Annotated in this window: 53 protein-coding genes and 2 tRNA genes (1 of these 55 running past the window's edge); 31 read left to right on the top strand and 24 right to left on the bottom strand. The window is 34.8% G+C overall.

Features of this window, described 5'->3' with window-relative positions; translation table 11 throughout:
* Positions 1-1,364, bottom strand: partial view of a phosphoribosylformylglycinamidine synthase gene (gene purL / locus ACFRAE_RS01260; RefSeq protein WP_422795296.1) — the 5' end (the start) only. The gene continues 2,311 nt to the left of window position 1, outside the view; the window shows 1,364 of its 3,675 coding nt (coding positions 1-1,364); the start codon lies at positions 1,362-1,364; its stop codon lies beyond the left edge, outside the window.
* A gap of 171 nt (positions 1,365-1,535) precedes the next feature.
* Here purL and ACFRAE_RS01255 point away from each other — a divergent pair, with 171 nt between their 5' ends.
* The 5 genes from ACFRAE_RS01255 (at position 1,536) to ACFRAE_RS01235 (ending at position 6,362) form a co-directional block, all read left to right on the top strand.
* Complete coding sequence (locus tag ACFRAE_RS01255; RefSeq protein WP_422795295.1) at positions 1,536-2,483, top strand: CdaR family protein; 948 nt, start codon at positions 1,536-1,538, stop codon at positions 2,481-2,483.
* Position 2,484: 1 nt separating this feature from the next.
* The gene (gene coaE, locus ACFRAE_RS01250) at positions 2,485-3,081 is read left to right on the top strand and encodes a dephospho-CoA kinase (protein ID WP_422795294.1); all 597 of its coding nucleotides are present in this window, start codon (positions 2,485-2,487) and stop codon (positions 3,079-3,081) included.
* Between the two features lie 2 nt (positions 3,082-3,083).
* Positions 3,084-4,052, top strand: coding sequence for an MBL fold metallo-hydrolase (locus ACFRAE_RS01245; RefSeq protein WP_422795293.1), 969 nt, complete (start codon positions 3,084-3,086; stop codon positions 4,050-4,052).
* A gap of 659 nt (positions 4,053-4,711) precedes the next feature.
* Entirely contained in the window at positions 4,712-5,956 is a 1,245-nt protein-coding gene (locus tag ACFRAE_RS01240; protein ID WP_422795292.1) for a hypothetical protein, read from the top strand.
* Positions 5,957-5,996: 40 nt separating this feature from the next.
* A complete protein-coding gene (locus tag ACFRAE_RS01235) occupies positions 5,997-6,362 on the top strand; it encodes a hypothetical protein (RefSeq protein ID WP_422795291.1) in 366 nt (121 codons plus the stop codon).
* 240 nt (positions 6,363-6,602) lie between these two features.
* Here the strand turns inward: ACFRAE_RS01235 and ACFRAE_RS01230 are convergent, their stop codons facing one another.
* Positions 6,603-7,454, bottom strand: a complete 852-nt coding sequence (locus ACFRAE_RS01230) for an aminotransferase class I/II-fold pyridoxal phosphate-dependent enzyme (RefSeq protein WP_422795290.1) — start codon at positions 7,452-7,454, stop codon at positions 6,603-6,605.
* 224 nt (positions 7,455-7,678) lie between these two features.
* Here ACFRAE_RS01230 and ACFRAE_RS01225 point away from each other — a divergent pair, with 224 nt between their 5' ends.
* The 7 genes from ACFRAE_RS01225 to ACFRAE_RS01195 all read left to right on the top strand — a co-directional run bounded on the left by ACFRAE_RS01225 (position 7,679) and on the right by ACFRAE_RS01195 (position 16,578).
* Positions 7,679-9,406, top strand: a complete 1,728-nt coding sequence (locus ACFRAE_RS01225) for a vitamin K epoxide reductase family protein (RefSeq protein WP_422795289.1) — start codon at positions 7,679-7,681, stop codon at positions 9,404-9,406.
* 434 nt (positions 9,407-9,840) lie between these two features.
* Positions 9,841-10,668: a GLPGLI family protein gene (locus ACFRAE_RS01220; protein WP_422795288.1), complete on the top strand. Its 828-nt coding sequence runs from the start codon at positions 9,841-9,843 to the stop codon at positions 10,666-10,668.
* An 8-nt stretch (positions 10,669-10,676) separates the two neighbouring features.
* Positions 10,677-13,313: a hypothetical protein gene (locus ACFRAE_RS01215; RefSeq protein ID WP_422795287.1), complete on the top strand. Its 2,637-nt coding sequence runs from the start codon at positions 10,677-10,679 to the stop codon at positions 13,311-13,313.
* A 2-nt stretch (positions 13,314-13,315) separates the two neighbouring features.
* Entirely contained in the window at positions 13,316-13,912 is a 597-nt protein-coding gene (locus tag ACFRAE_RS01210; RefSeq protein WP_422795286.1) for a hypothetical protein, read from the top strand.
* A 37-nt stretch (positions 13,913-13,949) separates the two neighbouring features.
* Entirely contained in the window at positions 13,950-15,299 is a 1,350-nt protein-coding gene (locus ACFRAE_RS01205; RefSeq protein ID WP_422795285.1) for a peptidase domain-containing ABC transporter, read from the top strand.
* 1 nt (position 15,300) lies between these two features.
* Positions 15,301-15,966 (top strand): hypothetical protein, encoded by a 666-nt coding sequence (locus ACFRAE_RS01200; protein WP_422795284.1) that lies wholly within the window; start codon positions 15,301-15,303, stop codon positions 15,964-15,966.
* 33 nt (positions 15,967-15,999) lie between these two features.
* The gene (locus ACFRAE_RS01195; protein WP_422795549.1) at positions 16,000-16,578 is read left to right on the top strand and encodes an HlyD family efflux transporter periplasmic adaptor subunit; all 579 of its coding nucleotides are present in this window, start codon (positions 16,000-16,002) and stop codon (positions 16,576-16,578) included.
* A 60-nt stretch (positions 16,579-16,638) separates the two neighbouring features.
* Here the strand turns inward: ACFRAE_RS01195 and ACFRAE_RS01190 are convergent.
* Both ACFRAE_RS01190 and ACFRAE_RS01185 read right to left on the bottom strand, forming a co-directional pair.
* A tRNA-Phe gene (locus ACFRAE_RS01190) sits at positions 16,639-16,711 on the bottom strand.
* 48 nt (positions 16,712-16,759) lie between these two features.
* A tRNA-Phe gene (locus ACFRAE_RS01185) sits at positions 16,760-16,832 on the bottom strand.
* A gap of 185 nt (positions 16,833-17,017) precedes the next feature.
* On the opposite strand from ACFRAE_RS01185, the gene mnmA reads away from it, so the two are divergent.
* Positions 17,018-18,118 carry a tRNA 2-thiouridine(34) synthase MnmA gene (gene mnmA, locus ACFRAE_RS01180; protein WP_422795283.1) on the top strand — a complete coding sequence of 367 codons (1,101 nt, stop codon included), beginning with the start codon at positions 17,018-17,020 and terminating at the stop codon, positions 18,116-18,118.
* Between the two features lie 71 nt (positions 18,119-18,189).
* On the opposite strand, the gene gap is transcribed toward mnmA, so the two are convergent.
* The 3 genes from gap to pfkA are packed head-to-tail and all read right to left on the bottom strand — an operon-like array spanning position 18,190 to position 21,032.
* The gene (gene gap / locus ACFRAE_RS01175; RefSeq protein WP_422795282.1) at positions 18,190-19,188 is read right to left on the bottom strand and encodes a type I glyceraldehyde-3-phosphate dehydrogenase; all 999 of its coding nucleotides are present in this window, start codon (positions 19,186-19,188) and stop codon (positions 18,190-18,192) included.
* A 5-nt stretch (positions 19,189-19,193) separates the two neighbouring features.
* Positions 19,194-20,042, bottom strand: coding sequence for a hypothetical protein (locus ACFRAE_RS01170; protein ID WP_422795281.1), 849 nt, complete (start codon positions 20,040-20,042; stop codon positions 19,194-19,196).
* Between the two features lie 6 nt (positions 20,043-20,048).
* Entirely contained in the window at positions 20,049-21,032 is a 984-nt protein-coding gene (gene pfkA, locus ACFRAE_RS01165) for a 6-phosphofructokinase (RefSeq protein ID WP_422795280.1), read from the bottom strand.
* Between the two features lie 140 nt (positions 21,033-21,172).
* On the opposite strand from pfkA, the gene ACFRAE_RS01160 reads away from it, so the two are divergent.
* The 6 genes from ACFRAE_RS01160 (at position 21,173) to ACFRAE_RS01135 (ending at position 29,315) form a co-directional block, all read left to right on the top strand.
* The gene (locus tag ACFRAE_RS01160) at positions 21,173-21,835 is read left to right on the top strand and encodes an NUDIX hydrolase (protein WP_422795279.1); all 663 of its coding nucleotides are present in this window, start codon (positions 21,173-21,175) and stop codon (positions 21,833-21,835) included.
* 136 nt (positions 21,836-21,971) lie between these two features.
* Complete coding sequence (locus ACFRAE_RS01155; protein WP_422795278.1) at positions 21,972-22,574, top strand: TetR/AcrR family transcriptional regulator; 603 nt, start codon at positions 21,972-21,974, stop codon at positions 22,572-22,574.
* A gap of 4 nt (positions 22,575-22,578) precedes the next feature.
* Positions 22,579-23,925 (top strand): TolC family protein, encoded by a 1,347-nt coding sequence (locus ACFRAE_RS01150; protein ID WP_422795277.1) that lies wholly within the window; start codon positions 22,579-22,581, stop codon positions 23,923-23,925.
* A 16-nt stretch (positions 23,926-23,941) separates the two neighbouring features.
* Complete coding sequence (locus ACFRAE_RS01145; protein ID WP_422795276.1) at positions 23,942-25,000, top strand: efflux RND transporter periplasmic adaptor subunit; 1,059 nt, start codon at positions 23,942-23,944, stop codon at positions 24,998-25,000.
* A gap of 26 nt (positions 25,001-25,026) precedes the next feature.
* Positions 25,027-28,197: an efflux RND transporter permease subunit gene (locus ACFRAE_RS01140; protein ID WP_422795275.1), complete on the top strand. Its 3,171-nt coding sequence runs from the start codon at positions 25,027-25,029 to the stop codon at positions 28,195-28,197.
* A gap of 143 nt (positions 28,198-28,340) precedes the next feature.
* Complete coding sequence (locus ACFRAE_RS01135; RefSeq protein WP_422795274.1) at positions 28,341-29,315, top strand: YihY/virulence factor BrkB family protein; 975 nt, start codon at positions 28,341-28,343, stop codon at positions 29,313-29,315.
* Between the two features lie 4 nt (positions 29,316-29,319).
* Here ACFRAE_RS01135 and ACFRAE_RS01130 read toward each other — a convergent pair whose 3' ends face one another.
* The 4 genes from ACFRAE_RS01130 to ACFRAE_RS01115 are packed head-to-tail and all read right to left on the bottom strand — an operon-like array spanning position 29,320 to position 34,082.
* Positions 29,320-30,447, bottom strand: coding sequence for a hypothetical protein (locus ACFRAE_RS01130; RefSeq protein WP_422795273.1), 1,128 nt, complete (start codon positions 30,445-30,447; stop codon positions 29,320-29,322).
* Between the two features lie 3 nt (positions 30,448-30,450).
* Positions 30,451-31,461 (bottom strand): glutathione synthase, encoded by a 1,011-nt coding sequence (locus ACFRAE_RS01125; protein WP_422795272.1) that lies wholly within the window; start codon positions 31,459-31,461, stop codon positions 30,451-30,453.
* A 19-nt stretch (positions 31,462-31,480) separates the two neighbouring features.
* Positions 31,481-33,307, bottom strand: a complete 1,827-nt coding sequence (locus ACFRAE_RS01120; RefSeq protein ID WP_422795271.1) for a flavohemoglobin expression-modulating QEGLA motif protein — start codon at positions 33,305-33,307, stop codon at positions 31,481-31,483.
* On the bottom strand, positions 33,294-34,082 hold the full coding sequence (locus ACFRAE_RS01115) for an N-formylglutamate amidohydrolase (RefSeq protein WP_422795270.1): 789 nt from the start codon (positions 34,080-34,082) through the stop codon (positions 33,294-33,296). The genes ACFRAE_RS01120 and ACFRAE_RS01115 overlap by 14 nt, the downstream gene beginning before the upstream one ends.
* A gap of 190 nt (positions 34,083-34,272) precedes the next feature.
* Here ACFRAE_RS01115 and ACFRAE_RS01110 point away from each other — a divergent pair, with 190 nt between their 5' ends.
* Positions 34,273-34,719, top strand: coding sequence for a DoxX family protein (locus ACFRAE_RS01110; protein ID WP_422795269.1), 447 nt, complete (start codon positions 34,273-34,275; stop codon positions 34,717-34,719).
* A gap of 61 nt (positions 34,720-34,780) precedes the next feature.
* Here the strand turns inward: ACFRAE_RS01110 and ACFRAE_RS01105 are convergent, their stop codons facing one another.
* The 3 genes from ACFRAE_RS01105 to ACFRAE_RS01095 all read right to left on the bottom strand — a co-directional run bounded on the left by ACFRAE_RS01105 (position 34,781) and on the right by ACFRAE_RS01095 (position 37,256).
* Positions 34,781-35,368: a methyltransferase domain-containing protein gene (locus tag ACFRAE_RS01105; protein WP_422795268.1), complete on the bottom strand. Its 588-nt coding sequence runs from the start codon at positions 35,366-35,368 to the stop codon at positions 34,781-34,783.
* Positions 35,369-35,392: 24 nt separating this feature from the next.
* Positions 35,393-35,980, bottom strand: a complete 588-nt coding sequence (locus tag ACFRAE_RS01100) for a DUF3267 domain-containing protein (RefSeq protein ID WP_422795267.1) — start codon at positions 35,978-35,980, stop codon at positions 35,393-35,395.
* Between the two features lie 172 nt (positions 35,981-36,152).
* On the bottom strand, positions 36,153-37,256 hold the full coding sequence (locus ACFRAE_RS01095; protein WP_422795266.1) for a DUF695 domain-containing protein: 1,104 nt from the start codon (positions 37,254-37,256) through the stop codon (positions 36,153-36,155).
* Positions 37,257-37,819: 563 nt separating this feature from the next.
* Here ACFRAE_RS01095 and ACFRAE_RS01090 point away from each other — a divergent pair.
* Entirely contained in the window at positions 37,820-38,650 is an 831-nt protein-coding gene (locus ACFRAE_RS01090) for a hypothetical protein (RefSeq protein ID WP_422795265.1), read from the top strand.
* A 215-nt stretch (positions 38,651-38,865) separates the two neighbouring features.
* A complete protein-coding gene (locus tag ACFRAE_RS01085; RefSeq protein ID WP_422795264.1) occupies positions 38,866-41,520 on the top strand; it encodes a DUF5916 domain-containing protein in 2,655 nt (884 codons plus the stop codon).
* A 183-nt stretch (positions 41,521-41,703) separates the two neighbouring features.
* Here ACFRAE_RS01085 and ACFRAE_RS01080 read toward each other — a convergent pair whose 3' ends face one another.
* Complete coding sequence (locus ACFRAE_RS01080; protein WP_422795263.1) at positions 41,704-42,108, bottom strand: DUF5606 domain-containing protein; 405 nt, start codon at positions 42,106-42,108, stop codon at positions 41,704-41,706.
* Positions 42,109-42,123: 15 nt separating this feature from the next.
* Positions 42,124-42,582 carry a peptidylprolyl isomerase gene (locus tag ACFRAE_RS01075; protein ID WP_422795262.1) on the bottom strand — a complete coding sequence of 153 codons (459 nt, stop codon included), beginning with the start codon at positions 42,580-42,582 and terminating at the stop codon, positions 42,124-42,126.
* 148 nt (positions 42,583-42,730) lie between these two features.
* Here ACFRAE_RS01075 and radC point away from each other — a divergent pair, with 148 nt between their 5' ends.
* The gene (radC, locus tag ACFRAE_RS01070; protein WP_422795261.1) at positions 42,731-43,420 is read left to right on the top strand and encodes a RadC family protein; all 690 of its coding nucleotides are present in this window, start codon (positions 42,731-42,733) and stop codon (positions 43,418-43,420) included.
* Between the two features lie 83 nt (positions 43,421-43,503).
* Positions 43,504-44,214 (top strand): pirin family protein, encoded by a 711-nt coding sequence (locus ACFRAE_RS01065; RefSeq protein WP_422795260.1) that lies wholly within the window; start codon positions 43,504-43,506, stop codon positions 44,212-44,214.
* Positions 44,215-44,714: 500 nt separating this feature from the next.
* On the opposite strand, the gene ACFRAE_RS01060 is transcribed toward ACFRAE_RS01065, so the two are convergent.
* Entirely contained in the window at positions 44,715-45,101 is a 387-nt protein-coding gene (locus tag ACFRAE_RS01060) for a hypothetical protein (RefSeq protein WP_422795259.1), read from the bottom strand.
* Between the two features lie 164 nt (positions 45,102-45,265).
* On the opposite strand from ACFRAE_RS01060, the gene ACFRAE_RS01055 reads away from it, so the two are divergent.
* Positions 45,266-45,664 (top strand): single-stranded DNA-binding protein, encoded by a 399-nt coding sequence (locus ACFRAE_RS01055; protein ID WP_422795258.1) that lies wholly within the window; start codon positions 45,266-45,268, stop codon positions 45,662-45,664.
* 186 nt (positions 45,665-45,850) lie between these two features.
* On the opposite strand, the gene ACFRAE_RS01050 is transcribed toward ACFRAE_RS01055, so the two are convergent.
* Entirely contained in the window at positions 45,851-47,266 is a 1,416-nt protein-coding gene (locus ACFRAE_RS01050) for an alkaline phosphatase (RefSeq protein WP_422795257.1), read from the bottom strand.
* A gap of 129 nt (positions 47,267-47,395) precedes the next feature.
* Here ACFRAE_RS01050 and ACFRAE_RS01045 point away from each other — a divergent pair, with 129 nt between their 5' ends.
* Entirely contained in the window at positions 47,396-48,724 is a 1,329-nt protein-coding gene (locus ACFRAE_RS01045; protein WP_422795256.1) for an OmpA family protein, read from the top strand.
* A gap of 218 nt (positions 48,725-48,942) precedes the next feature.
* Positions 48,943-49,254, top strand: coding sequence for a hypothetical protein (locus ACFRAE_RS01040; RefSeq protein WP_422795255.1), 312 nt, complete (start codon positions 48,943-48,945; stop codon positions 49,252-49,254).
* 18 nt (positions 49,255-49,272) lie between these two features.
* On the opposite strand, the gene ACFRAE_RS01035 is transcribed toward ACFRAE_RS01040, so the two are convergent.
* Positions 49,273-49,815 (bottom strand): lipocalin family protein, encoded by a 543-nt coding sequence (locus tag ACFRAE_RS01035; protein WP_422795254.1) that lies wholly within the window; start codon positions 49,813-49,815, stop codon positions 49,273-49,275.
* A 54-nt stretch (positions 49,816-49,869) separates the two neighbouring features.
* On the opposite strand from ACFRAE_RS01035, the gene ACFRAE_RS01030 reads away from it, so the two are divergent.
* Both ACFRAE_RS01030 and ACFRAE_RS01025 read left to right on the top strand, forming a co-directional pair.
* Complete coding sequence (locus tag ACFRAE_RS01030; RefSeq protein ID WP_422795253.1) at positions 49,870-50,349, top strand: DUF4268 domain-containing protein; 480 nt, start codon at positions 49,870-49,872, stop codon at positions 50,347-50,349.
* A 13-nt stretch (positions 50,350-50,362) separates the two neighbouring features.
* Complete coding sequence (locus tag ACFRAE_RS01025; RefSeq protein ID WP_422795252.1) at positions 50,363-51,154, top strand: S1/P1 nuclease; 792 nt, start codon at positions 50,363-50,365, stop codon at positions 51,152-51,154.
* 90 nt (positions 51,155-51,244) lie between these two features.
* On the opposite strand, the gene ACFRAE_RS01020 is transcribed toward ACFRAE_RS01025, so the two are convergent.
* From ACFRAE_RS01020 to ACFRAE_RS01010, 3 genes are all read right to left on the bottom strand, one after another.
* Positions 51,245-52,780 carry a glycoside hydrolase family 43 protein gene (locus ACFRAE_RS01020; RefSeq protein ID WP_422795251.1) on the bottom strand — a complete coding sequence of 512 codons (1,536 nt, stop codon included), beginning with the start codon at positions 52,778-52,780 and terminating at the stop codon, positions 51,245-51,247.
* A gap of 123 nt (positions 52,781-52,903) precedes the next feature.
* Complete coding sequence (locus ACFRAE_RS01015; RefSeq protein WP_422795250.1) at positions 52,904-53,272, bottom strand: hypothetical protein; 369 nt, start codon at positions 53,270-53,272, stop codon at positions 52,904-52,906.
* Positions 53,253-53,909, bottom strand: a complete 657-nt coding sequence (locus ACFRAE_RS01010; RefSeq protein ID WP_422795249.1) for a hypothetical protein — start codon at positions 53,907-53,909, stop codon at positions 53,253-53,255. Before ACFRAE_RS01010 ends, ACFRAE_RS01015 begins: the two co-directional genes overlap by 20 nt.
* A gap of 143 nt (positions 53,910-54,052) precedes the next feature.
* Between ACFRAE_RS01010 and ACFRAE_RS01005 the strand changes: the two genes are divergently transcribed.
* On the top strand, positions 54,053-56,056 hold the full coding sequence (locus ACFRAE_RS01005; protein ID WP_422795248.1) for a M13 family metallopeptidase: 2,004 nt from the start codon (positions 54,053-54,055) through the stop codon (positions 56,054-56,056).
* A gap of 132 nt (positions 56,057-56,188) precedes the next feature.
* On the opposite strand, the gene ACFRAE_RS01000 is transcribed toward ACFRAE_RS01005, so the two are convergent.
* The gene (locus ACFRAE_RS01000) at positions 56,189-56,521 is read right to left on the bottom strand and encodes a YegP family protein (RefSeq protein WP_422795247.1); all 333 of its coding nucleotides are present in this window, start codon (positions 56,519-56,521) and stop codon (positions 56,189-56,191) included.
* 77 nt (positions 56,522-56,598) lie between these two features.
* Complete coding sequence (locus ACFRAE_RS00995) at positions 56,599-57,033, bottom strand: YchJ family protein (RefSeq protein WP_422795246.1); 435 nt, start codon at positions 57,031-57,033, stop codon at positions 56,599-56,601.
* 100 nt (positions 57,034-57,133) lie between these two features.
* Here ACFRAE_RS00995 and ACFRAE_RS00990 point away from each other — a divergent pair, with 100 nt between their 5' ends.
* The gene (locus ACFRAE_RS00990) at positions 57,134-57,661 is read left to right on the top strand and encodes a lipocalin-like domain-containing protein (protein WP_422795245.1); all 528 of its coding nucleotides are present in this window, start codon (positions 57,134-57,136) and stop codon (positions 57,659-57,661) included.
* Positions 57,662-57,671 lie beyond the last annotated feature (10 nt).

The raw sequence follows: 57,671 nt of genomic DNA, 5'->3' as shown, positions 1-57,671 counted from the left end.
CCGCCAGCGCCATGGTCATGGATAGAAACAATCGGGTTCTCATCACATTCAACAAATGCACGAATCGCATTGGCAGCTCTTTTTTGCATTTCCGGGTTTGACCGTTGAATGGCATTTAACTCAATACCTGAACCAAAGGCTCCTGTATCTGCAGAAGATACCGCAGCACCTCCCATACCAATACGGTAGTTTTCACCGCCTAAAATAACGATTTTGTCTCCTGCTTGAGGTTCATGTTTTTTTGCTTGACTCAGTTTACCATAGCCAATTCCACCAGCCTGCATGATCACTTTATCGTAACCTAATTTTCGACCATCTTCTTCGTGTTCAAAAGTAAGTACTGAACCCGTAATAAGCGGTTGGCCAAATTTATTTCCAAAATCTGAAGCACCGTTAGATGCCTTAATCAAGATATCCATAGGTGTTTGGTACAACCATTTACGTTCTTGCATGGCATTTTCCCAAGGTCTATCTTGCAATAATCTGGAATAAGCGGTCATGTATATGGCCGTTCCTGCAAGTGGCAAAGCCCCTTGTCCACCTGCCAAGCGGTCACGAATTTCACCTCCAGATCCAGTAGCTGCGCCAGCGAATGGCTCTACCGTAGTAGGGAAATTATGTGTTTCTGCTTTTACAGATATCACGGAGTCAAAAACTTTCTCCTCATAGAAATCTGGTTTATCAGCAGTTTTTGGTGCAAATTGGGTAACACGTGGACCTTTAACAAAGGCTACGTTATCTTTATAGGCAGAAACTATCGCATTTGGATTGGTTTCCGATGTTTTTTTAATGAGTTTGAATAGGGAACTTGGTTGTTCCTCTCCGTCGATGATGAATGTGCCATTAAATATCTTGTGTCTACAGTGTTCAGAATTGGCTTGTGAAAAAGCAAAAACCTCCGAATCGGTAAGTTTTCGACCAATTTTATGCGATAAATTGTTTAAATATTCCACTTCCTCCGCACTTAAAGCTAAGCCTTCTGATTGATTGTAAGCTTCAATATCTTCAATCTCAATAATGGGCTCAGGGGAAATATTTACCGTAAACATTTCCTGCGATAGGGCAGCAAACTTTTGAGAAATCATGGGGTCAAATTCCTGAAAATCTGCCGAAACAGGTTGGAATTCTTCAATGCGAACAATGCCTGAAACACCCATGTTTTGAGTGATTTCCACCGCATTGGTACTCCAAGGAGTAATCATCGCTGCGCGAGGCCCTATATAGCTTTCATGAATACTTTGCTCTTGCAAATGTTTAGCGTTGCCAAAAAGCCAGTTTAGTTTGGAGATATCGTCGGTTGATAAATCTTGTAGAGTTTGAACAGCATAACATGTGTTCGATTGGTTCACAAAGAAATGAATCATTATTAAAGTGAATTTTGAACGTCCTTCAATTAAAGTACAAAGTTAATTAATATTTTCACAATATGCTTGATTGCTGATTTAAGTTTTTAGGGTTTTATACCCAAATAGCTCAGGATTTTGAGGAGCCTTTTCAAAATGTAATTATTTAATTCAAATTGGTACATTTGTAGCATGGCAGTTAGAAGGATAAACAAAGTACAACGTAGAAAATTAGCAATCTTTTTTCGCTGTATTATCCTGTCTTTTTTAGCATGGACCTTGTTTGCTATTTCCAGTGAATATTTATTCACGAAAAAAGCGAGTATGACCTATGTTAATTTGCCTGAAAATAAGGCGTTTCATCCATTACAATCGGATACTGTTTCTATAAAAATAAAAATGACAGGCTGGCAAGTTTTGCTTTCCAAATTAAAGCCTGATACAGCTAAAATCCAAGTGGATATCAGTGGCTTAAAAACAAGAAATTTCATCGTTTTTGGAAATCAAATCGGCTTTATTAATCGACAGTTTCCTTCGGACAATCACGTTGTAGGGGTATCTCCTGATACCTTATATTTTGATTTTTCAAAGCAAACCCAACGAAAAATACCTGTTAAAGTAGTGCATCATTTGAATTTTAAAAAGCAATATGGAATTATTGGTGCTACGAAAACGAATCCTGAATATGTTACCATTACTGGTCCATTGGAAGATGTAGCAAATATTGAATACCTAGAAACCGATAGCATCAAAGGTGTAGAAGTAAATACCGATGTCCGTACAGTAGCGTATTTGAATAAACAGCAACGAACTAATATTACGATCTATCCTACTTTTGCAGAAGTAGTAATCCCGGTCGGTGAATTAACCGAAAAAATAATTGAATTGCCTATAAAGGTTGAAAATGCAAAAGGGTATACTTCTGTTCGAATATTGCCGAGTAAAGTAAAAGTAAATGTTCTTCTTGCTGTTAAGGATTTTAATAAATGGTCTTCAAGGGATTTCGAAGCGGTAGTGGATTTAGATGCATGGAAAGAACATCAAGTTAGAAGTTTACCTGTTATTATCACGAAAGTTCCTGAGTTTTGTAAAATAATCAATGTGGAACCTCAGAATATTGATTTTTTTGTAAGAAAATAACATGGGTTTGAAAATAGGAATTACTGGCGGTATAGGTACTGGAAAAAGTTTAATTGCACGGGTATTTAAATTATTAGGGGTACCTACGTATGATGCCGATTTAGAAGCGAAACTTATCATGACCAAGAGTGATGAAGTGAGAGCGCAACTTATTGAAGTGTTTGGTTCAGAGGTTTACCTGGAAGACGGTACTTTAAATCGATCATGGTTGGCTGATCGTGTTTTTTCAGATTCGAGTCAATTGACTAAGCTGAATGCGATCGTACATCCGGCAGTCATTCAAGATGCTGAAGATTGGGCACAAAAGCAAACATCTTTGTATAGTTTAAAGGAAGCGGCATTATTGTTTGAAAGTGGATCTTACCGCTCTTTGGATTACACGATTCTTGTCGTTGCTCCAGAGGATTTAAGGATTAAACGGGTCATGGCTCGGGACCATATTACAGAACAGGCTGTACGTGCGAGAATGGCAAAACAAATGCCTGAAGAAGATAAAGCAACGCTTGCCGATTTTATCCTATATAATGATTCGAAGCACAGTATTATTGAGCAGGTTATGGAACTGCATCATCAATTCACCCTGCCTCAAAAACCTTAATTATGCAAATTTTAAATGATTTTTTAATCAAAAAGGATAAAGGATACTATTGTCCATATGGCGATTTTTATATAGATCCGTTATATCCGGTGGCCCATGCTGTGGTTTCTCATGCACATGCTGATCATGCAAGTCCTGGACATCAGCAAATTTATTGTACCGAAGGTACCGCAGCATTTATGCAAGTAAGGTATGCTAAACAAGCAAAAAACTCTTATTTAATAAAAAAAATTGATCAAGAATTTGAGATAAATTCTGTGCGTATTAGCTTGCACCCAGCAGGTCATATCCTAGGAAGTGCTCAAATTTTAATGGTTTATAAAGGCGTTCGTTATTTGTATACTGGCGATTATAAATTGCAGTATGATCCAACTTGTGAAGCACTTCAAGTCATTGAAGCGGATGTGTTAATTACCGAAACCACATTTGCAAATCCAGATACACGTCATCCAGATCCGGTTTCGGAAATTCAAAAATTGAATGTGGAACGGAACATCTTATTGGGCTGTTATTCTTTGGGCAAAGCACAACGCATTACCGCATTAATCAACGATTACTGCCCGGATAAAGAGGTGTTGATTCATTATCAAATGCTACCACTGCATAAAATTTACGATACCTTATGCCCGCATCCATTATCCTACCAGATTTACAATCGTAAGCATATGAAAGAGGGTAGGCAGAATAAAATATACTTAGTACCCCCTTTGACATTCAATAGTTATCGACGTGCAACGAATGTTTTGAAGGCGTTTGCCTCAGGATGGGAACGTTTACAAGCGCAGAATGAAATCAGTTTGTACATATCGGATCATGTCGACTGGCAAGATATTTTAAACTTTATCAAGCAGGTCAAGCCTAAAGCTATATGGACCTTACATGGCGATGGACGTAAGCTTCACAGCTATTTTTCGAATGAATTGGAAATTCGAGATATTGAATCTCAAACATTTTTACCGAGTTATTGTTAGTTAATAATAAACTTAAATAACAAGGATTACTATGAACAAATTTTTTAAAGTATTAATAGCAGGTTGGGGAGCGAAGAAAATGGGGCTAGGTTGTTTTGGTACCATTATCGTCTTCATAATTATTTATTATTTGCTAGGATATTTATAGGAAAATCTAATGCAGAGTCTTGGATGTAGACTCCATAGATTGTATAAAAAAGGTTGATTATTTAAGAATAATCAACCTTTTTTTATATTCCCATTTTTAACCTGATGCGTCAGGACGGTTGTTTCTTTAAATCAACTTAAATTTGAATAAACCTTTCAGGTGATTAACCGGAGGATAAACCAGCAATAGATTTGCTTTTTCCGATGATAAACTTAGCATGCATCAATTTTTCTTTTAGTTATTTGTGATGGTTGAATAGTTTCTGTAAATGAATTACCGATACTGCACTAGAAACTAATGGCCTTAAAAAGAATGGGAATAGGGCCATCATTCCCTGTTATCGAATGTAAAAGGATAAGCTGAGCTTGGTTCGATTTAAAGAATGCATAGCGGCTGGAGGGATTGGTTGTTCCCAAAGTAAAATAGCTTTATGGGGATCGCCTGATTAATAAGCTGATGGACACGTCGTTGTTTATCAAATAATATGTAATTACAATTTAAACCATTTATAATGAAAAACAGAATTCTTTTAATGTTCTTGTTGTTGGCTTTTTTTCAATTGAATGCTCAAGTGAAAAAAACTTCAACCAAACAAGTAGTTAAGTACCTGCCTAAAAAAGGCGAGATGACGATTTTAGCTTGGTATAGTATTCAGCCCGAAGGGCTTAATTTACAGCGATTTCATGAATTGAAAGATGCTGGTTTTACGCATAGTTTTTCGGAATCCTTTCGCACCTTGGATTTGATGCAAAATGCACTTGATTTAGCTCAACAAGTTGGGGTTAAGTTAATTGTCTCGACGCCAGAGTTGTCAAAAAACCCTGAGGCTACAGTGAAGCGTTTTATGAAACATCCTGCAGCAGCTGGTTATTTTTTAAGAGATGAACCATCGGCTGCTGAGTTTGCTCAAATTGGGGCTTGGGCTCGTAAAATTCAAGCGGTGGATCCAGTAAAGTACTGCTATCTGAATTTGTTTCCTGATTATGCGCCATTAGAGGTTCTGAAAACGAAGAGCTATTATGAATATGTCAAGCGATTTGACGAAGAAGTAAACTTACCGTTCTTGTCATTTGATTATTATCCGATCGTTGAAGATCAAGGTAAAGTTATGGTGAGAGGTACGTTTTTTAATACGTTGGAAACCTTTTTAAAAGTAGGGCAGGAAGTGAATAAACCATTTTGGGCTTTTGCATTGACAACTGCACATACGCCATACCCAATTCCAAATGAGGCACATTTGAGGTTTCAAATGTATAGCAATTTAGCGTATGGTGCGCAAGGTCTTCAATATTTCACATTTTGGACACCGAAAAATAGTAAAATATGGAATTTCCATCATGGCCCAATAAATGAATTTGATCAACGAACTGAAATCTATGATTATGTTAAAAATCTAAATAAAGATATTCAAGGATTAAGTCCAGTGTTTTTAGGTGCGAAAGTCATATCTGTTCAACATACGGGTACTGAAATTCCGGTTTCGACTAGAAGATTAAGTCAATTGCCTTCTTCTGTAAAATCATTAGAAACTACAGGTTCAGAAGGAGCTATTGTTTCGCATTTACAAAATGGTAACCGTGAATTTTTAGTTGTGGTAAATCGAGATATTCATCAAAAAATGATGGTTAAGATTGAACTTGAAAAAGGGGTTGAACGGGTTATGAAAGATGGTTCTTTGGTCGATGCTTCGGCGTATGCTAATAATCTGGGAGTAGCTCCAGGAGATTTATTGGTATATTCTTGGTTAAAAAAGTAGGTTGAATAAAAAAAAGAGCCTGAAACATTTGTTTTTAGACATGCCCCAAAAAGTTGGACACTTTTTGGGGCATGTCCATTTGACAATCTATATTTTTTTAAACAAGGATTTAGGTAATAATATTTTTCATCATAATGATTTAATTACAAACGAGGAAAACTTGAGTTCAAATAAATACTTTTTATGTTTTGATAAATCTAAAAAAGCTGTCTTATATGAGTTCTTAACCTATCATAATGGTCAAATTATTGTGATAGACTTTTGGGCAATTTGGTGTGGTGCATGTATGGTAGTTTCAGCTCAGATTAAGAGTGTCTTCATGAAAATCGATTTGTGTAAATGGTTAGATATTTCATATGTTTTTAGCAAAACACTAGATCAAAAAAGTCAATTCATCCAATTATAAAAAAGAGGGGAGGTTCTCAGAAATTAAATATTGAATATGTTGAAATTTTTGTATTAAGAAAAAAAATATTAATTATCATGTATGTATAGTAATATAGGGCTATTATTTTTATTTTGTTATTAATATTTTTTCTTAAATTTAATGTACTAAAATATACTTAATGGGTACACTAAATTTTCTTTATGCTAAAAAGTGAATGATTTAAATGTAGTATACGAGAAAAAATTCAAATAAATTTACTTAGTTCTGATTTACAGTGACAATATTTAAGTCTAATGAACGTAAACCATTTTTGAAATTTTGAACATTTTCAGCTAATTGATGTCTCCAAATTGGCTCTTCGTCTATGAGGTCAATAACTTTCAATAAGCGAATACTAGCTGGTGAAGAGTTTGATGAGAAAATGTGTTGTCTAGATTGATAGCGTAGATAGTTAATGATTTCAGGACTTGAAACAATAAAACCTCCAATATGTCCCAATGCCTTACTAAGTGTGCCAGAAATGATGTCGACTTTGTCCAAAAGATAAAATAATTCGATCGCACCTCTATCATTCTCACCTACAACGCCAATGCCATGTGCATCATCTACCATCAAATATTCTCCATACTTTTTGGTTAGATCATGGATCTCATCCATTTTGGCAATATCTCCATTTTGAGAATATACGCCATCAATAATGACTAACCTTGTTCTATATTTATCTTTAACATCAACTAAGGCGCTTTCAAGATGTATTATGCTATTATGCGGGAATTTTTTGACATTTGTATTCAATAGACCTTCATATACACTAGCGTGTACTTCCATATCAACAATAGCGTAGTCTTCATTTTTTAAAAATGCTAAAAGTGTTGAACTATTTGCTGTATAGCCTGTTGTAAATATGATGTTTGAACCATCAGGTCTATTGAAAAATTCACATAATTTCTTTTCTAGTTCCACATGATATTCATGATGACCACCAATAAGCGGGGAGGCACCAGCTCCAGTTCCATATTTTATAATGCCTTCAATGGCAGCTTGCTTAACTTTTGGGTGCTGGGTGAAGTTAAGATAGTCATTGGATACTAGACTTACGCAATTTTGCAATCCTTTAATAAATGGTGATGATACATTAACAATAGGACCATATCCTTGTGTTTGAAATCTAAAATTGATTGTGTTGTTTTTCTGCATGTAGCGAATATATTAATGAAAATATTCAGCAATCTCAAACATGTCTAAATCTTTAATATTTTCAAATTCTTTGAAAGTTGCTGAATCAAAGTTTATTTTATTCATCATAATTAAATATTAATGGGTTATTAGGTACAATGATAGAAAATAAAAAAAGAAAAAATAATTTTTATTTTAATTTAAATTTTCATAATATTGAGAATGGTACTAATGAAAATTACCTTATGATAATGTCTAATTTTCTTTATAATATAAATGAGAGCGATTTAGATATAGTTTGTCGAAATATATTAGATGTATATCAGGTAAAGTATAGTAAACTAAACTTAAAGGATATAATAGATAATCATGTTGATAATCCTTCTTTATTAACCATAAAAGATACACTTTTTGAATATGGTGTTGAGTCGGCTGCTATTAAAAAGGGAAGTTATAATTATATTGACTTTGAGACTCCTTTTATTTGTTCTATTCAAAAGGAAGATTGGCATAATGCGAGTTTTACTGTAGTGGGTGATGTTAACGATATGGAAGTAACTTATCTAGAACCGCAAAAAAATAAGTTTATAACTATCCCATTAGTGGAATTTGAAAGTATAGATAAGGGAGTGGTTCTGCTTACTGATGATACCCATAAGAAGGATGAGGTCAATTTGAATACTAATTTAGTCAACCAAAGAAACAAAAAAATCGTTAAAAATATTCCTATCTATCTAGCCTTTACAGTGTTTGTTAGCGCATTATCAAATATCATTATCAATTATCAAGTAAATGTTTCATGGGTAAATATTGTTTTTACGACAACATCCTTTGTAGGCTTACTGATTTCGACTTTATTATTATGGCATGATTTAGATGTTTATAATCCGATAGTAAGAGAAGTGTGTGGGGGACAAAGTAAAAAGTTAAATTGTGATGCTATCCTTTATTCTTCGCAATCTACTTTTTTGGGTGTTAGTTGGTCCACATGGGGATTTTCTTATATGGCCACACTTTTTAACTTACAAGTTTTCTTCCCTTCTAATATCATTTATACCCAAATAAGTCTTCTCTCTGCCCTAATCGTAAGTCCCTATATCTTTTTTTCGTTGTATTATCAGGCTAAAGTAGCCAAACAATGGTGTCCTTTATGTTTGGTTATTCAATCCGTTTTATTTATTAATTTCATTGGAGCATTATTTTTTGTATATAATAATGGATTATCATTTTCTTTAGATCAAAGTTATAATTACATTTTAACACTAACCTTATTCATAGGTTTTGTGTTGATTGTTTATACATTATTACCCATCATTAAACAAGCCCGAAAAAATAAGGACACGGAGAAAAGATGGCAGAAACTACGATACAATCCTGAAATATTCCAAGCATTACTTCATAAGAATGAAAAAATAGGTTATCCTACGGATAACTTGGGGATAGTGATCGGTAATCCAAATGCTAAGAACGAAATCATTAAAGTTTGTAATCCATATTGTGGTCCATGTGCAAATGCACATCCTGAATTGGAGCAGATCATTAAAATGAATAAAGATGTAAAAATCAGAATTATTTTCACAGCTTCGGGTGAAGAATCTGATAAAAAGACAGCACCAGTACAACATTTATTAGCAATTCAAGAAAAAGATGGATTACACCAAGTCCATCAAGCATTGGATGATTGGTATTTGACTAAAGAAAAGAATTATGAACAGTTTGCTGAAAAATATCCAATGAATGGTGAGTTGAAGAACCAGAAAGATAAAATAATAGCAATGCGTGATTGGTGTAATAATATGAAGATAAGATCTACACCTACTTTGTATATCAATGGATTTGAATATCCAGATACTTACAAGATAGCTGAATTAAAGAATTTTTTCTAGGAAAAATAGCCCGAGCCAGTACGAAATGTACTCGGGCAAAACAGAAGGATCCCTGTAAAAGACCTTCCTAAGCTATTCAGGAAAAAGTGAATAGCAAGAATTATAAATTAATATACAAAATTATGAAAAAGATTTCATTAAAAAACTTGAACTTATAAGAGGTAGATCAATTATCTCGTAAGCAATTAAAAAATGTATTAGGTGGGTATGTAGGGGGAAGTGAGGGTACTGGTAGTACTGTTGGTACTGGTGATAATGTTACGATTCTTTGTAAATGTAGTGATGGCAGTTCTATTTATGTAATTTGTGACAATACACAAGAATGTATTGAGACCTGTTGGTATGCTTGTCCATAAGTTTCTTAATTGAATTATTCTAAAATAATTTTAATATGGACCTTCTAAATTTATAAAAGGTCCTTAATGCATAAGTTTATGTTAAAAGTATCTATTATCATCATATTAATTTACAGCTGTTTACTGGTTAAAAGTCAAGGTTTTAATGAACAAATGTCTTTTAATAGAGAAATAATTTATGATTACATTTTTTTTAATGATAGCACACAATTAAACGCTCCTTCTAACCAAAAAATGAGTTTATTGTTAAACGATAGCTTGTCTTTATTTCAGTTAACATCAAGATATTCTAGGGATTCTACGCTTATTCATGATAAGAAAAGTATTAGTGCAAAAGTTTTTGGTATTATTTCACCCATATCTAATTCAAATTATAGAATTTTTAAGACTAAAAATAAGATAATAACAGTAGAATCCATAAAAGGGTTTGATATCAAATTAACCAACGATTTTCAGGTTTATGAAGAAGAAAATATAGATCCATCCTTATGGAATATTTATCAGGACACGTTGACTATTAATAATTTGCTTTGTCAAAAGGCATCAATAAATTGGAAAGGAAGAACATGGATATGCTGGTTTTCTCCTGAAATACCAATTTTTGAAGGGCCATACAAATTTAGTGGACTACCTGGTTTAATTGTAAAAATGCAGGACACAAAAGGCTTTTTTACTTTTGAATTGCAAGCAGTAAAAGAGGTAAATAAATATTATAATCCCAATATTAGAAGAGACATCATATATAATCATATCAGTAAGGAAGAATTTTTTAAACAAAAAAAGTCCTTTCTTAAAAACATGTATGAAATAGCTATTTCTGAAGGAATAGAACCTGACGAAAGCTCTAAAAAAAATGCTGTTAGATTCGGTAAAGAAAATAATAACTGGATCGAGTTGTATCCTTAAAACTTATTATGCGATACCTTATCATCATATATCTGTTGTTAAACCAAATAGTATTTGCTCAAACCACGATTTCGGGCAAATTGATCGATGAACAGAATAGGCCAATTCCAAATGTATCTGTTTCTTATAAGAAAGTAGGTAGTGCCGCATTTTTAGGTTTTGGTAGATCGGACAATAATGGCTTATATAGTTTGTTGGTGAAAGTAACTGATGTGGATAGTATACAATTGGATTTTCAACATATGACCTATGCGAAAAAATCAGTTATCATCGCTAATCGAACGGGTGAATATTCATATCAATTGATACAACAGACTCGTCAAATCGAAGAGGTCAAAGTGGCTAATATGCCCATCTATAAACGTAAGGATACTATCAATTACGATGTCAATGCATTTACATCTAAACAGGATCGTGTCATTGCTGATATCATTAAAAAGCTTCCAGGCATCGAGATGCAAGGCGATCAGATATTGTATCAAGGCAAACCAATTCAGAAGTATATGGTCAATAATCTTGATCTCATGGAGGGACGATATGGAATGATTAATAATAATCTACCCGCAGATGCAGTGAAGAAAGTTCAGGTGGTTGAAAATGATCAACCTATTAAGATTATGGATTCATTGGTTTTCTCCGATAGGGCATCGCTGAATCTAGAACTCAAGAAATTTACGACTACTGGTACAGGTAAAGTTGGGTTTGGTTATGAACCAGTACTATGGGATTTGAATTTGACACCGATGACATTCGGCAAAACCTTTCAAATGGTGAATTCTTTCCAAACCAACAATATTGGTTATGATGCCTCGAAAGATTTGCGTGCATTTTATACAGGGGGAATGTATTTTGGGACACAAGCGACTATTTCTAATGGTGAATCATTTTTGGCAATACGTAATGTGTCGAGTCCAAGTTTTGATGAAAAAAAATGGTTAGACAATAAAATATTTCTCTTTAGCACGAATGCATTAAAAAAATTAAATAGTGGTCTAGAGCTCAAGGGAAATCTCTCTTACTATCATGACACTAGGAAACGAGAAGGCTTTACAGCTACGCAATACTTTACTTCGAATGATATTATCTACAGTTCAGAAAATATAGACAATAGTTATCGTAATCAAGTTTTTGATATTGGGATGTTAGTGGAGAAAAATGAAAAAGATATTTATCTACGTAACAGCACCAAGTTTCAGAAAAAATGGAATAAAGACTTTGGGAACTTATTATTTAACAATAGCAATAAAATAGAGCAACACAAAAATTATACAGACGAAGCATTTATGAATAGTTTATCATTGGCACGCTTCATCGGCAAACAATTAGTAAATATAAATTCAACTATACAATACAATCATACACCACAACAGTTGGCTGTCAATCCTGGACAATTTGAGGACATATTAAATGAAGGAAATCCTTTTGAACAAATGCGTCAACAGGTTTTATTTAAGAAATTTGCAATTGAGAATAGTCTAAGCTTTATGCGTAAGATAAAGTATTGGACAATTTCGCCAACAGTAGAATTGAATTATGATCGTAATAAGTTGAATACTGCCATAGATATCACTGAAAACAATCATCAGACTATATTGGGAAATGATTATTTCAATGATATGAACAATTCGCAATTGAATTTGGCTTTACGATTAAGAATCGGATGGGAAAAGACACAATGGAAATTGAATTTCACAACGCCATATAATCTTCATTACTTCAATGTCTTACAACAAGGAATAAAAACATTAAATAATGAACTAAAAAGTACTTATTATCCTTCTGCGAATTTGACATATTTATTAAATGTCAATAATGAATTATCAACTTCCATTTCTGGAGGAAGAACATACGGAGGTTTAAATAATTTTTACAATGGCTATATCATCAGTCAATACCGATCAATGCAGCGATATGATGCCCGATTATTGCGAACTGATAATAAGTCAGCTTCCTTCAGCTATAATTACAAAAATACTTTAAAAGCAAACTTTGCGAATGTACGTTATAATTACACCGATGGATTTAGAGATTATATATTTAGTAGCACCATTGACGAATTAGGACGACATACCACTACTATTATAGATCAAAATAGTTACAATAAAAGTCATAATTTTTCAGGGAGTGTATCTCGATTTTTTTCTAATATTAAAACGGTTGCTAAGTTAAATGCTTCCTTAAATTGGTCTGAATCAGATTATTTACTAAATGGAATCATGGACAAGCAGTTGGGGCGAGGACAGTCAGGAAGTCTAGAAATAATCAATAGTTTATCTACTGTGGTATCTGGAGATTTCAAAACAAATTTCGGTCGTCACAAAAATATTTTTTCGACAAGCGAGCAACTCACAATTTATACTAATTACTATGCTAATATAGTGATTTACCCTTCGAACAAACATAGCTTGACTATAAGTAATTCGCTTTATACCAATAATATGAAAAGTCAGAAGGATCAATACTTTTTAGATTTCACCTACCGTTACCGAGTTGATAAATGGAAAACCGACATCGAATTGAATGGTCAAAATCTATTAAACAACAACCAATTCATCCAACAATTTTCAAATAATATCGAATTAATCCAATCCACTTTTGAACTCAGACCAAGACAATTTATTATTTCTACACGTTTTAAATTTTAACTATGATTTATCTTTCTGCACAGCCTGATACCACTTATTTTATTTGGCAATTAGAGATTCAGCTTCGAAATTTTAATAGTTTAGGTATCTCAAAAGAAAAAATCCAAGTATTAGTTGCTTACAATAAGGATTTAGGATTGAATCCAGCATTTCAAAGTTTTATAAATGAGAATAACCATCTAGCTAATTTTTATACATACATCGATGAGCGCGAAAAACCAAAATACACTTCTTCAGTTCGACCTAATATCTTAAGTCAACATTTTAAATTATTTCCTAGGTTATCACAGGAAGTTATAATGTACCATGATTCGGATGTCCTATTTTCCCGAAAACCTCAAATTGATCATCTGTATGAAGATTTGGTGTGTTATGTTTCCGACACACGGAATTATTTAGATATTAATTATATACGACAGACCGCTTCTGAAGATTTATTAGATGAAATGCTAAAAATTGTCGGCTTAGCTAAGGAGAAATTAATAGCTGAAAATGAGCAAACAGGAGGAGCACAGTATATTCTTAAAGGTATAACTTGTGAATTTTGGAATAAGGTAGAAAGAGATTCAGAGGAACTTTATGTTCGGATGAAAGAATAAAACACTCTCTTAGTTAAGATTCAAACGTGTCCATTTTTTGCTGACGATTTACACTTTGAATACACTGTTTTCATTAATCAATATGTTCATTTTCGGGACATTATTGATTATCTATAATAAAACGATTTTTATTGTTTTTATTGTTGCTACAGCTTTATATACCCTTTGGATATTAGCTTTTATGAAATATCGTCGGGAGCTGGATCATAAAAGATTTAAATTATCGTCCGAGAATCAGACCTATATAGTAGAAATGATTCAAAGTATGCGTGATATAAAATTGAATAATGCACAAAAGCAAAAACGTTGGGGATGGGAGGCATTGCAAGCGAAGCTTTTTAAGTTTCGTGTAGAGAGCTTGGCATTATCGCAATACCAATCTATTGGTTCTATGGCGATCAATCAAGCGAAGGGAATTTTAATCACTTATATTTCTGCTAAGTCTGTTATTGATGGTGATGTGACATTAGGGGGAATGATGGCTATCCAATATATTGTTGGTATGGTTTCTAATCCAGTAGAATTATTATTAGGTTTTATGCAATCCTATCAAGATGCTAAAATAAGTTTGGAGCGATTAAATGAAATTTATGAAACAGAAGAAGAAGAAGATATTCAAAAAGATTATTTTACACAACTTCCTAAAGATAAAACGATTGAAATCCGAAATTTAACTTTCAGATATTACGGTGCTGGAAATGAACCTATTTTCACGAAGTTGAATTTAACGTTTCCAGAAGGGAAAACAACAGCAATCGTTGGTGCGAGTGGATCAGGAAAAACAACTATTTTTAAATTATTATTAAGGTATTACCAACCCGAAGAAGGCGAAATCTTAGTAGGGGGTAAGAAATTAGATCAAATCAATTTTAATTTATGGCGAGACAGATGTGGTTCTGTGCTACAGGACAATTACATTTTTGCGGATACGATTGAAAACAATATTGCTGTTAATGAAGATCATCCTGACGAAAATAAAATTCAACAGGCTATAAATATTGCCAATATGGAAGATTTTATTGAAGAAGAACCTTTTGGACTCGCAACGAAAATAGGTACAGCAGGAAAAGGAATTAGTCAAGGACAAAAACAGCGATTGATGATTGCAAGAGCTGTATACAAAGAACCTGATTATATATTTTTAGATGAGGCGACTAATTCTCTAGATGCTAACAATGAAAAGGTAATTGTAGAAAAATTAAATCATTTTTTTGAAAATAGAACGGTAATAGTTGTTGCACACCGTTTGAGTACCGTTAAGCATGCAGATAATATTATTGTATTAGAAAAGGGGGAAATAGTAGAACAAGGCAATCATAAAGAGTTAACTGCAATTAAAGGGAAATACTATGAATTAGTTAAGAATCAATTAGAGTTAGGGAATTAATATGTCAAGGAAACCATTAATTGAAGAGAATTTACATTCTGAAGAATTACAGGATATTATTGCAAAGCCACCTTCTTGGCTTTTGCAACGTGGTATCTCTTTTGTTCTTATTACTATTCTAATGATATTGGGTATTTCGGTATTTATAAAATATCCTGAAATGATTCAGGCTCCATTGAAATTTAACACGAGTGATGCGCCCAAAGTGATGCTAAGTAAAGTAAATGGCAACTTGGTCAAAATCTTAGTCAAAGAAGGGATTTGGGTAAAGAAAAATCAAGAAATAGCTTATTTAGAAAGTGTTGCTGATCATCAACAAGTAATTAATATTTTAGATTATTTGAAGGACGTGCGAGCTTATAAAATTGATAATATAGAACTTGATAATAATTTTTCACCAAATAATCTTGAATTAGGCGAATTGCAAAACTCTTATCAGAATTTTTATTTGTCTTATATTAACTATAGAGCTATTAGTGTTGGAGGTATTTTTGAAAAAAGAGAAAAATTAGTTAATAATGAGCTACATAATGTAAATGAACAAAATCAACGTATAAAGCAAACCTACGAGTTACAGAAAAAAGAGTTACAGTTAGCTGAACTCGAATATCAGAAGTATAAAGCTTTAGCGGATAAAAAAATTATTAGCTCTTTAGAATTACAATAAAAGGAATCCGCATTACTAGCAAAGAGGCAATCTATTCCGCAGATAGAGAACAATTTAATTTCTAACCAAGGTAATTTATTAGCAAAGGATAAAGAACTTTCAGAAATAAAAAATCAAATTTTTGAAGAAGAAAAAAAATTTTCGCAGTCGCTGAATAGTTTTATCAGTGAGGCTGAAAATTGGAAAAAACAGTATATTATATCCTCTCCATCAGATGGATATTTGGTTTACGGTAATTTTCTTCAAGAAAATCAGTTTATTAAATCTGGCGAACCTCTTTTTTATGTTCATACTGAAAAAGATGATTATTATGGAGAAGTCTTTTTACAACAGTCTAATACATCTAAAGTCAAGAAGGGTCAAAAAGTATTAATCAAAATACGTAGTTTTCCTTATCAGGAATATGGTTATTTGACAGGTAAAATTGATTATATCTCTGATATTCCATTAAAGGATAGCGTGTTTTTGACTAAAGTTACTTTAGTTAGAACGGATCAAGATTCTGTTATTAAATTAAAGCCTGGAATTTTGGCTGATGCTGAAATTATTACAGTAGATCAAACTATTTTCTTTAGGATATGGCTTAATTTATCTAAATCACTGAAAATTTGAATTTATAATTTAGGATAAAAAGAAAAATCCCTGAAGATTCTCTCTTCAGGGATTTTTTTGTGGTGCCAGCTGGATTCGAACCAGCGACACAAGGATTTTCAGTCCTTTGCTCTACCGACTGAGCTATGGCACCATTACAAGTTTTTGTTTAGCATCTGTTACTTGCCAGATTTTTTGGAGGTGGTGCCAGCTGGATTCGAACCAGCGACACAAGGATTTTCAGTCCTTTGCTCTACCAACTGAGCTATGGCACCTTTAAATGCATTTCCGTTACCGAACTTGCGTTGCAAATGTACCGTCTTTTTTCGAATTCTAAAACTTTTATACTAAATATTTTCATGTAATTATTCAATCCATTGATTCTGATTGAGATAAAATTACATCAAATAAACAATGGGATTATTGAAATAACGGTATCTTTGCACTTCAATAAAATGTTATGAGTAAAAAAGGAAGAGTTTTGGTAGCGATGAGTGGGGGAGTAGATAGCTCTGTTGCTGCAGTCATGTTACACGAACAAGGCTATGAGGTTATAGGAATCACTATGAAAACTTGGGACTATGCCAGTTCTGGAGGTTCGACAAAGGAAACGGGCTGTTGTAGCTTGGATAGTATCAATGATGCGCGCACTTTGGCTGTAAACTATGGCTTTCCTCATTATATATTAGATATTCGGGATGAATTCGGCGATTATGTCATCGATAATTTTGTGGATGAATATATTGCTGGTCGTACCCCAAATCCTTGTGTATTGTGTAATACACATATCAAATGGGAAGCATTGATGAAGCGCGCCAATAAATTAGATTGTGAGTTTATCGCAACGGGACATTATGCTAATATTCGATTGCATGATAATAATCGATATGTGATCTCCAAGGGTAAAGATGAACATAAAGATCAATCGTACGTATTATGGGGCGTATCTCAAGAGAACCTAGCAAGAACTCAGTTTCCTTTGGGAAGTTTTACTAAAATGGAAATTCGTCAAATGGCTTTGGATATGGGCCAGCGCGAATTGGCCAATAAGTCGGAGAGCTACGAGATTTGTTTTGTTCCAGATAACGACTACCGGTCGTTTCTAAGACATAAAAGACCTACTATTGACCAAGAGATAGGTCCAGGTAATTTTATCCTATCTGATGGCACGGTTGTGGGTAAACACATAGGTTATCCTTATTTTACAATCGGTCAACGTAAAGGTCTTGGTGTAGCATTTGGAAAACCGATGTTTGTGCTTCAAATTTTACCGGAGAGTAATTCGGTAGTCATAGGCGAGGAGCATGAGTTAGAGCGTAGTCAAGCTTTTGTGCGTGACATCAATTTAGTGAAATACGCCTCGTTAACAGAACCTATGGAAGCAATAACTAAGATACGTTATAAAGATGCTGGAGCGCTATCCACATTGACGCAGCATGGAAGTATGATGCAGGTTGATTTTGCTCATCATGTGAAAGGGATTGCTCCTGGACAGTCGGCCGTATTTTATGAAGGTGACGATTTACTTGGGGGTGGTTTTTTAATGAAAGAGAATAGTTAATTCTGCTTAACAAAGGATAAAAAAAATGCGATGTGCCAAGCACATCGCATTTTTTTGTGTTATTGAATAGCTTATGATAATTTAGCTACTTCTTGTGCTAGATCGATGATTTTGTTTGAATAACCCCATTCGTTGTCATACCAAGATACCACTTTTACGAAGTTATCATTCAAAGAAATACCAGCTTTAGCATCAAAGATGGAAGTACGCGCATCTCCTAAGAAATCTGTAGAAACTACTTCATCTTCGGTATATCCTAAAATTCCTTTTAAATCACCTTCAGAAGCTTCTTTCATAGCTGCTTTGATATCTTCGTAAGAAGCACCTTTTGCTAAACGTACAGTTAAATCTACTACCGAAACGTCTGCTGTAGGTACACGTAAAGACATACCTGTTAATTTACCTTTCAATTCTGGTAAAACTAATCCTACTGCTTTAGCAGCACCTGTAGAAGAAGGGATGATGTTTTGGTAAGCACCACGTCCACCTCTCCAATCTTTCACTGAAGGACCATCTACTGTTTTTTGAGTAGCTGTAACCGCATGTACTGTAGTCATTAATCCTTCTACGATACCAAATTTGTCATTTAAAACTTTTGCGATAGGAGCAAGACAGTTAGTTGTACAAGAAGCGTTGGAAACAATATTGTATTCTGCTTTTAATTCTTTGTGATTAACACCCATTACGAATGTAGGGGTATCATCTTTCGCAGGAGCAGACATAATTACTTTTTTAGCACCAGCTTCGATATGTTTTTGAGCTAATTCTTGTGTCAAGAAAAATCCAGTAGACTCAATAATAACGTCAGCACCTACTTCATCCCATTTCAAGTTTGCAGGATCTTTTTCAGCAGTAATACGAATGGTTTTACCGTTAACCACTAAGTGGCCATCTTTTACTTCAACAGTTCCGTCAAATTGACCATGTGTTGAATCGTATTTTAACATATATGCTAAGTAGTCAGGCTCAACTAAGTCATTGATACCAACTACTTCAATATCGCTACGCTTTACAGCAGCTCTAAAAGCTAAACGACCGATACGGCCAAATCCGTTAATTCCAATTTTCATTTTTACTAATTTTTATTTAAATAATATTTTAATAGATTTTGAACAGGCTCACGAATGATCGTTCCTACAGGTAGGTGTTGATCATTGGCAATTTGCCTTAACCAGTCTGAATAATTATTAGCTACTGAGCCAGTAAAGCTAAAAATAGCATCAGGGTAAGATTCCGACAGTGGAATCAAATATGTTTTTACATAAATATCCAAACCTTTTTTAATAATTCCTTCAATATATGGATCATCTTTGTTCTCTAAGATGAAATCGGCAAATGAAGTTAAGAATATATTTGGGTTTGGGGTATTGTAGGTTTTATCAAGAATAGTCTTCCGATCGATATTGTGTTTTCGGACAAACTTATCTTTAAATCCAGGAGGCATGGACTCAGTCAGAAAATCTTTAAGAATTTGTCTCGCCTGCCAATTGGTAGAGCCTTCATCGGCAAGAATATAGCCTAGCCCATAATTGTTTTCTACAATTTTTTTGCCATTATAGTAGGCCGCGTTGGAACCGCTTCCAATAATTCCTATAATACCTTTTTCATTGCTAAAGGTCGAAATAGCCGAAGCCAATACATCATGGCTAGCTTTCACCTTTGCATTTTTAAAAAATTGGGTAAATACACGTTCAATCTTTTCTTGCCTTTCTTTGGAAGAAGCACCAGCACCGAAAAAATAGATTTTTCGGATCCGTTCAGCATTGTTGATGAGTTGCGTGTTTTTGTTAAGAAGTTGATAGATGAAGCGTTCCTCTTGAATGTAAGGATTGATACCAGTGGTCCGGAAACCATGAAGTATCCTGCCTTTTTCTGCTAAGCGCCAATCCGCATAACGGGAACCACTATATACAACTGCTATCATAATAAATTATATGTTCATAACTTGGGCGATTTTCAATAATTCTTCATCTAATTTAAGCTCTTTTCCTCGTAAAGCTTCTTCTAGACTGGTAGAAACTATTTGACTGCCTCTAATACCAACGGTGGCACTACGGTTACCTCTGATCAATTCGTTTACTGCAAAATAGCCCATTCGGGTTGCAAGTACACGGTCAAAACTACTCGGTGAACCCCCACGTTGTAAATGCCCTAATATACTAACTTTTGTGTCATAAAAATCAAATTTTTCTTTCACACGTTTTGCAACATTATAGGCTCCGCCATTTTTATCACCTTCTGCAACGATGACAATCATGGAAGTTTTATTTCTTTCTCTTGCTTCTTCTAAGGAATCTATTAATTCTTCAATAGCTGTATCTTTTTCGGGAAGCATTAATGCCTCAGCACCTCCAGCAACACCGGCATTCAATGCAATACATCCGGAATCTCTCCCCATCACTTCTACAAAGAATAATCGATTGTGTGAAGCGGCAGTATCTTTTATCTTATCGATGGCGTCAATGACGGTATTGTTTGCGGTGTCAAATCCTAATGTATAATCAGATCCATATAAATCATTGTCTATAGTTCCTGGGATACACATGACAGGGATGTCAAATTCTTTAGAGAAAAGCTCGGCGCCTGTAAAGGTCCCATCTCCGCCGATGGCAACTAATGCATCAATGCCAGCAGCTTTAACTTGATCGTAGGCTTTTTGTCTTCCTTCGGGAGTTCTAAATTCTGCACATCTTGCAGATTTCAATATGGTGCCTCCTTTTTGTAATATGGAACTCACTGAGCGACTCACCATTTCTTTGAAATCGCCTTCAATCATTCCTTCATAACCCCTATATATTCCTGTAACTTTTATTCCGTTATATAATGCTGTGCGGACCACTGCGCGAATGGCTGCATTCATGCCAGGAGCATCTCCTCCTGAAGTATAAACACCAATCCTTTCAATTTTATTCATTTGCACATAGATTTTTTGAATTACGAATATAATGTGTATTTCTTACACTATTAAATTTTTTTAGTAATTTGTTTGTGGATTTGTTATAATTGTTCATAATTTAAACAAGTTAGGATAATCAATTTAAACATAGAGATACCGTGCAAACCCATTTTACCATTGATTGTGTCATCTTAACTTTTGATGATGGCGAATTGAAAGTTTTACTTGCTGAAAGGAATGAATATCCATATAAAGATTGGTGGGCAATACCAGGCTATTTCGTAAATAAATACGAGGAAATGGAAGATGCTGTGGCTCGTATCTTGTTGGAGATGACAGGGCTTAAAGATATTTACATGGATCAATTGGCCGCCTTCGCAGGCGTGAAGAGACATCCAGAGGGTAGAATATTGACCGTGGCCTATTTAGCATTAGTTCAAATGGATGAGGTGCGAAATAAAATTGCTACTGGCACGACTTACATGAAACAATTAAAGTGGTTTCCTATTACTGAATTACCCGATTTAGCATTCGATCATAAAGAAATCATCGAGCTAAGTGTAGATCGTTTGAAAAGGTCTGTTACATTTTCCACAGCACCTTATGAATTATTACCTACAAAATTTACACTCACTCAATTACAGCAAGTTTATGAAGGCCTGTTGAATAAAAAATTGGATAAACGAAATTTTAGAAAGAAAATAAATAACCTAGGCTATCTCAAAGAGCTTAATGAATATCAGAAGGGTGTATCTTACCGCGCTGCAAAATTATACGCATTTGATAAAAAGAAATTCTTAAAACAGTTTAATCAAGATTAAAATTTGTAATTCATACTTAATTCCAAGTTAATAAGTTGTTAATAAACAATTTTTTGACATTGGAATGATATTATTTGTGTTCTATTTTATACTTTTGAATAATTTTTAGAAAAAGTCAAAAATAATAAAAGGTAAAATGGAAAACCGTAAGGAACAAATTATAGAAGTTGCTCTTAAGCGTTTTGCTCATTTTGGGTTTCATAAAACGACCATGAATGAAATTGCAGATGATCTTCGGATCACTAAAGCAAATCTTTATTATTACTATCCAGACAAACCTTCCTTGATTTTGGATGTTTTGTGTGCAGTGATTACTGAATTACATGGTAAAGAGAGTGATTTAATTGAAGAATATCAAGGTGATTTAATGTCATCGATTGATCAGCTTTTAGAGCTTAAAGCGAGTTTCATGAAGAAATATTATGTATTTCATATCAATGAAAATTTAGATTGGATCAAAGGGATAGACATAGCAAAAGCATTGGCAGAATTCAATAAAAAAGATATTCTCATCATGAAATCTTTATTAGAGAAGGCTGTCGCAAATGACGATTTAAAATTAGAAAATTTAGAAGATTATGCGCAATCATTCACAGAGATTTTAAAAGGACTAGACATATTACATACCGTTTCGGATATCATAACAGGTATTCCAAATGAAAGTAATGTTGATAAAATTTTGTCAAGTCAAAAAAGAGCTGCTCGATTGATTTTCGAAGGTAAATTAATTCGCAAATAACAATATGAAAAATATAAAATTACTCACACTACTATTGTCAGGATTATTTTCCGGACAACTGCTGTTTGCACAAGAAACGCTAACGCTGCAAGAGGCATTGAAATATGCCTTGCAAAATAAAGCGGAGGCTAAAGCGGCAAGTTTAGAACTAGAAAATGCACAATATCAAATCGATGAAGTTCGTGCTGGAGCAAAGCCTCAAATTAGTGCATCAGGAACTTTAACGTATAATCCAATGCTTCAAAAAAGTGCTTTGGATGGTGCATTGATGGGAAGACCTGGAGAAACTATCATGGTAGCATTTGGTCAAAAATGGCAATCGAATGCCGTGCTAAATGTAAATCAACAAATTTTTAATCAAGCCTTGTTTACTGGTTTGAAAGCAGCACGTTCTACCAAGGAGTTTTACTTGATTAATAAAGAACTTACTGATGAGCAATTGATTGAAAAAGTATCCAATTCTTATTATCAGGTTTTTCAAACACAATTGCAATTAGAAACAATTGAAACGAATCTTGCTAGTACGACCAAGACTAAAAATGTAATCGAGGGATTGGTGAAAGCTGGTTTAGGTAGACAAATAGATTTGGATAGGATTATTGTGAATATTAATAATTTAGAATCTCAAAAACAAATTGTTTCTAATTCCTTAGAGCTTGCGGAAAATGCTTTGAAATTCGCTATTGGTATGTCGATTCAAGAAGAAGTAGTATTACCGGAAGAGACATTTGACATACAAATTGAAAATGCTTCGTTGGGAGATGCTGGTTTAGGTAATCGTTCTGAAATTAAATTATTAGAGAAACAAGCAGAACTGTTAGAATACAATAAAAAGTCTATTATTTCAGGATACTATCCTACTTTATCCTTTACGGGTAATTTAGGCTACTTGGGTATGGGAAATACGTTTCCGATATTCTCCCCAAATGAAGGGGTGAAATGGTCAGGTTTTTCTGGTTTAGGATTAAATCTTGCGATTCCAATTTTTAATGGTGGAGCAACCAAGGCTAAAGTTAACAAAGCGAACATTCAGATTAGACAATTGGAGGTTCAATTGGAAGACACTAAACTAGGTCTGAACTTAGCTAATGAAAATGCAAAACAACAAATTAAAAATTCTCTTTTAACCATCAATACCAATCGTTCAAATGTTGGTCTGGCAAAAGAGGTGTTAACCAATACGGAAAACAACTATAAAAATGGACTTGCAACCCTAACAGAATTATTAGATGCTGAAAATGCATATTCAGCCTCACAAAATAATTTGAATACTGCCTTATTAAACTATAAAGTAGCAGAAATTCAATTAATCAAAGCAAACGGAAATTTAAAATCTTTAGTAAACGAATAATTAACTTATCCACAATATGAAACGTGTATTAATATCCATCATTGTAATTGGAGGACTCTTAGCAGGAATGTTCTACATCCTGAATAAAAATAAAAAGAAAACTGAGGCTGAAACAGCCGTAGTTGCACAAACGAATACAGCAGTAGCAGTTCGTATCGATACGGCGCAAATGCAACAAATCAGTTTAGCATATCAAGCAAACGGAACATTTATGCCGAAACAAGAAGTTACGGTAGCCGCTGAAACTGGTGGTCGTGTAGTTCGTGTATTGGTTGATGAAGGTTCTCATGTATCTGCTGGTCAAACATTGGCTGTAGTAGAAGGAGATCGTTTAAACGTTAATGTCGCAAATGCTCAAGCTAATTATGATAATGCTCAAGCAACATTGCAACGTTATGAAAGTGCTTTAGCAACAGGCGGTGTAACGCAACAACAAGTTGATGGCATGAGATTGCAGTTTGAAAGTGCGAAAAACAATTTGAAAAGCGCAAAGATTGTTGCAGGTGATGTGACCATCAAAACTTCGGTGTCAGGTATTGTAAACGCTAGAAAGATTGAACCGGGTGCTTATGTAAGTGCTGGTACGGCCGCTTTCGATATCGTTAATGTAAGCACGCTTAAACTACGTGTGAATGTAGACGAAAAAAATGTAGCAACTTTAAAAGTAGGTCAAACTGTAGATGTGTCGGCTAGTGTATATGCTGATAAGAAATTTACTGGTCGTATTACATTTATTGCTCCAAAATCTGATGGTAGTTTAAATTTCCCAGTAGAAATCGAAATTGCAAATAATCCTAACAATGAATTACGTGCAGGTATGTATGGTACTGCATTGTTCGGTGCCGAAGGTTCAACCAACACGTTAGTTGTTCCTAGAACAGCATTTGTAGGAAGTATTGCAGACAATAAAATATTTGTATTGAAAAACGGAAAAGCGATTGAAACGAAAGTACAATCAGGTAGAAGTTTTGGCAATGACGTAGAAATTATTGGTGGTTTAGTAGCTGGCGATCAGGTGATCGTTTCTGGACAAATCAATTTGAACGATCAAGCTGCAGTACAAGTGATTAAATAAAAAGGGATTCGTACAAAGTATAGAACATGAAGATTACTGAAATATCAATAAAACGTCCCAGTCTAATCATCGTATTATTTATAATACTGACACTGGGAGGGATATTTTCATATTCCCAATTGGGATATGAATTGGTACCTAAATTTGAGGTAAATGTAATTACCATTCAAACCGTGTACCCGGGAGCCTCACCGACCGAGGTTGAAAATACAGTAACTAAGAAAATTGAGGATGCTGTATCATCATTAGAAAATATTAAAAAACTGGAATCAACATCCATGGAGAATGTTTCCGTGGTCATGATTACGCTGAATGATGAAGCAGATGTCAATTTCTTATTGACTGATGCACAACGGAAAATTAATGCAATTCTTAATGACCTTCCAGATGATGTAGATGCACCTTCTCTAAATAAATTCTCTTTAGATGATGTGTCCATCATGAGTTTGGCTGTAACGTCAAATTTGACGGAAAAACAGTTGTTTGATTTATTGGACAACAAGATTCAACCAATTTTCGCTCGTATAAACGGTGTGGCGAAAGTAGATCTTGTAGGTGGTGAAGAACGTGAGATTCAAGTGAGTGTTGATGCTCAAAAATTAGAAGGTTATGGACTATCTATTGGACAAGTTCAACAAGTTATCCAACAGTCTAACTTAGATTTCCCTACAGGAAATGTAAGTACTCGCGAAAATAGAACGACAATACGTTTAGCCGGAAAGGTAAATACCGTAGATGAGTTACGTAATTTGCCTATTACTACGCCAAAAGGTATAACCATTTTCTTAAGAGATATTGCAGATATCCAAGATGGTATTAAAGAGATTGAGAAGATTGCAAGATTAGATCAACAAAACACCATTTTATTGCAAGTGTTTAAGCAGTCTGATGCGAACGCTGTTGAAGTTTCTAAATTAGTTCAAGAAACCATTTTAACAGTTGAAAAAGATTATGCTAAGGATAATATTAAGGTTCTAATAGCAAATGACTCGACGAATTACACCTTGAATGCAGCAAATAACGTAATGAAAGATTTAGTTATTGCGGTTATCCTTGTGGGATTCATTATGTTGTTTTTCCTTCATAGTTTACGTAATGCAGCCATCACAATGGTAGCGATTCCATTATCGTTAATTGCAACCTTTATTGGGTTGATGTTAATGGGTTATACGTTAAACTTAATGTCTTTATTAGGACTTTCCTTGGTGGTTGGTATTCTAGTGGATGATGCAATTGTTGTAATTGAGAACATTCACCGCCACATGGAGATGGGTAAAAATAAAGTGCGTGCCGCTTATGATGGAGCAAAAGAAATTGGGTTTACCGTTGCAGCGATTACCTTGGTAATTGTCGTGGTATTCTTACCTATTGCGATGTCTACAGGTTTGGTTGCTAATATTCTTGCACAATTCTGTGTTACGGTTATTATTTCAACCCTATTGTCTTTATTAGTTTCATTTACCGTAGTTCCTTGGTTATATTCTAGGTTCGGTAGATTAGATCACATTAATCCACACACTTTGTTCGGAAAGATTATTCATGGTTTTGAAGCTGGTTTAACCAAATTCACACACATGATTTCTGATATTCTGAAATGGTGTTTAAAGAGTGTATCTACGAAGTTAGCGACACTTGGTTTGGCTATAGTATTATTTGCTGGTTCCATAAGTTTAGCTGTAATGGGATACATTGGATCTGATTTCTTCCCTGCTTCAGATAAAGGAGAGTATTTGATTCAGTTTGAATTGGAAAAAGATGCTTCTCTTGAAAAAACTAATGCATTAACGCAAAAAGCAGAAGAAATCATAAAATCGAAACCCGAAGTAGAGCGAATTATTACTACAGTTGGTCAATCTTCCGATGGGGTAATGTCTACCGGTGGGTCTAGGTACAAATCGGAAATCCACGTCGTGATGAAAGATACCTACACGGAGAGTTCCAAGGTATATGCTGCGGTATTGATGCGCGAATTGGAAAACAAATTAGTAGGAGCTAAAGTGAAGTCGGTAAATATGGGTTTAATGGGTGCGGAACAAGCTCCTTTAAAATTAACCATTATCGCATCTGATGTGAAAGATGCAGCAGAATTTGCCGAAAAAGCAGCTGATTTATTGCGCCAAGTTCCAGGATCTACAGGTGTTAAATTATCATCTGAAGGAGGTAATCCGGAAATCAATGTGAAAGTGGATCGTGAAAAGATGAACTCGTTAGGGTTAAATGTAGCTACCGTGGGGATGACCATGCAAACGGCATTTTCCGGTAATACCGATAATAAATTCCGTGCAGGAGATAATGAATACGATATTAATATCCGTTTTGGAGAAAATAGCCGTTCTGACATTAACAATGTGCGTGATTTAAAATTCATCAATAATCAAGGTACTGCAATTGCATTAGAACAATTTGCTGAAATTGGTTATGGATCAGGACCTTCATTATTAGAACGTCGTGATAAATCGCCAGCAGTTTCTATACAAGCGGCAGTTGTTGGTCGTTCTATGGGTGAAATTGCAGCAGAATGGGAAGCTAAGTTTTCGGAATTAGAACGCAAACCTGGGGTAGTTTATATTTGGGGTGGTACTATGGAAAGCCAAGAAGAAGGTTTTGGTACATTGGGAGTAGCCTTATTAGCCGCAATCTTGTTGGTGTATTTGGTTATGGTATCATTGTATGATAGTTTTATTACACCATTTGTAGTATTATTCTCAATTCCATTATCATTCATTGGCGCGTTGATTCTACTAGCATTAACAGGTCAATCATTAAATATCTTTACGATTTTAGGTATTATCATGCTTATTGGATTAGTTGCTAAAAACGCTATTCTATTGGTTGATTTTGCGAATCACCGTAAAGAAAATGGTGATAATACACATGATGCATTAGTAGCTGCCAACCATGCTCGTTTACGTCCAATTTTAATGACGACTATAGCCATGGTTATCGGTATGGTGCCTATTGCAATGGCAACAGGAGATGGGGCAGATATGAATAGGGGATTAGCCATCGTAATTATTGGTGGATTATTATCTTCTTTATTATTGACCTTGGTAGTTGTACCTGTAGTTTATTCAATATTCGACAGCTTAAAACGCCGTTTCGGTAAAAAAGAGGAAACAGATTACGCCACGTTAATTGATGCAGATTATGTTCCTAACGAACATTACATCGATGAAATGGAAGTAAAGCATAATTAATAGAACAATTAATTAATATTAGAAGGGTCTGAATTTTACATTCAGGCCCTTTTTTATGTTAAAGCACTGGGTGTTTTTTTTCTAAAAAAATCAATAGAATTAAACAAAATTAAGAAGAGGCTGTTGATAAAGAAAAAAGATCTATGTCACAACACAAAAGAAAGAGCTTTATCCATAATTCATTTGAGATTTTAAAAAATTCAGTACTAGGATTTATCAATGAAGACAGCATGAAATATAGTGCTTCTTTAGCTTATTACACGATCTTTTCCATTGGTCCCATTTTGGTATTGATGATTTCTTTGGCGGGGATATTTTTTGGTGAAGATGCCATAAAAGGAAAAGTGTTTTCTGAATTAAATGGCTTAGTAGGGGCAAATGCTGCTTTGCAGATTCAAGAGGTGATCAAGAACCTAAGCCTGTCTGGAAAATCAAATATGGCATTAATCATTAGTATTATAACACTGCTTGTCGGGGCAACAACTGTATTTGGAGATATACAGAATTCCATTAATAAGATTTGGCATGTTCGTGCAAAACCTAAAAAGGGATGGTTGAAGTTGTTGATGGATCGATTATTATCCTCCTCGTTAATTATTGGGCTTGGTTTTGTGTTGGTAGTCACTTTAGTTATCAATGGAGTCATTCTCATGATTACCGATCGGCTACTCTTTTATTTCCCAGATATGACGGTATATGTGATCGATGGCATTAATTTTTTACTCACTTTTGCCATTACTTTTTTATTGTTCAGTATTATATTTAAAGTCTTGCCGGATGTGAATATTCAATGGAAAACCGTAAAAACGGGCGCCTTATTTACGACCTTTCTATTTATCTTAGGAAGATTTGCTATTGGATTTTATTTGTCTAATTCCAGTACAGCGTCCACATATGGCGCTGCAGGTTCCATTGTTTTGGTCCTGCTATGGGTCTATTATACTGCAGCAATATTATATTTTGGAGCCGTATTTACCCGTGAATACGCGACCTACAAAGGCATTAGTATTGAGCCCTCGGAGTTTGCCGTACACGTAGAGGTTAAGGAAATCGAACGCAATGTAGCTGAAATTCCAGCAGCTCCTTTGACACAAGAAGAAAAAGTCATTCAAAAATAAGTCATTAATTTAATCCAAATGATGTTTTTGGAACCCATAAGAATCGGGGACGATACGCCGATCCATATTTCCACCAGATTGCCTCATCATAGCTGTTTATATTGTAGCTCATTAAGATTTTATCTTCTTTTTGTATTTGCGGATGCAACATGGCATTATAGGTAAAGAGTTTATGCCTCTCCAAATTAGGTTCCTGAATTTGGTAAATCAATCGTTCTTCAGTAAATGGGCCTTCAGGCTGCATACTTAGATACGAGTAAATTTCTCCAGGAACTTTTAAACGGTCTTGCGTTAAGAATATAATTTTATTAGCTACTTTTCGAATACTAAATTGTTCGGAAACTAATTTTTTGATGCCCAAAATCGCTTGACTTTGATTGGGATTCGAATTCCATTTAGTTCCGTCCCAAAATAATTTACTTTTAATTGCATTTGGTTTCATGTTAATTTTCATGACATGCAGGTCGGAGGTTAAACGTTCCTCATTCATTTTCGAACCATATACATATAGATCTTGGCCATCTTTTAGAACTGCATGTCCAAAATGGATGCGCTGATCCGCAGGCATAAAAGCAATAGTTTTTTTTATTTTAAATGTTTTTAAATCAACTAATAATAAATCACAACCTTCATATTGAAAGGCAAATGGACCAGTTTCTCCTGCTTTTTTGCTGTATTTAGACATAAATAACAGGAGTTGGTTATGATCAATAATACCATCTCCAGGCCAATACCACATTTCTTTTCCATGCTTCTTTTGTACGTCAAATAGTGCTTTGGGGTTTTCTAAATTACCCTGATATAATTGTGTTATCCCATGCTGATCTAGTAAGGTAGCCGTATTGCCTAAAATAAATTTTAAGGGAGGAATTTTAATATCCTGATCAATTTTCCCAAGGAAACTGTCGCCCCACAGAAATAAAGATTGGTTATTTCCTAAATCAATAGAGACGCATCCATCAGCCCCTGAAATTTCCCCTGCAGCTTTCGGTAATAATAATTCTGTAAAACTGCTGTCAACAAGTAAACTGTCTTTCAAATATTTTTGTTCAGGAATTCCTTGCCCAATTGACCAGCTGAGTATATAAGCAGGAGCTAAAAACCATAAGTATAGGATAGTGACTGGTTTCATTGACTAAGATAAATCATAAAAGTCTTTTACTCGTTTTTCTAAATCTTGAATAATAACTTCTGTAAAATCTGTTTTCGTTAATTGGTTGATGTGGTACAAAGCGCCCGGACTAAATACATTGATTTCCATAATTTTATCTCCAACAATATCTAGGCCGACCAAATACATTTTATCTTGTTTTAGCTTGTCCTTAACCTTCGCTACTAACGCTAAAATAGAATCGTCTATTGCTACTTTTTCCGTTTTCGCACCTTGATGTATATTACTTCTTAGTTCATTACTACCTTGCACTCTACGAACTGCGGCATACTGACCATTCAAGTGTAATGGTTCCCCATCTATCAAAAAGAAGCGAATATCTCCATGTATAGCGTCAGGTAAATATTCTTGAGCTATCACATAACCATCTCTTCCTATCGCTTCTACGGTCTGTTTAAGATTAAGTCGATCTTCATATTGAATTAAAAATACATTTTTACCACCTGAACCTTTAAGCGGCTTTAAGATGATTTTTTCTTCTTGTTTTTCTAAAAATCGTAATACGTCTTTATGATTTCTAGTGACTAAGGTTTTCGGACGAATAGATTTATCGAAATTTTCTAAATATAATTTATTATTTGCTTGAATTAGATGATCCGGATCATTTATTACCAATCGCCCATTTGCTTTCACTAGTTGTGCAAATTGTATACCCGTTGCAGCAGCCCAAGGCCTGTTAATCATATCCAATGTTGGGTCAAATCGCAGCCATAACAGATCAATATCATTCATATCCAGCAATGTTTTTTCACAGGCTTTCAGTACTTCAATCAATTTGCTGTAGCTATCTATTTGTTCATTAGGATCGACTACGCGGCAATGCGCTAGGATAGCCTGTTCTTCTTCATATACAAAATCTGCCAGCCCTATATATAAGATTTGATGTCCGCGTTGTAATGCTTTTAATGCCAATAAAGTGGTCGTGAATTTTTCTTCTTCTTTATGGGTCTGGTTGATTAAGAATGCTATTTTCATAAAATATAAGGGATTTTGTTTAAATTAGTTTGAAGATGGTTCCTTTTGTTTTAGCGTCTTTCCATTTATCCGAATATTCTGGAAATAAATACCTGGGTGTGATGGCTGGTGGGATCAATACTTCACGCTGTAATAAATCCTTAATGATGGGCAGGTAATCTTTTCTGATTTTCCCCATCATCAACAAATGCACATTTTTACCATCCTTTAAATAGTTTAATAATTCTATAATTCCTTTCAAATAAAGGGCGTCTTTGGTTAATCCTCCACCACGATATACCCGCATCACAATTTGGAAGGCTGTTTCTGCTTTAAAACCATACTGCGCAACCAACAGATCAAAGCTGTCTATAAAGTTATTTCCTAAAAGCATATGTTGAACAGCTATTACACGGGCTGCAATGATTCTCAATCGATCATTATTTAGACCATCTACAATGAATTCAGATAATACGGCTAGTCCCTCTTGCAGTTCTTCATAACCAGGAACGCCTAAACTGAATAAATTTAAAGGCTGCATCCGACCATTGAAATAAGTAACCACATGCGTTCCGATTTCATGTTGTATTAATGCCATGGCTCTCGAGCTGCTGAGTTTATATTCCTTACTAATATTCAAGGCTCCACGATTTACCATCACCCCAGATATATCCTCGCGAATTCGTATGGGACAATTAAAGTCGGGATGTTGCTGTTGTAGAAATCTGACTTCGTCTCTCGCTAATTTGGCAAAATGATGTGCATCTATTATTTCTTCATTTTTAGCACTGTTATTTTCCGATTCGGTCATCATTAAAATAGCCATGGCCGTATTGTATAATTTCTCCGAAACGTTGCCAAATACTTGCAAACTTCCATGTACGAAATCTTCTTTTCCTCGGTCGGCTAACATGGTGATGGTGGAGTCAAGTTCCGATCGCTTATCTCGAAATATATAACCCATTGTTGGATCGTAGATATCTTCAATCCGCAAATTATATAGCCTCCGTTTTACTAAATCTGGATCTATATGTAATGGTCGATATAGAAATTTTGGAGCTTTCCAAAATTTATCCTTTTTAAACTGTAGCCATGCTTCATGCGTATTAAGTGGAGTCACCATCAATAAGAAGTCAAATTTCTTACTTTCTTGCGCCAGGGCTAGGTCTATTTCATTAATTAAGGGAGTTAATTCTTGTTGAAAATTTATTTTTTGCGCGGTAGCATTTAAATGCGTGTAAACTCTTAAAAATTCAAAGAAAAGACGAGATAATGATTTGGCTAGTGTCTCTCGATAAATACGCATTAAAATAGGCAATACAGCCTCATGTTCATCCAAATAGTTTTGTTTAATGGAAATGCCTAATAGTAATATCTGTTTATTCTGAAGTTCCTTTTTACTATATAAAGAGTTCAAATGTTCAGGTTGCGGAATATTAAATTCCTTGGTCATCTCTACATGGATTTCTTTACTTTCTTTTCTAATATTCTTCTGCAGGTATTCGGCCAAGGGTAAGATATCTTTTTGACCAATATGTAGTTTGATATCTTCTTTTTGATTTTCTGGAGCTACCCAAGCCTCTACCAATAAGCAGGCACCAAATTCTTGAGCTAAAGTTTCTGCAATAGGGTGTAGCCAAGTTTCAAATTCAAATTCCCCAGATTTGCAGACGATGCTCGCATTCTCTGTTCTTGCTAAATCGGAAATCATTTTATCCTTCTTATCTAAACTCGGTATCCGATAAATAAAAATATAAGGTACAATTTTTTGAAAAACAAATTTTCCAACATTAGGGATTTGATAATGGATAGGATGTCTTTTCTGTATGGAATTGATAATTCCTGGTAAACCTTTATTTTTTTCCATGATCGTCAAAGTAATTATTCAATACCTCTAAAGAATTGCTTAATAATTCTTTGCAGCTTTGAATCCTCAAATGATTTGGTACAGCAGTCCATTCATCCATAAAATCTTTCCGAAATTCTATGGATAAAACGCATCCAAACTCTGCAAAGCGTTCATTGATCATCTGGGATAAATACCCTCCACGAAACTTTACATTTTCTCGAATATCGATAACCTCACCGTATAGTGTTTGTGTTTTTAGATAATCCATCCATAGCGTGATGAGAGGTCTCCATTTGGAATGGACAGGCCCTGTTCCTAAATTTATTTGTGGATTTTCAAGCTCATTTACTACTTCAGCAGAAGAATGACGTTTTGCATTATAGCTATGAATATCGTAAATCACGAAATATCCAAATTGATGAATTGTTTCTTGCACTAAATCAACGATTGTTTGCAATATATTCTGATGATCATCCTGCAATTTTGCGATATAATTCGCAGGCGTTGTATCCTTCCATACCTCCAGTCCCCAGGCTTGTGCAGGTTTAAGATATATTGCATCCTCCAATTTTCTATTGATGTCCAATTGAAATCTCGAGCTTTTTACGATAAATTGATTGATCGGTAAGTCTGCTATTTTTGCCGTAAATGGGTCCTCTTCGCGCAAGCGTTCCTGTTCTTTCAATAGTTGATAGGGTAATAGCGCTGGATGTATATCCTGTCCATCATGGATAGCAAATGCCCAATACGGACTACTTACTTGTTGGATATGGAACTGGGTAAAATGTAACATGGAAATATCTTAGATTCACTTATTAAAACAACTTTTCAATTAAATAGTTTATATAAAATAAGGTTATTACTAAATTAAATGGTTAAACATTTAAAAATTCAATCAAGTATAAGCTTTATAACCACTTGAATACTAAGATAGTAACCTTAGGCGTTATAACTAATAACCAATTTAAAAAAAGGAGGTCATTATGAACCTAATTCAACGCATTGAACATTGGGGTGACATGCATCACCCACGCTGGATTGATTTCGTCCGGATTGTGCTCGGTATTCTTTTATTTGCCAAAGGGGTAAGTTTTATCATGGACCGTAATTCGGTGGCGAATCTGATTGAAAAAACGCATTTCCAGCTTTCCATTTGGAGCGCAGTCCATTATGTGGTATTCGCACATATTGTAGGCGGAATATTTATTGCTTTAGGTTTGCGAACACGTTTAGCGGCTGCAATTCAAATTCCTATTCTTTTCGCAGCAGTATTTTTTATCAACATCACGCAAGGTTTCAGTTTCTTAAATTCTGAATTATGGCTTTCTGCAATGGTGTTGATTTTGCTAATTTATTTTATGGTGGTTGGATCGGGCCCTTTATCATTAGATAAGGCTATGGATAAACCAGGATACCAACGTAGAATATAATAATTAGTTTACGAAAATTATTTTCCCATTTTGGCCTTCTTTGCAAGGCCAATTTTTTTGGCTATTTTTTTTCAAATTCCAAGAATACTTCCGATCCTTGCCGTTCAGGAATGCTATTTCTGCAGGGGATTAATTGATGGATAATAAATTCAGATTGAAATAACTGCCGATAATAGGATATTTCGCCTGCATAGGGGGGACCTATTTGTTCAAATGCTCGATTAAATAGTAATCCTATTAATTTACCGCGGGTTTTTAACAGTTCAGCGGTTTTTTGAACATATTGACCGCGCAGTCTTGGGTCTAATGCACAAAAAAAAGTTTGTTCAATGATCAAATCAAAGTGATCCTCAATATCAAAATAATTTGCGCAGATTAACTTCACCTCAGGATAGGGATTAAATTTCTCTTTTAAAAGGTCAATCAAGTTCGCAGATAGGTCAAGTAAGGTAATATTCCGAAAGCCAGAATCCAGTAGGAAAGAGGCTTCATAAGCATTTCCACAGCCTGGAATTAAAATCTTGGCTTGCTTATCAGGATAGGTTTGCAAATAGTCTACGATGGCAGGAGATGGATAGCCTATATCCCAACCTTTTTGATTGGCAATCCAACGGTTATTCCAATATTCTTTCTTTATAAGATCTTCCATCTTTTACGAGCTGATGATTAAAGATTATAATTCTTCTAAAATATAACAGCCTGCTTCTGAAGGGTGATCTAAGACCCAACTTTGGCCATTTTCATTTTTTATTAATTGGATAATCATAAAATCTCCAATAGCAGCCATGGTAAAAAATGCAGCAAATAACAATAAAGAAAAACTACCTATACTCAGTGCAATAATCGCAGGTAAAAATCCTAAGATGACTGCAGGCATGATTGCGCCTATGATGTAGTGTTTTAATCGAAGAGGCTCTTTACAGTGGCAATAGGGCGTTAGCATTTTTTTCAATATTCCGTATTTGATAGATTTAAATCCTTGCTTAGCAAAAATTGCCCAGGTTATACCATGTATAAGTTCATGAACGACGATCCCTAATACCAGCACTATTAAAGGGATAAACCCTGCTAAAATGCCATATTGTTTTAGAAATTGTTGGATATTGTTTAAAATTTCAGCATTGCCAAATTGGTCAGACCAAATGATAAAAAATGGCACAAAATAGAGGATACTAATCGGTATTAAAATAATCAAACCCCATTTATTAGCTTTAACGAGATCAATGGTTAACTTTTTTTTATTAAAATTTGCTATGTTCATGCTTTACTTATTATGCTTTCACGGTATACATTATGCGATCTGCTTTTCCTTTTTCAGGTAAAGGTAAATCTGCATATTCTTTAAGGGCAACTACTATTAACTTGTTTATTTTAAATACCTAGCCCTAATGGTTATTCAACAGGTTTATGGAATTAGAATTTTACAGGTTTAGTTAACTGATTAAATAGCTGTTAAACGTTCTCCAATACTTGTCTTTAAAAATTTCAAAATCTACATCCACAATTGGACTGTATTTTTGTTGAATTTCTTTTGCTTTTCTTGCGGGCTTGCGGTAATCTCGACAGGCGATAAATAACTCTCGCGTTCCATTTACGGTTTCGGTACCAATTTGAATATATCCTTCAGACTCCGGTAGAAATGATTCCATATCCGTTTGAATACTTTCAAAAACGCTGTAGGAGTCATTATCTGGCAATCCTAATTCATCTTTGGGTTCGTATTTCTGAATAAGAACCAAAATCCATGGATGCGATGCTTTATAATCCCAGGCTAATGCATGGCAATTCATTACAGAAAGCATGGGAAGATTTTGTTCTATAGTTCCTTCAAATAGTGTCCATTCATCCTGTTGGGAATCGTAGTTTACTTGTTGATACTTTTCTAAAAATTCTTTTTCCCGCCATATTAAATAATCCTTTAGTTTATCCACAGAAATGAGATCGGTCATCTCCTTACTTTTGCTCTGTAATTCGATGTTGTCTATTTTTTCCATGATAAGCTCTTCCCCTAAATAATTGTCTAAGAAAATATAAACTCCATTTAAAAGCTCTTTATGAGCTTCAACATGATAATGATCATAAACAAATACTAAATTTATTTCATCTGGATAGGACTCTAAAAGCTGCGGGTAAAAATGGATATTTTCGGTATTAAATTTAAAATCCCCCGATTTTATACTGAATCCATCGATGGTCATGGCACGCTTAAGGGCTTTAAATTTCCAGTTATTTATCGCAGGAGCAGAGGCAACTAAATCCTCCGCATGGATTACATATTTTAATACCCCATCGGGCGTAAAAATAAGTTCAGCATCTCCATCAACATCTAATCCTACCAGAAAATTTAAATTCAAATCTAATTGATCTAATTTTGGAGCGAATATTCCAACAAATTTTTGTTCTACTTCAATACCATTTTTAATGATTTCATAAAAATCAGGACTGTGAATCGTAAACCAGTGCCAAAATTCAGCGTATGTTGAGTCCTCTTTCACTTCGTCTTTTTTAATAAATAGTTTTTGGAATATTTTTTTCATCCCTTAATAATCATTGCTCAATCAAATATTTGTTCGACTCGATTTAAATATAGTTAATTTGAATTGAACATTGTATTAGGGATTATTAAAATACTTTAAAGGTTAATATTTTGATATTCTATTATTAATGGATCATGATGACGATTTACCAATTTTAATATTAACCGGTTGGATTTAATTTATTGAAGTAAAATTCAATTTGTTAGTAATCCTTTTTCACGTACGAGTAATAAGCGCTAAATCAATTTTTAAAAATTGAATGGATTCATCTTTTCAACCGAAAATATTAGACTTATTGTACAGAACAAAAGCTTTATCATTTGCTTGAGATAATAATTACACTAGCTCAGTAGAGGTACTTGTTGCTGTTTAAAGACAAATGCTTAGTTAGTATAGAAAATTAGTATTCAATTAATATTATTTGAAGTAGGAAAAATATTTTATTTTTTTTTTCAATGTAGGGGGTAACAAAATTTGCATCTGGTTTATATCCTAATAGAAGCGCAAGCTTGGGCGGATTCCGAAAAGCCTTTAGAGTAGGATTTAAATTAAAATAACATATTATGAAAACTTTACAAAACCTAATGTCAGTACTTTTAATCAGTGCATTGAGCTTCACCTCTTGTAACAAAGCGGAAGATGTAGAAGTTGTTCAAAAAGTAGAAGTGGAATTAAACAACAAACAAATGCAAAATGAGAAAAACCCTCAAGATCATGAAGGGGCATTGCACAATACGTTCTTAGATTTCTTTTCAAAAAGTTTTGATGGAACGAAAGAAATGAATCAAGACAAGTTGATAAAATTATATAGTGAGTTTCATACCTCTCAAAAAATTGCTTTTGGAGACGAGCAAATCAAAGGGTATAAAAAATTATTTGAAACTTATGACATGATGGCTATGGGTAGACCAATCCCGGTGTTGCCTCCAAGTTTATGCCGTTGGTTTCCTGCTATTTGTGATCTATTATCTCCTTCGCCAACATTCCCCTTTGGACTTCCTGTTGGATTGTTAAATGAAGATAATGGAGGTACTTCAACCGAACGTACATTAAAATTTATTGAACAAATAAAAGTAAATGAAGCTAAGTTGATTGCAGATAAGTCATTAAGTGAGGAAAAAAGAAAAGCATTATTAAGTCAACATGCAGTAGCACGTTACTCAGCAGGTTACTGGCACAACGTAAATGCTATTCATAAAAGTAAAAGTCCATACTTTGAGCCTTTTCAATCGGAAGATATTCAAGCGATTTGTCATACTTGTGATGTGGTAGGAGCAGATGCAGCAGGCGCAGCAGTAGGTGCTTTAGTAGGTGGGGTAGGTGCTGGACCTGGTGCCGGAATAGCGAGTGGTGCTGTCGTACTTGAAAAAGCTTGGAATTGGTTCTGGAACTAATTAACAAAATTGTTCCCCTATAATTGCAAAATGGATCAGGGTTAGTTTTAAACTAATCCTGATCCTTTGTTTAATAATTTTAAATATTTCTTTTCAATTATTTTATATTTTTCAGAAACATAAAGTTTAAAGTAACCATCATTATACATCGCTTATTTGTTAAATGTTCGAATAATTTAATACATTAGCCATTTAAACTTAAACCTGATTTACCAGTGTCCTATTTTCGCTCGTTCTCCATCTTTTTTATATTGTTAATTCCTTTTTTTCTTAAAGCCCAACAAGATAGGACCGAAGTTGTATCTTTTGAAGATGCTTATAAACGGAAATATCAAATCCATAAAGTCTTCGATAAAAGTTTTAAAATTGATGGTAAATTAGATGAAGAAACATGGCAGCACGAAGGGGAATGGTCTGAAAAATTTTCTCAAGTTATTCCTTTTGAGCGCGTGTTTACAGCTTCTTGGACAAGAGTAAAATTGTTTTTTGATGATGAAAACATTTATGTAGGTGTTTATTGTAAGGATGCTAATCCAGAATCAATGAATGCTTTTATTGGCAATCGAGATGATAATAGCAATGGCGATTTGATTAGTATTGCTTTCGATACCTACCATGACTATCGCGTAGCACCAGAATTTAACATCAATCTTGGAGGAAACAAAACGGATTTGACGGTTACCGATAAGTTATCGGTAAATTTAAGTTGGAATGCTGTATGGGAAGGTCGTACGCATATTAATAAAGCAGATTCATCGTGGACAGCGGAATTACGGATCCCATTTAGTCAATTGCGGTATAATCAGCAACATGATGATGGCGTATGGGGTTTGCATGTTCGTCGGATTATACGTAAAAATAATGAAGTTCAGAATTGGAGTTTAATACCCATCAAAAATAATGGGCATGTATTTTCATTTGGAGAAATGCATGGAATGAAAGATTTGCCTAAACCGAAAGGGATTGAATTTTTGCCCTATGGATTGAGTAAATTTATGAAGGAACCTCAAATAACCAATAGTCCCTATCAAAAAGGGCAAAGCTGGAAAGCCAATGCAGGTATCGATGCCAAACTAGCGTTGAATGATTATACGATGGACATTACGGTTAATCCAGATTATGGTCAAGTCGAATTAGATCCATCTGTCATGAATCTTTCCGCATATGAAGTGTTTTATGAAGAAAAAAGGCCGTTTTTTCTTGAAGGTAAACATATACTCGAATTTGATAATAACGATGGTGCCATGATGTTTTATTCCCGAAGGATTGGGGCTAGACCAACTTATTCGCCAGAAAATATAGATAATATCCAAAATTTTGCGAGCACAGCGAGCCCCATTCCTATACTGGCGGCTTTAAAACTGACTGGAACCAATAGAAATGGGGTGACCATAGGCCTGTTGGAAAGCATTACCGCCCAGACCAAGTCGCATGTCTATCGAAATGGAACAGAACGTATGGAAATAACGGAGCCCCTCACGAATTATACCGTTTCTAGAATTCAAAAAAATTGGAATGGTAATACTTTATTGGGTGGAATGTTTACGTCGACAAATAGAAAGCTTGACCAACAACATTTGAAAGACATTCTGGTAGAAAATGCACTGACCGCAGGACTGGACTTTACTCAATATTTTTCGAATCGATTATATTATATCGATGCCAAAGCCATGTTTAGCACTTTAAACGGATCTAAAGAGGCTATACTATTTAACAAACAAAATGCAACCCATTATTATCATCGTGAATCAGGCTCAAGTTATTTAAACCTTGATCCTGATAAGACCAGTTTAAATGGTACGGGTGGCTTTGTGAAAGTCGGAAAAAAAGGAAATGCACAATGGAATTTTTCGGAAGTATTTAGTTGGTCTTCCCCTGGATTTGATATCAATGATGTAGGATATATTAAACAATCAGATTATTTATTAAATGAATCAGAAATCGCTTTCCGTAAAACAGATCCCTGGGGGCCATTCCGATTTGCTGGAATAAACTTGACTCAGAAAAATTTGTGGAATTACGGTAAAGTAGCCGTAAACAATGATATTGCACTGCGTTGGCGAAGTTTAAGTACAGTACATCGAATTGAAATGGATGTGAAGGAAACTTTCAGCTGGAACTCCATAGATAGTAGGAGGTTGAGGGGAGGTCCTGATATCCGGTATAATCCCAATTTAGAAAGCATAGTCGATGTAAGTACGGATAGAGCAAAGCGTGTTGTTTTGAAAATGAGGTATGAAGGAAGATATTTTTTTAATCAACAAACTTCCTATAATCAAATACAACCCAGTATGATCTTTCGACTTGGAAATCATGTGAAATTAACGGGTCAATTTAATTATGCTTGGAATCAGGATGATTTACAATATGTAGCTAGTATCTCAGATCCGCTAAACAAGGAATATATCTTGGGTAAGATGAGGCAGAATACTTATGCGGTAACGATGAATCTTCAAGTCAATTTGACTCCAGATGTTTCCATTCAATTTTATGGTTCACCATTTACTTCTGTAGCCCATTATGAACAATTCAAAGTCGCAACAAATACCTTAGCTTCAGCTTATAGCAATCGATTTACGGCACTCAATGATCAGCAAATACAAGTTCAAAATGGAATCTATAAGGCAAATTATAACCAAAAGGAATTAACTTTTAAAGATCCTGATTTTAGTTTTAATGAATTCCGATCAAACTTAGTAGCCCGATGGGAATATAAACCGGGTTCGACGATTTATCTCGTATGGGAACATAATGGCTCCCAAAGAGCATCTTCATACCAATCCGGTTGGGGAAATAATCTCGAATCCATGTTTGGATTCCCAGCCAGTAATACCATTATGATGAAATTCAATTATTGGTTTAGCCTTTAAATTTAAATTACTGAAGAAATGAAATTAATGCATGTAAAGAATCTTAATAACAATTCTATTATACGCAGTCATTTTTTCATATTTATTTTATCAATAGTTCAAAATAAATGATCAAAGGCCTTCCGAAGGAAGGCCTTTGATAGCTAATATCTTAAATCTGATCGCTCAGATCTAATAGTAAGTTTACGCCAAAGGAGCAGGAGCTTCTTCTTCAAAAAGAGGAAGTTCTTTAATGATTTGATACCAAGAAATAATTTTTTTAATATCGGAGCTATACACCCTTGCCTCATCATGGTTTGGCGCAACTTCTCTAAAAAAGTTTCTAAGTGTAGTACCATCAGCCTTTGCATCAGGAGCCTCAGCAGTATTACTTTTTATAGCTTCAAATATATCGATAAGACGAATTTCTTCCTCTTCACCATAAATGGTAATATCTTCTAGTGTTGCCATTTTGGTGGTAGAAAGATTGACAACAGATTTTAATTTTGCTGCATCTAAAGTTTCTAATACAAATCCACCTTTATTTTGTCCAATTAATTTAAACAGTCCTGGTTTACCAGTAACCGATACTAATCCTCTTAAATTCATTATACTTGTATACTATTAATCTTCGATAATTTCAATCCCTAAAATACGGTCTCCTTGGCTAATGCTATCCACTAAGTCAACATTTTCAACCACTTTTCCAAAGCAAGTATGATTACGATCTAAGTGAGCAGTGTTGTTACGGCTGTGGCATACAAAAAATTGTGATCCGCCCGTATTACGACCTGCATGTGCCATCGATAATACACCGCGATCATGGTATTGGTTTTCTCCTGTCAATTCACAGTCTATTTTATAACCAGGACCACCTGTTCCAGGCATGCCAGTAGCGCCTTCGCGCGTATTTGGACATCCACCTTGAATGACGAAATCAGGAATTACACGATGAAAAGTTAATCCATCATAGTATCCAGATTTTGCCAGTTTAATAAAATTAGCTACAGTATTCGGTGCATCAGCTGTGTAAAATTCCACAGTCATATCGCCCTTTTCAGTTTTTATAATTCCTTTACTCATGTTATTATTTTTTCTATAATAAAACACAAAGATAAGGTTTAAAACGTAATTCAAAAAAGTAGACATTAACTTATTGTTAATGAGTTAGATATGAAGATGTTTATTGCTATATTTAACCATTTTAATACATCATTATACATTTTAAAAGATGACTTCAAAAATGGTGATTCGAGAATGGGCGGAAGCAGATAGACCCCGGGAGAAACTCTTACAGATTGGACGAAGAGCAGTTACAGATGCGGAACTATTAGCCATCATCATCGGCTCAGGAAGTAAAGAGGAAACTGCGGTAGCCTTGTGTAAAAGGTTATTGGCTTCTGTTCAGAATAATTTATTGGAACTCTCCAAATTGGATCTATTCGAACTCTGCCAGTTTAAAGGCATTGGTGAAGCCAAGGGAATTATGATTATTGCGGCCATGGAATTGGGCAGGAGAAGGCAAGATACTGAACCCCAAACACGTGTGCAATTGAACAGCAGCAAACTTGCTTATCAGTTTTTAAAAAATCAATTAATAGATCTTCCTCACGAAGAGTTTTGGGTAATATACTTGAATACAGCTTGCCAAGTGATTCATCATCAACTCATCGGACGGGGAGGTAATGATTTCACTCCAGTAGACTGCAGAATCATTATGAGAGCGGCATTAATTCATCAAGCACACGCCATGATTCTAGCACATAATCACCCCTCTGGAACGCTCAAAGCCAGTGATGCTGATTTAGTATTAACTAAAAAAATTATTGCCGCAGCCAAATTATTAGATATTCATGTCCACGACCATTTAATTTTTACCGATCATCATTATTTAAGCTTTAAAGATGAAGGTTTGCTCTAAATTTTTCCTCGCTTTCTTATCCTACATCAATGTCTAGTAAAACTTTTCTGTGGAATTTTGGTTAAACAAAAAGGATTAATATTATGGCAAAGTATAGCATACATAAAGCAAATAGTAGAGGCGATGCAAATCATGGTTGGTTACATTCTAAACATACCTTTAGTTTTGCAAATTATTACGAACCTTCACGCATGAATTTTGGAGCTCTTCGTGTTTTAAACGATGATTATGTAGATCCTGGAATGGGCTTTGGTAAACATCCGCATAGTAATATGGAGATTATTACGATTCCATTGGAAGGAGAATTGGCTCATGAAGATAGCATGGGCAATGGCTCAGTGATTCGCAAGGGAGATATCCAAGTAATGAGTGCAGGGACTGGTATTGCGCATAGTGAATACAATCATAGTAAAACAGAACCAGTAAAATTTCTTCAAATATGGGTGATTCCTAATCAAGAAGGAGTAACTCCCAGATATGATCAAAAAACCATCAATTACGACTTAGCAAAAGATAATTTCTTACAAATTCTTTCGCCTGATGCGGTTGATGACGGAGTTTGGATTTATCAAAATGCCTGGTTTCATTTAAGTGAGTTTTCTGCTGGAACAGCAAAAACGTATTCTTTAAAATTAGCAAATAATGGGGTTTACATTTTTGTGCTATCCGGTGATGTGACGGTTGATGGACATGAATTAAGTACACGCGACGGTCTAGGTATCACTAATGCTTCTCAAATCCAAATTCAAGCAAATACAAACGCTGAATTTTTAATAATGGAAGTTCCATTATAGGTTGATTAATTTTAGTTTTGAACAGCATAGTCATTTGATTATGCTGTTTTTTTTGGCACTATACTTCGATGCTGTTTGTAGGTTTTACAAGCATTTGAAGAGTTATAAAGCAAATTAATTGCTGGAATATCTTACGATTTATGACTACTTATCTATAACCGAATCATTGATATTTTTCCTTATTCTACCTTAGGTAATTTGCGGATCTCCTATGCATCTCCTACGGATCTTGTTCGGATCTTGCAGGAAAATATTCGAACAAGATCCGTTTTATATCCGATTGAAGAGCAGTGGATGAAACAAGAAAATAGCTAGCATTCTGCTTAAAACATGAAATAAAAAAATAGGGATAATCCAAGAAAAGGATGGACAGGATCGTAAAAGAAAAAATCCTTAGTTACAGCATGTGTCAGAAAATTACGCTGAAATAAGGAAGGGTATTAGAAGCCGATAAAATGAGAAATTAATTTACCGCTAAACGACAGCTTACATGATATTTATCAGTTTTTTTCCATAGCCGAAATAGGAGTATTCAGTCTGTTTTTGACAATTAAAAATATTCCAGGTTCAATTTCCAAATAACCATATTCATAGCAGAAAATATAACATTGGCCCTTACTGGTCATTAAGGTGTGGGTCAAATATTCGAAGTTAAGTCCAGCTTTGATCAGTTTTACTTTGGAAATTTTTATTCTTTGCTCATCACCTAACAAGAGTTGAAGAATTTTTCTGTTTTTGCGAAGTTTTCGGTTAATTATTCTTAACAAATTCTCTTCACTACTGTAAATTTTATTATTATACGAATTTCTGCAATGATCATCGCAAAAACGTTTATCTGTTCTACCTCGAAGGATTTGTTGACACTCTTTACAATTTCTAAGCTCCATAGCATTTTATTAAGTTTTTATAAACGTTTATAATAAGATCTAACCAATTATAATTGCTTTTTATACGGCTATATTCCAATTACAAATCGACATTTGTTTTAAAGAATAATTTTTGAAATATTCTAATTAGTTAAAATTATCATTTGTAAGTTAAAATTAAAGTTATGAGTACGTTAAAAAATTCAGTTCAGCTTATTGGGAAATTGGCATTTGATGCACAAGTGAAACTTAGTCAACAGGGTGTGAAATACTGTCAATTGAAATTGGTCACTGCAGAAAAATGGATAAAAAAAGAGGAACAAACAGCAGATTTTTTACAATGGCATCATTTAAGTGTATGGGGCGGATTGTGCCAAATTTTGGATAAGAAAGGGGTAAAGGGGAGTTCTTGGTTGGTCCAAGGGGCTTTAGTTAATAGGCAATATGTGGACAATCTAGGTGTGACTCAAAGAAGAACAGAAGTACGGGTATTGAAATTAATGTTGTTAGATAAGGAACATTTGGAAGAATTGGATGCAGAAAATATGGAGCATTCAACTAAAACTCCTACTGCTAAAGCATAAGGTATTATATGGGCCTAGAAATAGCCTCATTGTTTACTGTATGTTTGTCAGTTTTTTTATTGCATTGATGGAAGGAGAGGTATTTCCATGGAACATCTGTAAACAAGCGAAAAAATGAATTAGCGATAATTAAAAAAGGGTATCCAAATTTGTTTGGATACCCTTTTATAGGTGTTCATATGAAATTTATTTCTCCATATTCCAGCCTGCAATTTTTGCTACAGTTCTTGGAATATCGGTGTTTTCCATTTTTTTGCTGAATTTTTCTGCACCTACACCAATGGCGTATACTGGTATATAAGCGGCTGAATGCCCGCCAGTATTCCAACCAATAGAACTCGATTTATTTAAAGATTTAATGGCAAGCGCCGCAATCTTATCATTGGTGGCATATAAGCTTTTCTCCGTTTCATTTTGGTGATTCACAAAACTTTTTTCGTAAGCAGCAAAAATAGCTTCTTCTTCGTCTTTAGCAGGTTTTACCTGATTCCATAAACCGGTATGTTTGCTTAAAAATTCTTTTACTTGTTCCCAGCTTGCATTTTGGTTTTTAGTTCTAAAATCATTGATTAATCCAGATAGTGCTCCTTGAGAAATTTGTTGAAAATCAATATTTGGCAGTTTCATAGTTGAACTACTAACTCCAACACCTATACCCCCAGTTTCATGGTCTGCTGTTACAATGATTAACGTTTCATCTGGATGCTTTAAATAAAATTCATAGGCTTTACTTACTGCATCATTAAAATCTAAAACTTCTTTGATCGCTGTTGCGCCATCGTTAGCATGACAAGCCCAATCGATCTTACCACCTTCAACCATTAAGAAAAAACCTTTATCGCCTTTGCTTAAATTTTCAATGGCAGCTGAAGTAATTTCAGCAAGTTTCAAATCTGAAGCTTGTTGGTCAATAGCGAATTTCAATGCATCTGTGCTCGCTCCTTTATCATTCATCAAAATGAATTTTCCATTTTGATTTTTAGCTTTTTTATAATCCTCTAATCCATAAAGTAATTTATATCCAGCTTTTTCTAGTTGAGGGAAAATAGAAGGTGCCTTTTCTTTTTTAGCATTTTGTTCAGGTCTTAAAAATCCTGAGCCTCCAAAGAAATCAAAGTTTGATTTAATAATATCTAAACCAATCTCATAGTACATATCCCGATCAGGTTGGTTGGCAAAGAAGGATGCAGGGGTGGCATGGTCAATACTGACACTTGTAGTGATACCCACTTTCATTCCTTTTTCTTTGGCGTAATAGGCTATACTTTTGTAGGGTTTAGCGCCAATGCTATCCATTCCAATCACGCCGTTTTTAGTTTTATAACCTACTGCTAACGCAGTACCACCAGCACCAGAATCTGTGACGCCACTAGATAGGGAATAAGATGTTGCAAAAGTTGCATGTGGGAATTGACTGAAAACTAAAGGAATGGTGGAGTTTCGTTGTTTTTTAGCGGCAAGGTAGACCTCGGTAGCATGTACTTGATTTAAACCCATACCATCTCCAATCATGAAAAATATGTATTTAGGTTGTTTTTGGGCAAAGGATAATCCGACGAAGACAAATAGTGCTACGAAGAGATTAAATAGACGTTTATTCATGATGATTAGTTATTGTTTGTTGCAAAAATAGACTTTGAATGTTAAAATAACATTAATTTAAAAAATAAAGCCAATGCAAACAAAATATTACAATAGTTGTTGAGCAGTAGAAACTAATTCTATTATAAAATGGAAAACAAACTCATTCAAGCTGCGCGCGCCCTGTTTGATCAAAATTCAGTGGAATCGCTCGCAAATCAGGAGCATATTCCTGCGAATCAAATTGAAAAAGGGATTGATACCGCTATTCCAGCTTTGCTATTAAGTTTACAACAGAAATCAGCGCCAGAGATGCAAGGATTGTTAGATCGTATTCGTGCTAATTTTACTGGAAATGATTTTAATGAGCATATTCAATCTTGGAAATCAAACCCAGAAAGTTTTTCTTTGGGATTATCTGGAACCGATTTAATAGGCTCCATATTTTCAGGTAATTCATCCCAATTATTGGATAAAATTGCAGGTTTTATTGGTTTGGGAGGTAGTAATCTACTGGCTATAGTTAAAACTGCCATACCTACAGTAATTGCTGCAATCACCAATAATGGATCACGATGGAATGCACACGCAATTTCACAAGATTTAAATGAAAATAGGGCGGGATTTCTAAGTGCCTTACCTGCTGGATTAGCCTCCAGTTTATTTGGTAGTACCGATAGCGTTATTCCTGAAGTTCAGGTACACGAACCTGTCATCGACCCTGTGGAAAATGTAGTTATTAAAGATCCGATTATTCCACATGAAGAAGCTAAAATAAACCCTAGACCAACAACAACTAATGAATATAGACCTCCTGTAGTGGAAGAAGAAGCGAAGAAGTCTAGCGGTCTTTGGTGGATTTTGGTACCACTGCTATTGCTATTATTATGGTTCCTGTTTGGTAAATCATGCAATCGAGATGAAGAGGTAATAGCGGTTGACACAACAACGACGGAAATCACGCCTGTCGATACTTCGATCGGTTCAGTCCCGAGTACGGAGGTAATAAGGGAAAATATCATGGTTACCTTGCCTAATAACGAAACGATTAATGCCTATAAAGGCGGGATTGAAGATCAATTGGTAAATTTTCTAAATACTGACTATACCAATATGTCTGAAGACGATTTAAAAAATAAGTGGTTTGATTTTGATAACTTGAATTTTGAAACCGGGACATCCAATATTTTACCAGAAAGCCAAGTTCAAGTGGATAATTTAGCCGCAATATTTGCTGCATTTCCAAATCTTAAAGTAAAAATTGGTGGGTATACGGATAAAACTGGTGATGAAACACTTAATAAAAAATTATCGGATGAGCGCGCATTAGCTGTAAAGAATGCCTTGGCAGCGAAAAATGTGGGCGATCGGGTGGAAGATACCGAAGGTTATGGTTCGGAGTTCGCAAAATTTGATGCGACTGCCCCAGAAGCTGATCGAGTAAAAGATAGAAGGGTTTCTATCAGCGTACGCAAATAAGTTTAAAAGAGCTATTTTTAACGCTTTAATACAACCATATTAAACCATGCTTTATAGCTGGTTTAACTTCAAGGGCTACTTTCGAGTAGCCTTTGATGTTGCATACCTAGGATATTAAAGCCTAAATTCATTAACCAAAAAACCGCATTCTGGATTCAAGTCTTAAGAATTTTTAAATTATTGAGCTTTGATAAAAATCATTGGTTATTTTTGCGTCTATGCTTGAAAACACACAGAAAAAAATGATTCAGGATGATTTTGAAAAGTTTATACTAGACTTGAAAAGTAAAAATCGTCCTTTGGATTTTGAACTCTTTACTAAATTTTCCAGTTCCTTATTGAACTTCTATATGGGAAGCAATTTATTGCTACCAGTGGATAAATTGGAAGCAACAAAATTGCTGTGTCGATTATTCAATGCAGGTTTCAAGAATAGCATCACTAATGCGGATATTCAGCAGCTTGAACAATTTATTCTTCAGGATCCTAGTTTAGATTATTCACTCTTACAACCTGTTTTTGGTCTTTAGTGAAGCTAAACGATCTACTTAGGATTCTTGTATAGTCCATGTTAACTTGGAAGTTTGATAACCGCATGCTTCCGCATAAGCTAAATAGCTGGCTTTTCGTTCTTCAGAAATAGTTTTTTCCCTAGAAAGAATCCAGAGATAATCTAAATTATCTCCGAAGATGAGCACATCTTGATAATTTGGGTCTAATTGAACCACATTATAATTCGAATAAAAAGGCCCAAAAAAGGAAACTTTCAGTGCTCCTTCTGTTTCATCCCCTACGAATTTTGCTTTACCTACACTTTCTTTGTGTTTTCCACTATCGATATCAAACCCTTCGTTGCGTACTTTCACCGTTCCATTGTCGTTTAAGCTGTAAAAAGCACTTACGTTTTTCAGGTTTTTCTCCCATTTGAAATCAATTCTAGCAATTTCGTGCCAGTGTCCTAAATAACGCGCTATATCAAAATTTTTCACAACATCTACTTTGGAACGAACTGGTTTTAAATAATTATAGGCCACTGTTCCTAATGCGACTGCAGCTAATGCAACTAGTGATTTCTTTTTATTCATTGTCATATTTTATTAACAAAACAATTCTAAGGCCAAAAATGTTTAGGGAGATTCCTAGCTTTGTCAAAATTTAAGATTTTGTACGGTAAAGACGAAGCAAAAAAAATAAAGGAATCTTTTTGGACGAGTTTTGGTCAATACATGGCCGTGATCCCATCTGCAGATGCCCAAAAAATTAACTGGGTAAATTATAAAACAGGTATTAAACAAGTGTATTTTCGAATGGATGCCTCGAATAAGGTAGCTAGCATTTCCATGGAAATAACGAATCCTGATGCAGGTATTCGATCGTTAATATTTGATCAATTTGCGGACTATAAGGCAATGCTTAGGGAAGAGCTGGGGGAAGAGTGGATTTGGGATCGGGAATATTTTGATGATTATGGCAAACCTATGAGTCGTATTTATACGGAAATAAAGGGTGTATCTATTTTTAAGCGGGAAGATTGGCCAACCTTAATTTCCTTTTTTAAGCCTAGAATAATTGCTTTAGACCAATTTTGGTCTTCTGCACAGTATGGATTTGAATTGTTTAAATAAATTATATATAACTATGAAGTTAGTAGGAAAGTGTTTATTGATTATGCTTTTTTTTATGCAATCGCAGCAATTGTGGGCATGGGGTATGACCGGACACCGGGTGATTGCTGAAATCGCAGAGCAACATTTAAGTAAAAAAGCGAAACGGAATATTCAACAGCTTATTGGCCAACAAAAATTAGCTTATTGGTCAAATTGGGCTGATTTCATTAAGTCCTCTCCAGATACATTAATTAATAGGACTGGCTCATGGCATTTTATCAATACAGCGGGACATTTGAGTTTTGAAGAGTTTTCAAAATCTTTATCAGAATCTCCACAAGAGAATCTTTATAAAGCCTATTTAAAGGTTAAAGAACAATTGAAAAATAAAAACCTTCCCTTTGAACAACGTCAACAAGCATTATATTTCATGGTTCACTTATTAGCTGATGCACACCAACCCATGCATGTGAGTCGGGCAGAGGATTTAGGAGGAAATAAAATAGACATTACTTTTTTTGGTAGACCCGGTAATATTCACCGAGTTTGGGATAGTGATTTGGTTGACAATGAAAAATATTCATTCATGGAATATGCGGAGGTTTTAGATTATGACAAGCGATTCTATAAGCAATACACCAATTCTACTTTGGAACAATGGTTGTATGAATCCCATCAGCTTGCCGATATGATTTATCAAGATGTAGCGCAAAACAATAAACTTTCTTACGATTATATATTCAAGTTTAAACAACCGATGGAAACTTGTTTGTTAAAAGCGGGCTTACGTTTAGCTAAAGAATTGAACGATATTTTCGGTTAACTGAAAACGTAGCTTTTAGGAGTTAAAGCTTAGCAAAGGTCTTAACTTAAAAAACCCCATTCTCGAATGGGGTTTTTTAAGTTAAAAATATCAATGATTTAAGTGAAAGCTTTTAAATACAGCTTTTTCACTGCTAGCTCCTTGCACATGAAGTCCAGGCCTTGGACTTCGATCCCAAGGTGCAAGATCCTTGATGCTGAATTGATCCGGCTGATCCTGGCTTAGGCCCTTCCAATTACCGGTATCGTCTTTGTAAGATGCGGTAGCTCTTAGATCGTCTTGCGTTTCGATTTTTATTTCCAAACTACTGGCTTGAGATGGAAGCTTAATCTCTTGAAGAATGGTAAATTCTTTATCATGAGCCTTCCATAACAGAAGTTTATCGCCTTTGACACCTAATCCAATCGCTTTATTGATATCTCCATACACCGTCAATCCTTTCAATGCTATGGCAGATGATTGCTTAAGATCAACTGTTGTAGTTATGGAATAACTTGTATTTGTAGGTTTCCAAGTGAGCACTTGACCCACACGATTTTCTGCAGTTACTGTGCCTGAAAGGGCTAATCCGTTTTTTGTAAACTGTTTAATTGGTTTTGAAAATCGGAAATCCCATTGGGCAAATAATTGAGTTGGTTTTAATTTTTTGAAGTCAATATGTACATCTCCATACTTTTTAGTATTGGTACTGGGAATAAATTCGAATACGGGTTGATCTTTATCAGACCATAACAATTTTGCTAATAAACCTTCTCTTCCAGTGTACACATTTCCTTTTTTACTATATCCATGAAACAAGTAGTATTGGTCTCCTTTGCTATCATGAACAAATGTACCATGGCCCATACATTTCCAATCTTCGTTGCTGCCTAGTAATACGGCTTGTCCCACATCCTCATATGGTCCTTTAAAAGATTTGGAGCGTACAGCTTGTACATGGTAATTACAGCCAGCACCGCAACAGGCTCCTGCGGAATAAAATAAGTAGTAATATCCATCTTTTTTCACAAAACTTTGCCCTTCAATACCAATTTTAGCGCTGTCTAAGAGGAGGGAAAAGGGTTCGCCTTCTAATCGTAAGCCATCATTGGATAATTTACTCCCAATTAATTCAATGGGTCTTTGATCTAAACCATAGGCTTTCCAAGTCATATATAATTGATTGCCTTCTTGTACAACATAGGCATCGATAGATTCGGTGCCGTAAGCGACGACGATACCTTGATCGACAAAGTCGCGATCGGGATACTTGGAGGTTGCTACACCGATGCAGGAAACTTGGTCTCCTTTGCGTTTGGCAGAATAGTAAAGGTAATAGGTTCCATTTGCATAGAAATACTCGGGTGCCCAAAAGGAAGATGAAACCCATTCAGGTGGTTCGGAAAAAACAAATCCTTCCTGCTTCCATTCGTTCAGATCTGTGGAAGAATAAATAGGTAGGTGTGGTCCCCATTCACTGGAAGTTCCTACTGCATAGTATTTGTTATTGGCAAATATGACCGTTGGGTCCGGAAAATCTCCAGGTATACTCGCCTGGGTTTGGGCAGTTGATTTTCCTAAGCAAAAGAATAATATGAGTGCATAGCTAATCGAAATGCTCAGTATAAGAATGCGGTTTTTTATCATAGGTTTATAATTGTTATAGTGAAAATAACAATAATTCTTTGAATAAAAAAGTGGCTATTATGAATAAGCTAAATAGATTAAGCAAAAACAGGCACTCCTGTCTTTTTACGAGGGTTTTGCGCTTTAATTATCTAATGTCCAATCGAAAAAACTACCTTCAGCCAAGAGCTGTGTGGGTTCACTGCGAAATGAAAAATCCATATAATCTGAAGCGCATGCTAAGGTATCCGCACAGCAAAACTGCCTGTCGATTTTAAATGCAATCCTAAATCGTCCTGTATGATAGGCTTCCTGATATTCGAATCTTGTAACGTTCATTTCCGAAAGCATAGGTGCTCCATCTTTATTTTGTAATTGATCAAAAATATAGCTTTTCAAAGCGGATAAAGTTTCTTCAGGCAGGTAGGAAAGCAATCGATTTGGATCTTGTTCCAGTTTGGATAAGTGGATGGCAGGTGCTGCGATTTGGAATTTAAATACCTGGGTACTCATGTTTTAATCTTTTTAAGAGCTGTTCGTGATCTGGAAAATAATGCTTTGTCTTAGCCGGTGTAACTTCGCTAGATGGCTTAAGGGCTTGTACTGCTAGGTAGACAATATACTCATTGGTTCTTAAATTCAACAATTGATTGTTTTTATTGAAGACAATATTTTTGGTTTCTAAATCAACGAGGAAAGGTTTTGTTTTTAATTTTTTGAAAATAAGCTCATTACTCATCAACTGTAGTTCTTCCTCCCATTTACTGATCATCGTAATCATTGTTTCATAAAAAACAGCTTCCTGAATTTTCTTGATAAATGTTGGTTTACTGATATCGGTGTTTTTGTTGGTGAAATAATGAATTATGGATTGCTTTAAATATGCTTTTTGTTTTCCAGTTCTATATATTTTAACGGGATAAAGCTGGTCAAATAAGTTTAATTTGACATATTCTAATACATTTAATTCCTCCTTGGAGCTGATAAACTTAGCAGGCTTATATTCTTTTACATATTGTATGACATCCGCCAGGGAAAGTAGTGCATGTGCATAAATGCAGGGTAATTCTGGATTAGCATAGTCAATATAGATACCTTCTTGATTTGTACTAATGAGTTTATATTCTTTACCAGCAATGGGGATATTCATATGGTCGAATATAACCCTTTTCTAAATAATATTTTAACAGATGTATTTTAAAACATAAAATAGTTACTTCGGTGTTTTTATTAGATTTATTATGTTTGCATAAGAACGCGTAGCGTTGGTTGGATTATTATTTATTAATATTTATGAAGAAAAGCATTTTATTTTTGGCTATGGTTGCCGGATTAAGCTTTAGTCAAGCTCAAGAGAATCATGGAATAAACTTATCCTACATGGATAAAACAGTGCGTCCTCAAGATGATTTCTATAATTATGTGAATGGAAATTGGATGAAAACGGCAGTTATCCCATCGGATAAAGCACGATGGGGGTCTTTTGATCAACTGGGTGAGAATACAGATATTGCCTCCTTAAAAATTTTATCGGAATCCTTGAACAAGTCCTTTGAAAAAGGAACGGACGGTCAGAAGATTGCAGATTTGTACAAATCCTATGTGGACTTTGATACCCGTAATAAATTAGGAATTAAACCCATTCAAGAAAGGCTTCAAGCTATTGATCAAATTAAAGATTTGAAGGGTTTATATGCTTATTTCCAAAAATATGCGATTGTAGGTGGTAACCCATTTTTTGGTGGTTATGTATCTGCACATATGAAAAATAGTGCTATAAATACCGTTTATCTTGCAGGTGGAAGTTTAGGATTAGGGCGTAATTACTACCAGCAGGTGGATGCTAAAAACACGGAAACGCTAGGTTTATATCAGCAATATATCGACAATTTATATACGAAGGTGGAGCCTAAAACCCGTGATTTAAAAGGTGCTAAGGTGGTCGCATTTGAGAAAGAAATTGCTGCTAAGTTGAAAACAATTGAAGAATCTCGCGATGCTCAAAAACGTTATAATCCAATTGCCGTAAATGATCTGGGTAAAATGGTGAAAAATATGGATATCGCTAATTATATTAAAACCTTAGGTTTTAATGCAGACACGGTAATCATAAGTGAAATTAAGTATTTTCAAGCTTTAGATGAGCTTATAAATACAAAAAATATTCCTGTAATTAAGGAGTATTTGAAGTTTCATGTAATGGATAGGTCCACGGGATACTTAACAAAAGAATTGGATGATTTATCGTTTGATTTTTATGGTCGTAAGTTAAAAGGCCAACAAGAACAACGTGCATTGGATAAACGTGGGTTATCTTTTGTGAATAGTAATGTAGGTGAACTATTGGGTAAGTTATATGTGAAGGAGTATTTTCCGGAAGAGGCTAAGCAAGCTTGTCAAGAAATGGTTCAATACTTGGTGAAATCTTTTGATATGCATATCAAAAACTTAGATTGGATGTCCCCCGAAACGAAAGAAAAAGCACTTGAAAAATTATCTAAATTTAAAGTGAAAATCGGTTATCCGGATCAATGGAAAGATTATTCAAAGCTTAGCATAAATACATCCTTAATTGAAAACATGGAAAATATTCAACGCTGGGCTTTTCAAGAGAATCTTGCTAAACAAGGAAAACCTGTAGATAAAAGCGAATGGGGGATGAATCCGCAAACAGTGAATGCTTACTATAGCCCACTTTATAATGAGATTGTCTTTCCAGCAGCAATTTTACAAGCACCATTTTATGATTATAAAGCGGACGCCGCTGTTAATTTTGGAGGTATTGGCGCAGTGATTGGTCATGAATTGTCTCATGGATTTGATGACTCTGGCTCTCAATACGATGGTAATGGAAATTTGAATAACTGGTGGACTGAAGAGGATAAGGCTAAGTTTGAGGCATCAACCGATGCGCTAGTGAAGCAATTCGAAGCTTATGAGCCAGTACCAGGGGTTTTTGTAAATGGAAGATTTACGCTAGGTGAAAACATCGGTGACCTTGGAGGTTCTTCGGTAGCATTTGATGCTTTGCAAATGTATTTGAAAGATAAGGGAAACCCTGGTTTAATCGATGGATATACACAAGAACAACGATTTTTCTTATCATGGGCAACGATTTGGCGCACAAAAACAACCGATCAGTTTGTCGTGAATCAAGTGAAGACTGATCCACATTCTCCAGCGCAGTACCGTGCTATTGGTCCTATTATTAATTTAGATGCTTTCCATAAAGCATTTGATACTAAACCTGGTGATAAATTGTATTTATCGAAAGATAAGCGGATTATCATCTGGTAATTTGAACTCCAGCATAGAGAAAGGGGCTGTTATTTTGTAACAGCCCCTTTTTTTAGTGTCTTTCTCTTGTGTTGTAGGATTTGAAAGATAATTTTAACCATTCCTTGTAACGAAGGAATGCTTGATTCTTGATTAATTAGAAACTTCTTCTACAGGGGCATCAGGCGCATTTTCTTGTACGGATTTAATTCCATTGGTTCTTCCAGCTTCACTTTCATACATTTCACTTGAACCAATAATTTGACCGTTTCCAGCTTTGAGATTAAAATAAAATTTCCCGTTTTTAGCAGTTAATTTATCAAACTTGGTGATGTCGGGAGCATTCTTTTTTACTGATGAAATCCCATTCTCACAAGCAGCTTTGGTTGTATATCCCTCACTACTTAAAATAACCTGACCATTGGATGCCTTCAGGTTAAACTGAAATTCTCCATTTTTACGTGAAGAAATAACAAACTTTCCCATATTATATTTTTTTTGTGTTAGTTATCTAATTTACTAAAATTCAATAAATATTAAATATTACTTTTTTTAAAAATTTATTAATCAAGTATTGTACCATTTAAATAAAACCAATGCTTTTGAACCATTTTGAAGATTGATTTCTCATGATGGACTCTTGGTTCCTGCTGTTTGTCAAGGTAATGGGCTTTAAATTCTACCGTCTGCGCTGTTGATTTGACTATTTCTAGCCCTTGCCAAGTGTTTTCTTTACTCCACTGTGCAATTGCTTGCTTATTTTGAAACCTTCTGGTTTGCGGATGGAATGTCTGGTATAAAAAATCCGTTTTTTGTAGGACAAACCCTACATACCTAGCCCGCATCAGTTGTTCTGCAGTTTGAATAAGGGAAGGGTTTGCGTGAAAAAGTTCGCAACATGCTGCGTAAGTGTTTGAAGATCCACAAGGACAAGTAGCTTGCATAGGGGCATTGAAAAAAGATGGAAAATTATATTGAATTACGATTTTAAAATCCATACAAAGATACACATCATATGAATGTCATAGAAACTAGTGTAATTGGGATGTTACAAACTATTCCTTGTATTTTGTCGTTATAGTGAAAAACCAACCACATATGACTACATTAAAGAATGAACTCATAGGCACCTGGCAGCTGCTATCGTATATAGAAGTGCCTGTAAAAGGGACAGATTCGTATTTTCCAATGGGTAAGAACCCAAAAGGAACTTTAATTTATGGGGCTGATGGATTTATGTCAGTCAATATTTCGAGTTCAGAACGATCCAAATTTTCATCCAATGACCGGTATCTTTCCTCCGAAGAGGAGATGCTTTCCTGCGTCAAGGGATATATCGCTTTTGCTGGTTCTTATCAGATTGATAATAATCTAGCAATCGTAAGTTACGCAATTCAATCATCGTCTTTTCCGAATTGGGAAGGGGAGGTTCAAGAGCGAAAAATAGATTTTGAAGGTGATGTTTTATACTTAAAATCTGTGAATCCTATTCTCTCCAATAAAGAATATGTGAATAGTTATATGACTTGGCAGCGGGTTGAAAAGTATGAATTACAATCAAGAAGAGAACGATTTTTAGATTATCAATTGAGCAATAAAGATAAAATGCCGTTTGACAGCCTTTAAAAGGCTATTT

The sequence above is a fragment of the Sphingobacterium sp. HJSM2_6 genome (assembly GCF_049316305.1).
GTDB lineage: Bacteria > Bacteroidota > Bacteroidia > Sphingobacteriales > Sphingobacteriaceae > Sphingobacterium.
This window is presented reverse-complemented; position numbering and strand designations above follow the sequence as displayed.

Excerpts from the sequence above, each read along its gene's own strand:
- ACFRAE_RS01255 (WP_422795295.1), top strand. The coding sequence starts at position 1,536 with ATGGCAGTTAGAAGGATAAACAAAGTACAACGTAGAAAATTAGCAATC.
- coaE (WP_422795294.1), top strand. The coding sequence starts at position 2,485 with ATGGGTTTGAAAATAGGAATTACTGGCGGTATAGGTACTGGAAAAAGT.
- ACFRAE_RS01245 (WP_422795293.1), top strand. The coding sequence starts at position 3,084 with ATGCAAATTTTAAATGATTTTTTAATCAAAAAGGATAAAGGATACTAT.
- ACFRAE_RS01240 (WP_422795292.1), top strand. The coding sequence starts at position 4,712 with ATGAAAAACAGAATTCTTTTAATGTTCTTGTTGTTGGCTTTTTTTCAA.
- ACFRAE_RS01235 (WP_422795291.1), top strand. The coding sequence starts at position 5,997 with ATGCCCCAAAAAGTTGGACACTTTTTGGGGCATGTCCATTTGACAATC.
- ACFRAE_RS01225 (WP_422795289.1), top strand. The coding sequence starts at position 7,679 with ATGATAGAAAATAAAAAAAGAAAAAATAATTTTTATTTTAATTTAAAT.
- ACFRAE_RS01220 (WP_422795288.1), top strand. The coding sequence starts at position 9,841 with ATGTTAAAAGTATCTATTATCATCATATTAATTTACAGCTGTTTACTG.
- ACFRAE_RS01215 (WP_422795287.1), top strand. The coding sequence starts at position 10,677 with ATGCGATACCTTATCATCATATATCTGTTGTTAAACCAAATAGTATTT.
- ACFRAE_RS01210 (WP_422795286.1), top strand. The coding sequence starts at position 13,316 with ATGATTTATCTTTCTGCACAGCCTGATACCACTTATTTTATTTGGCAA.
- ACFRAE_RS01200 (WP_422795284.1), top strand. The coding sequence starts at position 15,301 with ATGTCAAGGAAACCATTAATTGAAGAGAATTTACATTCTGAAGAATTA.
- mnmA (WP_422795283.1), top strand. The coding sequence starts at position 17,018 with ATGAGTAAAAAAGGAAGAGTTTTGGTAGCGATGAGTGGGGGAGTAGAT.
- gap (WP_422795282.1), bottom strand. The coding sequence starts at position 19,188 with ATGAAAATTGGAATTAACGGATTTGGCCGTATCGGTCGTTTAGCTTTT.
- ACFRAE_RS01170 (WP_422795281.1), bottom strand. The coding sequence starts at position 20,042 with ATGATAGCAGTTGTATATAGTGGTTCCCGTTATGCGGATTGGCGCTTA.
- pfkA (WP_422795280.1), bottom strand. The coding sequence starts at position 21,032 with ATGAATAAAATTGAAAGGATTGGTGTTTATACTTCAGGAGGAGATGCT.
- ACFRAE_RS01155 (WP_422795278.1), top strand. The coding sequence starts at position 21,972 with ATGGAAAACCGTAAGGAACAAATTATAGAAGTTGCTCTTAAGCGTTTT.
- ACFRAE_RS01150 (WP_422795277.1), top strand. The coding sequence starts at position 22,579 with ATGAAAAATATAAAATTACTCACACTACTATTGTCAGGATTATTTTCC.
- ACFRAE_RS01145 (WP_422795276.1), top strand. The coding sequence starts at position 23,942 with ATGAAACGTGTATTAATATCCATCATTGTAATTGGAGGACTCTTAGCA.
- ACFRAE_RS01140 (WP_422795275.1), top strand. The coding sequence starts at position 25,027 with ATGAAGATTACTGAAATATCAATAAAACGTCCCAGTCTAATCATCGTA.
- ACFRAE_RS01135 (WP_422795274.1), top strand. The coding sequence starts at position 28,341 with ATGTCACAACACAAAAGAAAGAGCTTTATCCATAATTCATTTGAGATT.
- ACFRAE_RS01130 (WP_422795273.1), bottom strand. The coding sequence starts at position 30,447 with ATGAAACCAGTCACTATCCTATACTTATGGTTTTTAGCTCCTGCTTAT.
- ACFRAE_RS01125 (WP_422795272.1), bottom strand. The coding sequence starts at position 31,461 with ATGAAAATAGCATTCTTAATCAACCAGACCCATAAAGAAGAAGAAAAA.
- ACFRAE_RS01120 (WP_422795271.1), bottom strand. The coding sequence starts at position 33,307 with ATGGAAAAAAATAAAGGTTTACCAGGAATTATCAATTCCATACAGAAA.
- ACFRAE_RS01115 (WP_422795270.1), bottom strand. The coding sequence starts at position 34,082 with ATGTTACATTTTACCCAGTTCCATATCCAACAAGTAAGTAGTCCGTAT.
- ACFRAE_RS01110 (WP_422795269.1), top strand. The coding sequence starts at position 34,273 with ATGAACCTAATTCAACGCATTGAACATTGGGGTGACATGCATCACCCA.
- ACFRAE_RS01105 (WP_422795268.1), bottom strand. The coding sequence starts at position 35,368 with ATGGAAGATCTTATAAAGAAAGAATATTGGAATAACCGTTGGATTGCC.
- ACFRAE_RS01100 (WP_422795267.1), bottom strand. The coding sequence starts at position 35,980 with ATGAACATAGCAAATTTTAATAAAAAAAAGTTAACCATTGATCTCGTT.
- ACFRAE_RS01095 (WP_422795266.1), bottom strand. The coding sequence starts at position 37,256 with ATGAAAAAAATATTCCAAAAACTATTTATTAAAAAAGACGAAGTGAAA.
- ACFRAE_RS01090 (WP_422795265.1), top strand. The coding sequence starts at position 37,820 with ATGAAAACTTTACAAAACCTAATGTCAGTACTTTTAATCAGTGCATTG.
- ACFRAE_RS01080 (WP_422795263.1), bottom strand. The coding sequence starts at position 42,108 with ATGAATTTAAGAGGATTAGTATCGGTTACTGGTAAACCAGGACTGTTT.
- ACFRAE_RS01075 (WP_422795262.1), bottom strand. The coding sequence starts at position 42,582 with ATGAGTAAAGGAATTATAAAAACTGAAAAGGGCGATATGACTGTGGAA.
- radC (WP_422795261.1), top strand. The coding sequence starts at position 42,731 with ATGACTTCAAAAATGGTGATTCGAGAATGGGCGGAAGCAGATAGACCC.
- ACFRAE_RS01065 (WP_422795260.1), top strand. The coding sequence starts at position 43,504 with ATGGCAAAGTATAGCATACATAAAGCAAATAGTAGAGGCGATGCAAAT.
- ACFRAE_RS01060 (WP_422795259.1), bottom strand. The coding sequence starts at position 45,101 with ATGGAGCTTAGAAATTGTAAAGAGTGTCAACAAATCCTTCGAGGTAGA.
- ACFRAE_RS01055 (WP_422795258.1), top strand. The coding sequence starts at position 45,266 with ATGAGTACGTTAAAAAATTCAGTTCAGCTTATTGGGAAATTGGCATTT.
- ACFRAE_RS01050 (WP_422795257.1), bottom strand. The coding sequence starts at position 47,266 with ATGAATAAACGTCTATTTAATCTCTTCGTAGCACTATTTGTCTTCGTC.
- ACFRAE_RS01045 (WP_422795256.1), top strand. The coding sequence starts at position 47,396 with ATGGAAAACAAACTCATTCAAGCTGCGCGCGCCCTGTTTGATCAAAAT.
- ACFRAE_RS01040 (WP_422795255.1), top strand. The coding sequence starts at position 48,943 with ATGCTTGAAAACACACAGAAAAAAATGATTCAGGATGATTTTGAAAAG.
- ACFRAE_RS01035 (WP_422795254.1), bottom strand. The coding sequence starts at position 49,815 with ATGACAATGAATAAAAAGAAATCACTAGTTGCATTAGCTGCAGTCGCA.
- ACFRAE_RS01025 (WP_422795252.1), top strand. The coding sequence starts at position 50,363 with ATGAAGTTAGTAGGAAAGTGTTTATTGATTATGCTTTTTTTTATGCAA.
- ACFRAE_RS01020 (WP_422795251.1), bottom strand. The coding sequence starts at position 52,780 with ATGATAAAAAACCGCATTCTTATACTGAGCATTTCGATTAGCTATGCA.
- ACFRAE_RS01015 (WP_422795250.1), bottom strand. The coding sequence starts at position 53,272 with ATGAGTACCCAGGTATTTAAATTCCAAATCGCAGCACCTGCCATCCAC.
- ACFRAE_RS01010 (WP_422795249.1), bottom strand. The coding sequence starts at position 53,909 with ATGAATATCCCCATTGCTGGTAAAGAATATAAACTCATTAGTACAAAT.
- ACFRAE_RS01005 (WP_422795248.1), top strand. The coding sequence starts at position 54,053 with ATGAAGAAAAGCATTTTATTTTTGGCTATGGTTGCCGGATTAAGCTTT.
- ACFRAE_RS01000 (WP_422795247.1), bottom strand. The coding sequence starts at position 56,521 with ATGGGAAAGTTTGTTATTTCTTCACGTAAAAATGGAGAATTTCAGTTT.
- ACFRAE_RS00995 (WP_422795246.1), bottom strand. The coding sequence starts at position 57,033 with ATGGATTTTAAAATCGTAATTCAATATAATTTTCCATCTTTTTTCAAT.
- ACFRAE_RS00990 (WP_422795245.1), top strand. The coding sequence starts at position 57,134 with ATGACTACATTAAAGAATGAACTCATAGGCACCTGGCAGCTGCTATCG.